The sequence below is a fragment of the Pseudomonas sp. TAA207 genome, assembly GCF_001529285.1.
Lineage (GTDB): Bacteria > Pseudomonadota > Gammaproteobacteria > Pseudomonadales > Pseudomonadaceae > Aquipseudomonas > Aquipseudomonas weihenstephanensis.
On sequence record NZ_LLWJ01000056.1, the window covers coordinates 57,672 to 100,716 of the forward strand.

At 58.0% G+C, this 43,045-nt stretch carries 41 protein-coding genes, 1 tRNA gene and 3 pseudogenes (1 of these 45 running past the window's edge); 27 read left to right on the forward strand and 18 right to left on the reverse strand.

What is annotated here, in order from left to right; genetic code table 11:
• The 8 genes from AP059_RS05030 to AP059_RS05065 all read left to right on the forward strand — a co-directional run.
• Window positions 1–290, forward strand: partial view of an MATE family efflux transporter gene (locus AP059_RS05030; RefSeq protein ID WP_059762171.1) — the final stretch only. The gene continues 1,066 nt to the left of window position 1, outside the view; the window shows 290 of its 1,356 coding nt (coding positions 1,067–1,356); its start codon lies off the left edge, out of view; the stop codon is at window positions 288–290.
• Window positions 291–528: 238 nt separating this feature from the next.
• A complete protein-coding gene (locus AP059_RS05035; RefSeq protein WP_059762172.1) occupies window positions 529–1,503 on the forward strand; it encodes a WD40/YVTN/BNR-like repeat-containing protein in 975 nt (324 codons plus the stop codon).
• A gap of 10 nt (window positions 1,504–1,513) precedes the next feature.
• The gene (locus tag AP059_RS05040) at window positions 1,514–3,940 is read left to right on the forward strand and encodes an efflux RND transporter permease subunit (RefSeq protein ID WP_059762173.1); all 2,427 of its coding nucleotides are present in this window, start codon (window positions 1,514–1,516) and stop codon (window positions 3,938–3,940) included.
• A gap of 167 nt (window positions 3,941–4,107) precedes the next feature.
• Entirely contained in the window at window positions 4,108–5,352 is a 1,245-nt protein-coding gene (locus tag AP059_RS05045) for a helix-turn-helix transcriptional regulator (RefSeq protein ID WP_059762174.1), read from the forward strand.
• Between the two features lie 96 nt (window positions 5,353–5,448).
• On the forward strand, window positions 5,449–6,216 hold the full coding sequence (locus AP059_RS05050) for an SDR family oxidoreductase (RefSeq protein WP_059762175.1): 768 nt from the start codon (window positions 5,449–5,451) through the stop codon (window positions 6,214–6,216).
• 14 nt (window positions 6,217–6,230) lie between these two features.
• Entirely contained in the window at window positions 6,231–7,058 is an 828-nt protein-coding gene (locus tag AP059_RS05055; protein WP_059762176.1) for an SDR family NAD(P)-dependent oxidoreductase, read from the forward strand.
• A gap of 108 nt (window positions 7,059–7,166) precedes the next feature.
• Complete coding sequence (locus AP059_RS05060; RefSeq protein ID WP_059762177.1) at window positions 7,167–8,204, forward strand: Rieske 2Fe-2S domain-containing protein; 1,038 nt, start codon at window positions 7,167–7,169, stop codon at window positions 8,202–8,204.
• Between the two features lie 74 nt (window positions 8,205–8,278).
• Window positions 8,279–9,292 carry an AraC family transcriptional regulator gene (locus tag AP059_RS05065; protein WP_059762178.1) on the forward strand — a complete coding sequence of 338 codons (1,014 nt, stop codon included), beginning with the start codon at window positions 8,279–8,281 and terminating at the stop codon, window positions 9,290–9,292.
• Window positions 9,293–9,345: 53 nt separating this feature from the next.
• On the opposite strand, the gene AP059_RS05070 is transcribed toward AP059_RS05065, so the two are convergent.
• The 4 genes from AP059_RS05070 to AP059_RS05085 all read right to left on the reverse strand — a co-directional run bounded on the left by AP059_RS05070 (window position 9,346) and on the right by AP059_RS05085 (window position 13,872).
• Window positions 9,346–10,887: a SulP family inorganic anion transporter gene (locus AP059_RS05070; protein ID WP_059762203.1), complete on the reverse strand. Its 1,542-nt coding sequence runs from the start codon at window positions 10,885–10,887 to the stop codon at window positions 9,346–9,348.
• A gap of 82 nt (window positions 10,888–10,969) precedes the next feature.
• The gene (locus AP059_RS05075; protein WP_059762204.1) at window positions 10,970–11,698 is read right to left on the reverse strand and encodes a carbonic anhydrase; all 729 of its coding nucleotides are present in this window, start codon (window positions 11,696–11,698) and stop codon (window positions 10,970–10,972) included.
• A 230-nt stretch (window positions 11,699–11,928) separates the two neighbouring features.
• Window positions 11,929–12,984: a permease gene (locus tag AP059_RS05080; RefSeq protein WP_059762179.1), complete on the reverse strand. Its 1,056-nt coding sequence runs from the start codon at window positions 12,982–12,984 to the stop codon at window positions 11,929–11,931.
• A gap of 111 nt (window positions 12,985–13,095) precedes the next feature.
• Window positions 13,096–13,872 carry an IclR family transcriptional regulator gene (locus AP059_RS05085; RefSeq protein ID WP_059762180.1) on the reverse strand — a complete coding sequence of 259 codons (777 nt, stop codon included), beginning with the start codon at window positions 13,870–13,872 and terminating at the stop codon, window positions 13,096–13,098.
• Between the two features lie 173 nt (window positions 13,873–14,045).
• Here AP059_RS05085 and AP059_RS05090 point away from each other — a divergent pair, with 173 nt between their 5' ends.
• Genes AP059_RS05090 through AP059_RS05105 form a run of 4 tightly spaced genes read left to right on the forward strand, consistent with a single transcriptional unit; the run spans window position 14,046 to window position 17,558 of the window.
• Window positions 14,046–14,813, forward strand: coding sequence for an ABC transporter substrate-binding protein (locus AP059_RS05090; RefSeq protein WP_048365467.1), 768 nt, complete (start codon window positions 14,046–14,048; stop codon window positions 14,811–14,813).
• 59 nt (window positions 14,814–14,872) lie between these two features.
• Window positions 14,873–15,529 carry an amino acid ABC transporter permease gene (locus AP059_RS05095; RefSeq protein WP_048365468.1) on the forward strand — a complete coding sequence of 219 codons (657 nt, stop codon included), beginning with the start codon at window positions 14,873–14,875 and terminating at the stop codon, window positions 15,527–15,529.
• The gene (locus tag AP059_RS05100; RefSeq protein WP_059762181.1) at window positions 15,526–16,272 is read left to right on the forward strand and encodes an amino acid ABC transporter ATP-binding protein; all 747 of its coding nucleotides are present in this window, start codon (window positions 15,526–15,528) and stop codon (window positions 16,270–16,272) included. Before AP059_RS05095 ends, AP059_RS05100 begins: the two co-directional genes overlap by 4 nt.
• Window positions 16,269–17,558 (forward strand): NAD(P)/FAD-dependent oxidoreductase, encoded by a 1,290-nt coding sequence (locus AP059_RS05105; RefSeq protein WP_059762182.1) that lies wholly within the window; start codon window positions 16,269–16,271, stop codon window positions 17,556–17,558. The genes AP059_RS05100 and AP059_RS05105 overlap by 4 nt, the downstream gene beginning before the upstream one ends.
• 54 nt (window positions 17,559–17,612) lie before the next feature.
• Here the strand turns inward: AP059_RS05105 and AP059_RS05110 are convergent, their stop codons facing one another.
• Together AP059_RS05110 and AP059_RS05115 are read right to left on the reverse strand one after the other, a co-directional pair.
• The gene (locus tag AP059_RS05110) at window positions 17,613–17,837 is read right to left on the reverse strand and encodes a YgdI/YgdR family lipoprotein (RefSeq protein ID WP_048365471.1); all 225 of its coding nucleotides are present in this window, start codon (window positions 17,835–17,837) and stop codon (window positions 17,613–17,615) included.
• A gap of 31 nt (window positions 17,838–17,868) precedes the next feature.
• Complete coding sequence (locus AP059_RS05115) at window positions 17,869–18,771, reverse strand: LysR substrate-binding domain-containing protein (protein ID WP_059762183.1); 903 nt, start codon at window positions 18,769–18,771, stop codon at window positions 17,869–17,871.
• A gap of 194 nt (window positions 18,772–18,965) precedes the next feature.
• Between AP059_RS05115 and AP059_RS05120 the strand changes: the two genes are divergently transcribed.
• On the forward strand, window positions 18,966–19,901 hold the full coding sequence (locus AP059_RS05120; RefSeq protein WP_059762184.1) for a DMT family transporter: 936 nt from the start codon (window positions 18,966–18,968) through the stop codon (window positions 19,899–19,901).
• Here AP059_RS05120 and AP059_RS05125 read toward each other — a convergent pair whose 3' ends face one another.
• Window positions 19,902–20,567: a histidine phosphatase family protein gene (locus AP059_RS05125; RefSeq protein WP_059762185.1), complete on the reverse strand. Its 666-nt coding sequence runs from the start codon at window positions 20,565–20,567 to the stop codon at window positions 19,902–19,904.
• Between the two features lie 227 nt (window positions 20,568–20,794).
• Between AP059_RS05125 and AP059_RS05130 the strand changes: the two genes are divergently transcribed.
• Entirely contained in the window at window positions 20,795–21,499 is a 705-nt protein-coding gene (locus AP059_RS05130; protein WP_059762186.1) for a YoaK family protein, read from the forward strand.
• A 104-nt stretch (window positions 21,500–21,603) separates the two neighbouring features.
• Here AP059_RS05130 and AP059_RS05135 read toward each other — a convergent pair whose 3' ends face one another.
• Window positions 21,604–21,933: a hypothetical protein gene (locus tag AP059_RS05135; RefSeq protein ID WP_059762187.1), complete on the reverse strand. Its 330-nt coding sequence runs from the start codon at window positions 21,931–21,933 to the stop codon at window positions 21,604–21,606.
• A gap of 595 nt (window positions 21,934–22,528) precedes the next feature.
• Here AP059_RS05135 and selD point away from each other — a divergent pair.
• The 7 genes from selD to AP059_RS05170 all read left to right on the forward strand — a co-directional run bounded on the left by selD (window position 22,529) and on the right by AP059_RS05170 (window position 30,463).
• Window positions 22,529–23,563, forward strand: coding sequence for a selenide, water dikinase SelD (selD, locus tag AP059_RS05140; protein ID WP_059762188.1), 1,035 nt, complete (start codon window positions 22,529–22,531; stop codon window positions 23,561–23,563).
• Entirely contained in the window at window positions 23,563–24,660 is a 1,098-nt protein-coding gene (gene mnmH / locus AP059_RS05145; protein WP_059762205.1) for a tRNA 2-selenouridine(34) synthase MnmH, read from the forward strand. Before selD ends, mnmH begins: the two co-directional genes overlap by 1 nt.
• A gap of 225 nt (window positions 24,661–24,885) precedes the next feature.
• Complete coding sequence (locus AP059_RS05150) at window positions 24,886–26,550, forward strand: AMP-binding protein (protein WP_059762189.1); 1,665 nt, start codon at window positions 24,886–24,888, stop codon at window positions 26,548–26,550.
• A gap of 14 nt (window positions 26,551–26,564) precedes the next feature.
• Window positions 26,565–27,332, forward strand: a complete 768-nt coding sequence (locus AP059_RS05155) for an SDR family NAD(P)-dependent oxidoreductase (protein WP_059762190.1) — start codon at window positions 26,565–26,567, stop codon at window positions 27,330–27,332.
• 10 nt (window positions 27,333–27,342) lie between these two features.
• Complete coding sequence (locus tag AP059_RS05160; RefSeq protein ID WP_059762191.1) at window positions 27,343–28,536, forward strand: acetyl-CoA C-acyltransferase; 1,194 nt, start codon at window positions 27,343–27,345, stop codon at window positions 28,534–28,536.
• Between the two features lie 9 nt (window positions 28,537–28,545).
• Window positions 28,546–29,673 carry an acyl-CoA dehydrogenase gene (locus tag AP059_RS05165; RefSeq protein ID WP_059762192.1) on the forward strand — a complete coding sequence of 376 codons (1,128 nt, stop codon included), beginning with the start codon at window positions 28,546–28,548 and terminating at the stop codon, window positions 29,671–29,673.
• A 16-nt stretch (window positions 29,674–29,689) separates the two neighbouring features.
• A complete protein-coding gene (locus tag AP059_RS05170) occupies window positions 29,690–30,463 on the forward strand; it encodes an enoyl-CoA hydratase (protein ID WP_048365482.1) in 774 nt (257 codons plus the stop codon).
• A gap of 87 nt (window positions 30,464–30,550) precedes the next feature.
• Here AP059_RS05170 and AP059_RS05175 read toward each other — a convergent pair whose 3' ends face one another.
• The 7 genes from AP059_RS05175 to AP059_RS05205 form a co-directional block, all read right to left on the reverse strand.
• Window positions 30,551–31,702, reverse strand: a complete 1,152-nt coding sequence (locus AP059_RS05175) for an acyl-CoA dehydrogenase family protein (RefSeq protein WP_059762193.1) — start codon at window positions 31,700–31,702, stop codon at window positions 30,551–30,553.
• A 3-nt stretch (window positions 31,703–31,705) separates the two neighbouring features.
• Window positions 31,706–32,812, reverse strand: coding sequence for an enoyl-CoA hydratase/isomerase family protein (locus AP059_RS05180; RefSeq protein ID WP_059762194.1), 1,107 nt, complete (start codon window positions 32,810–32,812; stop codon window positions 31,706–31,708).
• A gap of 146 nt (window positions 32,813–32,958) precedes the next feature.
• A complete protein-coding gene (locus AP059_RS05185; protein ID WP_082706750.1) occupies window positions 32,959–33,729 on the reverse strand; it encodes a 3-hydroxybutyrate dehydrogenase in 771 nt (256 codons plus the stop codon).
• A 121-nt stretch (window positions 33,730–33,850) separates the two neighbouring features.
• Window positions 33,851–34,132 (reverse strand): peptidylprolyl isomerase, encoded by a 282-nt coding sequence (locus tag AP059_RS05190; protein ID WP_048365485.1) that lies wholly within the window; start codon window positions 34,130–34,132, stop codon window positions 33,851–33,853.
• Window positions 34,133–34,225: 93 nt separating this feature from the next.
• Window positions 34,226–35,110, reverse strand: coding sequence for a lipase family alpha/beta hydrolase (locus AP059_RS05195; protein ID WP_059762195.1), 885 nt, complete (start codon window positions 35,108–35,110; stop codon window positions 34,226–34,228).
• A gap of 267 nt (window positions 35,111–35,377) precedes the next feature.
• Entirely contained in the window at window positions 35,378–36,466 is a 1,089-nt protein-coding gene (locus AP059_RS05200; RefSeq protein WP_059762196.1) for a 3-deoxy-7-phosphoheptulonate synthase, read from the reverse strand.
• A 676-nt stretch (window positions 36,467–37,142) separates the two neighbouring features.
• Complete coding sequence (locus AP059_RS05205; protein ID WP_059762197.1) at window positions 37,143–37,379, reverse strand: DNA-binding protein; 237 nt, start codon at window positions 37,377–37,379, stop codon at window positions 37,143–37,145.
• Between the two features lie 81 nt (window positions 37,380–37,460).
• On the opposite strand from AP059_RS05205, the pseudogene AP059_RS05210 reads away from it, so the two are divergent.
• The 6 genes and pseudogenes from AP059_RS05210 (at window position 37,461) to AP059_RS23015 (ending at window position 41,752) form a co-directional block, all read left to right on the forward strand.
• Window positions 37,461–37,824 (forward strand): annotated as a pseudogene (locus AP059_RS05210) (helix-turn-helix domain-containing protein).
• Between the two features lie 132 nt (window positions 37,825–37,956).
• Window positions 37,957–38,595, forward strand: a complete 639-nt coding sequence (gene gacA, locus AP059_RS05215; protein WP_047273603.1) for a response regulator transcription factor GacA — start codon at window positions 37,957–37,959, stop codon at window positions 38,593–38,595.
• A 2-nt stretch (window positions 38,596–38,597) separates the two neighbouring features.
• Window positions 38,598–40,421 carry an excinuclease ABC subunit UvrC gene (uvrC, locus tag AP059_RS05220; protein ID WP_059762199.1) on the forward strand — a complete coding sequence of 608 codons (1,824 nt, stop codon included), beginning with the start codon at window positions 38,598–38,600 and terminating at the stop codon, window positions 40,419–40,421.
• A 32-nt stretch (window positions 40,422–40,453) separates the two neighbouring features.
• Window positions 40,454–41,011 (forward strand): CDP-diacylglycerol--glycerol-3-phosphate 3-phosphatidyltransferase, encoded by a 558-nt coding sequence (pgsA, locus tag AP059_RS05225; RefSeq protein ID WP_048365490.1) that lies wholly within the window; start codon window positions 40,454–40,456, stop codon window positions 41,009–41,011.
• Window positions 41,012–41,078: 67 nt separating this feature from the next.
• Window positions 41,079–41,154 (forward strand) — tRNA-Gly (locus AP059_RS05230).
• Between the two features lie 229 nt (window positions 41,155–41,383).
• The gene (locus AP059_RS23015; protein ID WP_120752318.1) at window positions 41,384–41,752 is read left to right on the forward strand and encodes an Arm DNA-binding domain-containing protein; all 369 of its coding nucleotides are present in this window, start codon (window positions 41,384–41,386) and stop codon (window positions 41,750–41,752) included.
• 122 nt (window positions 41,753–41,874) lie between these two features.
• Here AP059_RS23015 and yecR read toward each other — a convergent pair.
• From yecR to AP059_RS05245, 3 genes and pseudogenes are all read right to left on the reverse strand, one after another.
• A pseudogene (gene yecR / locus AP059_RS21930) lies at window positions 41,875–42,090 on the reverse strand (YecR family lipoprotein); the annotation flags it as partial.
• Between the two features lie 170 nt (window positions 42,091–42,260).
• Window positions 42,261–42,689 carry a hypothetical protein gene (locus tag AP059_RS05240; protein WP_059762200.1) on the reverse strand — a complete coding sequence of 143 codons (429 nt, stop codon included), beginning with the start codon at window positions 42,687–42,689 and terminating at the stop codon, window positions 42,261–42,263.
• A gap of 133 nt (window positions 42,690–42,822) precedes the next feature.
• Window positions 42,823–43,045: pseudogene (locus AP059_RS05245) on the reverse strand (hypothetical protein); the annotation flags it as partial.

The window sequence follows — 43,045 nt, forward strand, 5'->3', positions numbered from 1 at the left end:
TACGGGCTGAGCACCTGTTGCACATCATGCTCTGGAGCATTCTGTTCTTTGGTTTTCAGGCGGTGGTGGGCGGGATCATGCGCGCCAGCGGCGTGGTGCTGGTGCCGATGGGTATCACCATCTTCTGCGTAGTGGCGGTTGAATTACCGGTGGCCTATGCGCTGGATGCGCATTTCGGCCTGCAAGGGGTGTGGATGGCCTTTCCGGTGACCTACCTGACCATGCTGGCTTTGCAAACCGCCTACTACCGTCTGGTGTGGCGTCATAAACAGATCCAGCGCCTGATCTGAAACGCGCAATCGCTGGCCGTTACCTGCGCGGTAACGGCCCGGTGAGCCCCTTGATCAACCCCCTCACGCCCAGCTAGGCCATTTGGACGATGTGCCTGTGACTGCCCGGTCTGATTATCGAGGCCAGGTTGCTGCGACCTCGCCGCTGAGTTCGTCACAGCCTCCACGACTATAAAAAGAAGAGGACTGGCCGTATGCAATTCGCCCTTCTACTGCCTCGTGCCGCGAGGTATCGATCATGCGTTCGCTAATCGGTTATCTGGTGTGCCTGATCGTTGCCGTCACCATCGCATTCACCTTCACCCCCCGCACAACACTGGACGTCGCTGGCGAACCGCTGCGCGCCGACCGCTTGCAAATCAACGGCATGGTCTACCTCGACCAGCGCGTGGTGGCGGTGGGCGAGCGCGGCACGGTGTTGCTCAGTGATGATCAGGGCGCGTCCTGGCAACCGGCCACGGTGACGCCGCAACGGGATTTGACCCTCACGGCGCTGGTGGCGTTGACCGACAGCCGTCTGTTGGCCGTTGGGCATGACGGCTGGATTTTACGCTCTGACGATCAAGGCGCTCATTGGGCCGAGGTGCGTTACGACAGCGAACTGGCTGAACCCCTGCTGGGCATCTGGAGTGCCGGCGCGCAGCAGGTCTTGGCGTTTGGCAGTTTCGGCAAGTTTTATCAGTCCGATGACGCGGGCCGCACCTGGCGGGCGACGGCGTTGAGTGTCGACAGTGCGCACCTGAATGGCATGGACGGTGGCCCTGACGGGCGGCGCATGGTGGTGGGCGAGCAAGGGCTGGTGATGCGCACCGACGACGCGGGCCAGCACTGGCAGACGCTGCCGGCGTTTTACAACGGCTCGCTGTTTGGTGTGGTGCGTTTGAGCGCCGAGCGCTGGGTGACCTATGGCATGCGCGGCCATGTGTTCGTCAGTCAAGACTTTGGCCAGTCCTGGCAGCAGGTCGCCGTGGGCAACACGCTGCCACTCTATGGTCATGTGTTGCTGCCCAAAGGGGACGGCGTGCTGATCGTGGGGGCAGGCAGCTCAATGGTGCGCCTCGATGGCACAGGGCAGCGGGTCAGCGCGACACGTTTGCCGGGGCTGGGCACCTTGACCTCGGCGGTCATCGTCAACGCAGGGCGCTTGTTGGTGGGCGGTGAACGCGGAGTATTTCAGGGCACGGACGCCAGCGTTGCTGCGCGGACTCAATAAGGAGCGCTAAATGAACGTCGCTAACTCCACGGTTACGCGGCTGGTCGAGCGCACTGCCGATTGGCTGATCCATTGGCGCAAAGCGTTGCTGGCGCTGTTTGTAGTGTTGACCGTGGCGCTGGGTTACAGCGCCACCCGCACCCAACTCGATCCGGGGTTCAACAAGCAAATCCCGGTGCGCAATGCCTACATGGTCAACTTTCTCGACTTCAGCCAGTACTTCACCGGTGCCAACCGCTTTTTGGTCAGCGTGAAGTGGAAGGGTGAGGGCGATATTTACAACCGCGAATTTCTCGACACGCTGAATAAAGTCACCGACGAGGTGTTCTTTATTAATGGCGTGAGCCGCGCCAGCGTCACGTCTCTGTTCACCGCCAATGTGCGCTATATCGAAATCACCGAAGACGGTTTTTTCGGCGATGTGGTCGTACCGCCACGCTTTACCGGTTCGCGCGAAGACCTGGATCAGGTGCGTAACAACGTGGCGCGCTCGGGGCAAATCGGGCGCCTGGTGGCCAACGACTTGACCTCATCAATGGTGCGCGCGGACCTACAGGAGCAGGACCCAAAAACCGGCAAGCCGGTGTCGTATGCCCAAGTGGCGCAGCGTCTGGAAAACATTCGTGCCCAGTACAGCAACGACAACATTGAGATCAATATCGTCGGTTTCGCCAAACTGGTGGGCGATGTGGTTGAGGGGCTGAACACGGTCATCGGCTTCTTTGTGATTGCGTTTGTGATCACCGCCTTGCTGCTGTGGCTGTATTCGCGCTCGTGGCGCCTGACGCTGGTGGCACTGGTGGTGGCGTTATTGCCGGTCATTTGGCTGTTGGGCCTGCTGCCGCTGCTGGGGTTGGGCATCGACCCGATGTCGATTCTGGTGCCGTTTTTGATTTTCTCCATCGGCGTGTCCCACGCGGTGCAAATGACCAATGCGTGGAAGCAGGACGTGCTGGCCGGCCACACCTCGGTGCAGGCCGCGCACGGTGCGTTCTGCAAGATTTTCATTCCAGGCTCGCTGGCACTGCTGATGAACGCGCTGGGGTTTGGCGTGATCATGCTGATTGATATCCCCATCGTGCACGAACTGGGGGTTACCGCCTGCATTGGTGTGATGCTGATGATCATCACCAACAAGCTGATGCTGCCGATCATCCTGTCGTACCTGACGCTTGAAAGCAGCGCCTTGCGTCAGGGCCGCAAGGCGGCGGGCAAGCACCCGCTGTGGTGGCGGCTGTCGGCACTCGCCGAACCCAAGCCTGCGTTGGCGGTGTTCGCCATCAGCTTGCTGCTGCTGGGTGTGGGCGCCTACAAAGCGCGTGATCTGGCCGTGGGGGACATCGGGATGGGCGCGCCGGAGCTGCGGGCCGATTCGCGTTACAACCAGGACAACCAGAAAATCATCAGCAGTTACTCCATTGGTCTGGACGTGATGTCGGTGTTCGTGCAGGTCTCGGGTGTTGAAGAAGGCTGCCTGGCACCGCAGGTGATGCGGGCCGTTGAGTCGTTCGATTTTCAGATCCGCAGCGTGCCGGGGGTGCAATCGGTGCAAAGCGTGGCGGGCATGAGCAAGAACGTGATTGCCGGCAACAACGAGGGCAACCCGCGCTGGTCGGCGATTCCGGGGTCTGAGCGCGGGTTGAGTCAGGGCGCGCGGGCCTATATGCCCGATGATGGCCTGGTGACCGAAGGCTGCCAGCGCATGCAGATTCTGGTGTTCCTCACCGACCACGAAGGCGCGACCGTGAGCCATGTGATCAACGAAACCAAGCGCATCATTGACGGTTTGCAAAGCCCGCAGGTGACGTTCTTGCTGGCGGGTGGCAACGTCGGGGTGATGGCGGCTTCCAACGAGGCCGTCAAGCAGGCAGAAGTGGTGATGCTGGCGGCGTTGTTCGGTTCGGTGGCGCTGTTTTGCTGGCTGACGTTTGGTTCGTTGCGGGCCGTGCTGTGCATTTTGGTGCCATTGGCGATTGTCGCTATCTTGTGTAACGCGCTGATGGCGACACTGGGCATCGGCCTGAAGGTGGCAACGTTGCCGGTGATGGCGTTGGGCGTCGGGGTGGGGGTGGATTACGGTATCTACCTGTACGAGCGCATTGAGCATGAAATGGCCGACGGCAAGGACTTGCGCACCGCGTTTTATCAAGCCATGTGTCAGCGCGGCACCGCGGCCGTGTTCACCGCGCTGACCATGTCGATTGGGGTGTGTACCTGGGCGTTTGCTCCGCTCAAGTTCCAGGCGGACATGGGCGTGCTGCTGTCGTTTATGTTCTTGGTCAACGTGCTGGGAGCGATCTTTTTACTGCCCGCGCTGGCGGCCTGGTTCAACCTGGGGCGAGCTCTGGTCAAGGTCAAAAAACGGGCCAATGAACCCGCGTGCGGGCATTACCCGCATAAATCCGGCGTCGCTGCCAAGGGCATCACAAACCTGTGAAACAGAGGCCGGGGGGCGATTGTGGGAGGTTGTGCATTGCCCCCACACTGAGGCCGTTTTGCGCGGCATTGACGGATTAACCGGCAGGCGCTGATGCGCCCGCCACTGGCAACCATAACAATAAAAAAGGGCAGGTCTTGAACCGCGCCCATTGCGAGGAAACGTCCATGGATACAGTGACCTTGAACCATCAGACCCTGGCCAGCCTGGGGGTTGAACTGAGCGATTACGACCACTTGGTCGGCAGCTTTTATGACGGTGCGCTGGACCCAAAAGTCATGGGCCGCACGTTGTGCGCCGTGCGTGCGATGTTCAAGGCCAATTACGCCACGCTGATTTTGCGCGTGCCGGATCAGCCCGACATGGGCTTGATGATTGTGGCGGGGGATATCGAGGGCGAGGGTGAGCTGACCTATCAAACCTACCCGCAAACCAACACCCCGTTCATCGGTCAGGCGCTGGATCAAGTGTTCACCGTCGAAGACTTGATGAGCGAGGCAGACTGGGTCGCTTCGGCGTATTTCAAAGCCTACTGCGGTCAACAGAACGTGTACCACGTGATGGGGGCGGACATCTCCACGCCGGAGGGTGGCAAGCTGCGGTTTCGTATTACCCGACCTAAAACCTCCCCGGCGTTTTCTCAGGCCGACCGTGCCTTGTGCAGCCTGTTTTTGCCGCATTTGCGCCGCGCCCTGCACATGCACAACCTGCTGGACCGCAGCGAGTCGATCAGCGAGCTGTATTCGCAAGCCATCAGTCGCCTGTCTGTGGCCACGCTGGTGCTGGATGAGACCGGCAAGGTGTTGCGTTTGAACCCGGTCGCCGAAGAAATCCTCAACAGTGGCGACGGCCTCAAATTGGTCGGCGGCCGCCTTGAGGCTACGTACCCCAGTGATAACCGCGAGCTACAGCGTTTGGTCAAACACGCATTCAGTGCCCAGGTGCGCGAAGGTGGCGTGACGGCGGACGCCATGTCAGTCACTCGGCCCTCGGGCCAGGTCAGCCTGGGGGTCGTGGTGGAAGCGATTCCTTCGCTGGAATGGGCCGAAGGCAAGAGCAAGCCGGCTGCCGTGGTGTACATCCGCGATGCGGTCGGCAAGTCGCTGGCCAGTGAGGTGGTGACCAAGCAACTGTTCAACCTGACCAAGGCGGAGACGGCGCTGGCGATGGAGTTGGCCAATGGTTTGTCGCTGGAGGAAGCCGCAGAAAACCTCAATATTCGACGCAACACCGCGCGCGCCCATTTGCGCTCGATTTTTTCCAAGACCGGTGTGCGGCGCCAGACCGAACTGGTGAGGATTTTACTGAACAGCGTGGTCGCGCTGGGAAAGCCCAAGTGCGCCTTGCAAGCGCCTGAGCGTGTGGTTGTACCCGCGCCCAAATTGGCCCGCAGCCTCCGTCAGAGCGCGTGACCCGTTTTTTTTAAAGCCTGTTGACGGTGACGCTCAGGGTCGCCGTCATTCACGTCAGTCAGGCCGCCAACGGTCTGCACCTTCAAGGAAAACCTTATGCCAGTTACTGCTGTGAGTGGTTCTGCGTCCGGGATCGGCGCCGCCGTGTGCGAGGTTTTACGCGCTCGCGGGCATCGCATCATCGGGATTGATCGTGCCAATGCGCAGGTAGTCGCCGATCTGGCCAGCCGTGAAGGCCGGCAAGCGGCGGTGGCGCAGGTGCTTGAACAATGTGACGGGGTGTTGGATGGGCTGGTGTGCTGCGCCGGGCTTGGGGTGACAGCTTCGTCCAGCAGCCTGCTACTGGCAGTCAATTACTTTGGGGTCAGCGAACTGCTGGAAGGTTTGGCCGATGCGCTGTCCAGAGGGCAGGACTCGGCCGCGCTGGTGATTGGCTCGGTGGCAGCCACCCCGCCTGGCGCGGACCAACAGCCGATGGTGGACGCGTTACTCGCGGGTGACGAGCGCCAGGCCCTTGAAATGGCCGACGCCTTGGCTCAACCGCACCTCGCTTACGCCAGTTCCAAATACGCCGTCACGTGTGACGCTCGACGCAAAGCCGTGCAGTGGGCCAGGCAGGGCATTCGACTTAACGTGATCGCGCCGGGTGCCGTCGAAACACCGTTGCATCAAGCCGCCAAGGATGATGCGCGCTTTGGACAGGCGGTAAGGGACTTCGTCGCCCCTTTGGGGCGTGCCGGACGCCCTGAAGAAATTGCTCAAACGGTGGCCTTTTTGCAGTCGCCGCAGGCCAGTTTCATCACCGGTAGCGTGCTGTTTGTCGATGGCGGCATGGACGCTATGGCACGACCTCAGCGTTTCTGAATCAGGTGAGAACCATGACTAAAGTGGCTTTTGTGACCGGTGCCAGCCGGGGTATCGGCCGTGAGACTGCACTGGCCTTCGCCCGTGCCGGGTTTGATCTGGCGATCAGCGCCCGCAGCCTTGAAGAAGGTGAACACCACCTGCACGGTTTGCGTAATTCGGACGGCTCAGCGTTGCCGGGCAGTTTGAACGCTACCGCTGCGGCAATTCGCACGCTGGGGCGCAGGGCCTTGGTGGTGCCCATGGACGTGCTCGACAGTGCCTCGGTGCTGGCGGCAAGCCAGGCCGTGTTTGCTGAATACGGACGGGTGGATGTGCTGATCAATAATGCGATTTATCAAGGCAGTGATCTGAACGCACCGTTTATGGCGCTGGCGCCAGACACGCTGGAGCGCGTCTTTCAAGGGTATGTCATGGGGCCTTTTCTGCTCACCCGCGCGGTGGTCAGCGGCATGCTGGCACAGGGCGGCGGGGTGGTGATCAATGTCACCTCCGGGGCGGGTGAGAGCGACCCGCCCGTGGCCGCAGGAAAAGGCGGCTGGGGCTATGCCTATGGCGCGGGCAAGGCTGCGGTGTCTCGGCTTTCGGGTATTTTGTCGGTGGAGTTGGGTGAGCAGGGCATACGTGCCTACACCCTCAATCCGGGGGTGGTGACCACCGACGCTTTGCGCGCCACCGTGGGAGAGCAAGGCGTGATTGCCTTGCGTGCAGGCTCTGCGCCGCCCCACGTACCGGCAGCCGTGATGCTGTGGTTGGCGACGCAGGAGGCGGCGGTTGATCACCAGCGCAAAACCGTGCACTGCCAGCCGTTTGCGCGCGAGCAGCGGATTGTTGAGTGGTAGCGGGTGGGTGAGGGCTGCTTCTAGTCCATCTGAACGATGAAGCCGCCTGAGCGCTGGTCAAAGATCTCCAGGCAAGACTTGAGGCCTTTGACCGGAGGAATAATAAAAATGACTAAGCTGGCAGACATCCACGTTGAAAATGCACTGGCACCGCGCTTTGGCAGGGGTTGGCATTGCTTGGGCGAGGCGCAGGATTACCGGGATGGCAAGCTGCATACCCTGAACATCTTTGGCTCGCGGCTCTTGGCTTTTGCGACCTCGACAGGGGAAATCAGCGTGCTCGATGCGCATTGCCCGCACATGGGTGCCGACCTGTCCCAAGGCACGATTGAAAACGATCGCATCGTTTGCCCGTTCCACCACTGGCAGTACGACGCCAGCGGCAAGTGCGTCGAAATCCCTTACTGCAAACGCATTCCGCCCAAGGCCAAAACCCGCGCCTGGCAAACCTGTGAAGTGAACAGGCTGCTGTTTGTGTGGCACAACCCGGAAGGCAATGCGCCTGCCGAGGGCGTGGTGATTCCGCACCTGCCGGAAATGGACAGCGACGAGTGGCTGCATTCTTGGCACATGGACACGCTGGTCATTAATACAAATCCGCGCGAACTGGTGGACAACCTGGTCGATGCGCAGCATTTCGGGCCTGTTCACGGCACACCGACCAAGTATTTTCACAACATCTTCGAAGGCCATATCGCCCAGCAGATTTTCCACGGTGACTCAGCGCGTTTGGGTGGTGATTTGGTCGCAGAGTCGGCCTATTACGGGCCAGCGACGCATTTTACGCGCATGCGCGCGGTGTTTGATGGCCAGGAAATCAAGTCGATTCTGCTCAACTGCCACGTGCCAATCGGGGCAAACAGTTTCGAGCTGCGTTTTGGCTGCATGGTGAAAAAAGTCCCCGGCTGGACGCAGGCACAGAACGAGGCGCTGGCGCTTGACTATGTGCAGCGCAACCGCGACTCGTTCTATCAGGACGTGGACATCTGGACCCACAAAATTCGGGTCAACAACCCGGTACTGGCCGAAGGTGATGGCCCGGTGTATCAACTGCGCGAGTGGTATCAGCAGTTCTTCACTGACGAGGCCAGCGTGCCCGCAAGCATGGCCCAAAACCGTGCCTTCACCACGGTGGACAATCGCTGATCAACACTGGCTTTTTGATCCACGCTGCTTAAGATGGCCCACATATAAAAACCAGCGGGCGTGGATCAAGGCCAATGTTGAGCAAAGACACGATCTCTATCCACTTGGTGCGTGAGGCGCTGTTGCAAAGCTGTGCCACACCTGCGGCGATGCGCGAGGTGCTGCACAAAGCTGGCATCGACCCAGCCCTTGCGGATCAGACCGAAGGGCGCGTGCCTGCGCACCTGTATGCTCGTCTGTGGCGTTTACTGGCGCGGCGCCTGGACGATGAATTCTTCGGCATGGACCCGCGTAAATTGCGCTCTGGCAGCCTGGCCTTCATGTGCCGCTCGGCGATGGCACAGCCGACCCTGGCGCAGGGTCTGGAACTGGTGCTGGGCTTTTTGTCGCTGATGCTTGAGCGTTTGCCGGCCACGTTGGTGCGCCAACAAAGCCTGGCCGAAATTGTTTTGCATGAGCCGCAAGAGACCCCGAGCCGCGCCTTCACCTACTTTGCCTATTGGATGATCGTGCACGGTGTGGCGTGTTGGCTCGCCGGGCGGCGCATTCCCATTTTGACTATCGAGTTGCGCTGTGCAGCGCCCGCTTACTGCGAAGACTATGCGGTGATGTTTTCCGACAACCTGCGCTTTGAGCGGCCCCGCACGCGCATGATTTTCGCGGCCGATGGCCTGGACGCGCCGATCAAGCGCACAGAGCAAGAGTTACAGCGTTTTCTGGCGCAGGCACCGGCCAATATTCTGGTCAAATACCGCGACCCGCAAAGTCTGGCCAGCCAGATCAAGCAGAATTTGCGGTGCGTGCAGGCTGCGCAATGGCCCGATACCGAGGGGCTGGCGCAGACCTTGTGCATGTCCGCCTCTACCTTGCGTCGTCGTTTGGCTGAAGAAGGGCAGACCTATCAGGGCCTCAAGGACGGCGTGCGCAAAGAGCTGGCCATCGGCTGGCTGGCAGAGCCGCAGTTGAGCTTTGCTGACATTGCGCTGAACCTGGGGTTTGCCGACACCAGTTCGTTCTATAAAGCCTTTCGCAAATGGACGGGGAGTAACCCCGGCCACTATCGCAGTTTGATTCTGGGCGTTAATTGACTGAGCCTGTCGCTGCAATGCCGCGCGCAACGACAGGCGTGCAGGCAAAACGGCTACGCAGGCGCCGAACCCAAGCCTGCGGTGGTGCGGGTCCGTCCTTCCAGACGACGTTTCAAACCGCGTGGCTCGATCATCAGTGTCGAGCTGCTGGCCGCATTGGCTCGCTGCCACTCCTCAAACAACTCCAGGCAGGAATGGTCGATGTAACTCAGGTTACTCAGCGGTACATGTACGGTGCTGCCCGCAGGCACTCGCGCTAACGTGCGGGTGAGGGCCGGGACTTTGAGAAACGTCGCCGCACCGGTGAGGCGCAGTTCCAGTTCGTTGGGTTGAGGCAGCTCGATCAGGCTTATTTTCAGGCGTGCGGCGTTCCAGGCCAGGTTGGCCAGGGTCAGGGCAAAACCGATCAGCACGCCGCTGAGCAAGTCCATGAAAATGATCGCCAGCGCGGTGGCCGCGTAGGTGAACTTCGGCATGCGGCCATAGCGCGCCAAACCGCGAAAGGCTTTGAGGTCCACCAATTTGAAGCCGGTATACACCAACACGCCCGCCAGGCTGGCCACCGGAATGCTTTGCAACACACTGGACAGCAGCATCACAAATGCCAGCAACCACACGCCGTGCAGCATGGCAGAAAGCCGCGTGGTGGCACCTGCCTGTACGTTGGCGGAGCTGCGCACAATCACGCCGGTCATGGGCAGTGCACCGAGCAGACCGCAGAGCATGTTGCCGACGCCTTGGGCGCACAGCTCTTTGTCAAAGTCCGAGCGTTGACCATTGTGCATGCGGTCTACGGCGGCGGCGGATAACAGCGTTTCGGCACTGGCGATGAACGCGACTGTGAACGCAGCCAGCAGCAGTGTCGGGTCGGCCAGGTTCAACAGGTCGGCGGGACGCAGCCAGTCGATGGCATCGGCAAGATTTTCCGGGACCTCAACACGTTTGACGGGCAAGCTCAGCAGCAAGCTGAACCCGGTAGTCAGCCCTACGCCTAGCAAGGCGCCGGGCACAAAGCGCAGGCGCTGCGGGCGAAACTTGTCCCATAGCCACATCACCAGAATGGTGCTCAACCCCAGTAAACCGGCTTGCCAGCCCAGTCCGCCGCCCAAGGTCGGGATCGCGGCCATGAGCGCTGGCGCAAAGCCGCTGAGGTTTTCCAGCCCGGAAGGCTTGGGTACGCCGTCCAACATGACATGCACTTGCGATAACACGATGAGTACGCCGATCCCGGCGAGCATGCCGTACACCACCGCCGGTGCCGTCACCCGGAACCAGCAACCCAGGCGCAAACGCCCGGCCAGCAGTTGCACAAGCCCCGCCAACAGCAGGATAGGGCCGAGCATGGCAATGCCATGTTGACGGACGATTTCGAACACCAGCACCGCCAGTCCCGCTGCCGGCCCGCTGACTTGCAACGGTGAGCCGGCCATCCAGCCGACCACCAGCCCGCCGATGATGCCTGTGATCAACCCTTTGGCGGGCGGCATGCCCGATGCGATGGCGATGCCCATGCACAAGGGCAACGCCACCAGAAATACCACCACCGAAGCCAATAACTCCCGCGGCAAGACGGCTTTTAATTGTTCTGCACGCATGGCAACTTTCCCCAGCATGTTTTAGACACAGCAAGGCCTGACTGGGTATGCGCCAGTCACTGCTTTGCAAGGTCGGGAATGGTTAGAAGCGCGCTTTGGGCGTCGCCGATGGAATGGCCTGCACGTCGTTCAAGGGCAGAAAAGCCCCTTGCAACGCGTCGTAGGCTTTAATCCCGCCGGTTTCGATGTCGTAGATCCAGCCGTGGATGAACAATTGTCCGTTGGCCATGCGCGACGCAACGCTGGGGTGAGTGCGCAGGTGTTGCAGTTGCGCGATCACGTTTTCTTCCGTCAGGCGGTGCATGCTTTCGGATTCATCGGCGCAGCCGCAGTTTTCATGAACCATGGTCTTGGCCACTTCTGCATGGCGCAACCAGGCTTTGACGGTGGGCATGGCGTGCAGGGTGTCGGGGTTGAGCACGCCGCGCATGGCCCCACAATCGGAATGTCCGCATACGATGATGTGCTGCACGCCCAGGACCAGGCTGGCGTATTCGATGGCGGTTGAAACACCGCCGTTCATTTGCCCGTAAGGCGGCACCACGTTACCGACATTTCGGGTGACAAATAAATCGCCGGGAGCGCTTTGAGTGATGAGTTCGGGCACGATTCTGGAATCGGCGCAGGCAATGAACATGGCGCGGGGACGTTGGGCGGTGGCGAGTTTTTTGAACAGGTCTTTCTGTTGCGGAAAGACCTCGTGCTGAAAGTGCAGAAACCCTTCGACTATGAGCTGTAGCGCTGCATCGGCGTGTTCGGCCGGGTGGGGGGCAGTAGCTACAGCTAACGGCTGATTATCCTTGGTACTCATCATTCATCCTCTTTGGCAAAGCGGAGAGATTTCCGCTTGTGTCCAGAAAAAAGTCATCAGCGACTCGAATGAAAAAGTACCGTTTGAAGCTTAACTCAAACTGAATTAACCGCTCTGGCACAAGGCTTTCATGATGGCATTGAGCAATCGCGACGGGCCGTGAACAGCGCTGTGCAGGGGCAATTCAGGTTCGCCCCAGCACACCGGTTGAGCAGGACGTTATGCCGGTTTCAAAGCAACCACATACCCACCAGTCCACTCACCACACCCACCAGCATGGTCATCAATGCGACGCTGACCAGCACGCGGGCATCAAAGTCTTTGCGCAGCATCAACAGCGACGGCAAGCTCACGCTGGGCAAGGTCATCAGCAGGGCCACGGCAGGTGCGGTGCCCATGCCCAGCGCCATCATGGTTTGCACGATCGGAATTTCAGCCGCGGTCGGGATCACAAACAAAGTGCCGACAATTGCCAATGGCACCAGCCACATCAGGCTGTCGCTCATGGCGCCATCGACGTGAGGGAACAGCCACACACGGGCCGCGCCCAGTAGCAATACCGCCAGCAGGTACACCGGGATGGTGTTCCAGAACAGCTGCCACAAGGTTTGGCCCCAGCGCACAAAGAAATGTTGCTGATCAATCTGGCTGGCCTGGGACACAGCCTCCAGCGCGGCGTCGGGGATGTTTTCGGGGCGTGAGATGCGTTGCGCAATCATCGACACACCGAGCACCAATACAATGCCTGCTACCAAACGCAGCGCGCTAAACCCCCAACCCAGGACAAAGCCCATGAATACCAATGTGGCCGGATTAAGCACCGGGTTGGCGATCCAGAACGCGAGCGCTGCGCCGACCGAGACTTTTTGTCGGCGCATGCCTGCTGCCACGGGGGCTGCACAGCACGTACACATCATGCCCGGCAACGCGAACAGCCCGCCGCGCAAGGTTGAGCCGAACCCGGCTTTGCCGAACAAGCGCAGTAACCAGTCACGAGGGATCAGCACCTGGATCAGTGAGCCGAGAATGACCGCCAGCACGGCGGCTTTCCAGATCGCCAGAAAATACACCTTGGCGTAGGCCAGGGCCGCTGCAATGGGTTCGCCCTGATTGTCGTTGAGGATTGAAGCGCCGATGCTGTGATTGTCAGCGGCGACAAAGGCTTTGAAGTAGTACGGCGACCACTTGACGTAGTACAGGCCAATGCCTGCGATCAGCAGGAATAACAGCGGTTTCCACCAGAATGACCAGCCTCTGGAAGGTTGGGCTGAGGAGATACTGGGCATAAACAGTTACCGGACATGAGGAAATAGCGACGCATCATACGCCAAACCTGCGTGCGGTTTACGCCAGCGAGCAGGCCGGTCGCGCGTGCGGTGCGCGGTCGGCCTGCGCGCTTACAAGGTTCGGATCGAAGTGCTGATGGCCCGCGCGCACTGGATGATCGCCGAGCTCATTTTGTCTTCGGCCTCTTCCATGCTCCAGCGACTGCTGGGGGCGACCACGTGCACCGCCGCCACAGGCGTGCCATTGCTGCCATAAATCGGCGCTGCCAGGGTCATGTCGCCGAGGAACATTTCTTCCTTGTTGGTGGCATAGCCTTTGATGCGTGCGGTGAGAATGCGCTCAAAAATGGCCGCCGGGTCCGTGAGGGTGTAGTGAGTGAAGGCGGTGATCTCACTGGCGTTGAGAATGGCATGAACGTCTTCATCGGCCAGCCCACTTAAATAGGCACGGCCACCGCCGCTTAGATACATCGGTATCCGGCTGCCAATCGGCATGTGAATGGGGATGAACTTGGGGGCCGCAAAGCGCGCCACAAACACCATGGACACTCCGTCGGGTTCAGTCAGGTTGACCGTCTCGCCAGTGAGCTGATTGAGTTCAGCCAGGTAGGGATTTGCAACATCGACCAGTATGTCGGCGGCTAAATAGTTGTAGCCGATCTCCATAACTTTGGGCGTTAACTGGAAACGCCTGCTCTGCGGGTGTTTGCGCACATAGCCAAGTTCTTCCAGGGTGTGCACCATGCGTTGCGCCGAGCTTTTACTGATACCGGCGACCTGTGCAATGTCCGCCAGGTTCATGGTGCGTCGAGCTGCGCCAAAGCCTCTCAAGACTGCGAGGCCCTTCTCCAAAGACTGATTGAAAAGGGGGTTGTTGTGATCGCTCATGGCGCTTCCTTGGCGTTGATTAAAGCTATAAGTATCGATATGCGATACCTACAAATCTCTTTACGATTTATGTAAATTGTTTATAGTCGATGGCGGCTTTTTACACCAGAGGGTGAATCAGCTGTTTTGAATGCGTTATCAGGATAGTAAAAGCGACCACAGGGAGATTCGCTATGCATAAAAAATTTCAAGTGCTCACGCTCGTGTGCGCAATCACCGCGGGCCTGATGGGATCAGCCAGTGTTGTTGCAGAGCCGGTGTATAAAGTGGGGGCCACGGCAACTGGTATTCCCTTCACCTTTCTCAACGTCAAGACGGGTGTCACTGAAGGCATGATGATCGATGCCATCCAGGCCATCGGTAAAGCGGGCGGGTTCGAGACCGATATACAACAAAGCGTATTTGCCGCGCTGATCCCTTCGCTGACGTCCAACAAGATCGATCTGATTTCCGCTGCCATGCTCAAAACGCCTGTGCGTGAGAAAGTGGTGCAGTTCTCTGACCCAATCTACAGCTACGGTGAAGGTCTGATCCTGCGTGAAGACGACAACACCGTCTACAAAAGCATGGATGACCTGGCCGGTGAAGTGGTCGGCGCGCAGGTGGGTTCGGTGTTTATTGAAGCGCTGAACAAGCATGGCGGCTTCAAGGAAGTGCGCAGTTATGACTCGGTTGCCGACATGATGAGTGACCTGAGACTGGGTCGTATCAAGGCCGCTTTCGGTGATCACCCTATCGTTGCCTACCAAATGGCAACCAACCCTCGCGCGACCAAGGGCCTGAAGCTGTCGAGCACCTATGTGCCGGTCGTCGTGGGTGATGTCTGTATCGTGTTGCGTAAAGACGATCCCGAGACCCTCGCTCAGGTGAACAAAGGTATTGCCGCAATCAAGGCCGATGGCTCGCTTGAACGCATCATCAAGCAGTGGAAGCTCAACTGATGGTTCCTCGGCCCGCCACTGATTGCGGGCCGTTTCATGTGTTGTTTTGCGGGTAGCTTATGTTTCTCCAGGACGCGTTGGACTTCCTCCCCATTTTGTTGAAAGGGGCGGTGGTCACTGTGCAAGTCACTGCGGGATCGTTCGTGCTGAGTTCACTGATCGGTCTTGTATTCGCGCTGATGATGGTTTCCAAAATACGGGCCGTTGCGTTGTTCGCCATTGGCGTGGTCAACGTGATCCGTGGCCTGCCCATCATCGTGCAGTTGTTTTACATCTACTTCGTTTTACCTGACTTCGGCATCCAGCTCAGTGCCATGCAGGCCGGTGTCATTGGTTTGGGTATCGCCTACTCGGCGTACCAGGCAGAAAATTTCCGGGCCGGCATTCAAGCCATTGATCACGGCCAGATCGAAGCGGCCGAGTCGATTGGCATGCGTGGGCTGATGATCATGCGCCGCGTGGTGTTGCCCCAGGCCTTTCGCATTGCCTTGCCGCCTTATGGCAACACCTTGGTGATGATGCTCAAAGACTCCTCATTGGTGTCGACCATCACCGTGGCGGAAATGACCCGCCAGGGCCAACTGATCGCCTCTTCGACCTTTGAAAACATGACCGTGTACACCTTGGTGGCGCTGCTTTACCTGTCGATGAGCCTGCCGTTGTCTTATGGCTTGCGCCGTATAGAAGCGCGCTTTGCAACGCGGAGAGCCTCATGATCGAACTCAGGGGTGTGCACAAGAGTTTTAGCGGTGTGCCGGTGCTTGAAGGCGTAGACCTGTGCGTTGATCAAGGTGAAGTGGTGTGTTTGATCGGTCCTTCGGGATCGGGTAAGTCGACCTTGCTGCGCTGTATCAATGGCCTTGAGAGTTACAGTCAGGGCGACATTCTGGTCAGCGGTCAACGGGTCGACCGTCACGATAAAAGCATTCATTTGTTGCGCACGCGCGTGGCGATGGTCTTCCAGCGCTTCAATCTGTTTCCGCACCGTACGGCGCTGGAAAACGTGATGGAGGGGCCGATTTACGTCTTGAAAAAAACACCGCAAGAGGCGCGTGAGCAGGCGCAAGCGCTGATGGAGAAAGTCGGTCTTGCGCATCGGATGAATGCTTACCCGGATGCACTGTCCGGCGGGCAGCAACAGCGTGTGGCGATTGCCCGGGCGCTGGCAATGAACCCGCAGGCGATTTTATTCGATGAGCCGACCTCGGCCCTCGATCCGGAATTGGTGGGTGAGGTGCTGGCTGTCATGCGGCGTCTGGCCGATGAAGGCATGACCATGATTGTCGTGACCCATGAAATGGGCTTTGCCCGTGACGTCGCCGATAAAGTGTGCTTTTTGCACAGCGGACAGATCGTGGAGTCAGGGCCTGCGCAAACCGTTCTCAGTGCCCCGCAACATCCGCGCACTCAGGATTTCCTGCGGCGCTTGCTCAATCAGACGGGTGAGGTGCAACCATGAAGTCCACGGCTAGCGGGCAATTGCCACCTTCGCTGTGGTCCGCCACAGCCCGCCCTGGCGCATCAACGCCACCTTTGTGTGAAAACAAGCACGTCGATGTCGCGATTGTCGGCGCCGGTTACACCGGTCTGGTCACGGCACTGCGGTTGGCCGAAGCGGGCGTGAGCGTCTGTGTGCTTGATGCCGGTGAGCCGGGTTGGGGAGCATCGGGGCGCAACGGCGGCCAAGTGATTCCCGGGCTCAAATACGACCCCGAGCAACTGATTCAACGCTTCGGTGAAGAGCGCGGTGAACGAATTATCGAGACCTGCGGGGGGGCTGCTGATGAAGTGTTTTCATTGATCCGCGAATACAGCATTGCCTGTGAAGCCAGTCGCAAAGGCTGGATTCAACCCGCTGTATCTGCGGTGTCGATGAAAGCGCTGGAACACCGGGCTAAACAGTGGCAGCAGCGTGGCGTTGCCGCCCACATACTGGACCACGCCGAGGTCAGTCAGCGGCTGGGCACGCAAAATTATTTGGGCGGTTGGGTCGACCCGCGCGCGGGCAGCTTGCACCCGTTGAACTATGTACGGGGGTTGGCCAAGTCTGCATTGGGTCGCGGCGTCACGATTCACAGCCAGAGCCGGGTGACTGATTTGCGCCGAATCGGTGCGCAATGGCAGTTGACCACCGCTCAAGGCAGTACCGTGAACGCCGAGCGTGTGGTGCTGGCCACCAACGGTTATACCGATGGTTTATGGCCGGGGCTGCGTCAGACCGTGCTGGCGGCCAACAGTTTTATCATCGCCACCCGTCCGCTGCCGCTTGAGCTGCGCAAAACCATCTTGCCCGGTGGAGAGGTGTGCTCGGATGCGCGGCGTTTGTTGTTGTATTTCAAGATGGACGCGCAAGGTCGTTTATTGCTCGGCGGTCGTGGACCGTTTGCCGAGCCGACTCGCACCGGTGACTGGGGGCATTTGGAGCGCTCGTTGGTCATGCTGTTTCCGCAATTGGCCGGGGTGCCTATCGAGTACCGCTGGAGCGGGCGTATTGCTCTGAACCAGAGCGTGTTGCCACAGTTGCATGAGCCACAACCGGGGTTGTCGATTTTGCTGGGTTACAACGGGCGCGGGATCGCCATGTCGACCATGCTCGGCAAGCACCTCGCCGCGCGTGTAGTGGGGGCTGAAAGCGACTTCCCGTTCCCGGTCACGCCGATCCGCACCATTCCGTTTCACAGCTTGCAGCGCTTGTACGTGGCAGCAGGAATCACCTACTACCGGATGCTCGACGCCTTGAATTGATGATCACGCCTCTGCAAGCCCGCGTTTGCACCGGGGCTTGCAGGTGCGTGCTGATCAATCGTCGGTCTTGATGGTGGCCACGTCATCGGCCTTGACCTTGATGTGCTTGCCGGCGATGTCGACGAATTCGTAAAAGCCATCCTTGGTTTTGGTTTTCGGCATGTCTTTAGTCAGGTATTGCGTACCGTTTTGCAGCGTGACCACGCTCGGTGAGGCACAACCGGCCAGAGTCAGCATTGCCACTATGACCATGGGTAAGCCGATAACGTTGATCTTCATGCAAGCTCCTTGAACATCCGAAAGTAAAGGGTTAAGCGCGCCGGGCTTCGTGCAACAGCCAGCGCTGGAAAATAACTGCTGCCTCTGACAACGTTTTATGCCGAGAGTGCACCAAATAGTCGGCATTGCCGCTGATATATTCATACGCACCCGCGCGCCGCAGTGCGCCTGAATCAATTTTGTCGCGCACCATGAAATCCCACCCCAGGCCAATTCCCATCCCTTGCACGATGGCTTGATACGCCAAGGTGATCTGGTTGAAGGTCGGCCGCTGGGGCGCGGGTGTGTGTTCAAGCCCGAAGTGGCGAAACCAGTCGCGCCAATCCATGCAGTTCCAGCCTGATGAATCCAACTCAATCAGGGGCAGGGCCTGCAAGTCTGACGGTGTGATGATCTGGGGCAAGTGGACGGCGGGACTGACCACCGGGTACACGCACTCGGCAAACAACGGTTGGGCATTCAATGATGACCAATTGCCATTGCCGTACAGAATCGAGAAATCGTAATCCGCTGTGCTGGATTCGTCCATGCCATTGTTGGCGTGGATATTGACGGTGATGCCAGGGTGCGCCGTGTTAAATGCCAACAGCCGTGGAAACAACCAAAACTGTGCCACCGCGTGGGTGCACAGCACGGTCACTGCATTGGGTGCATGTTGCACTTTGATGCGATTGACGCTGTGTTGCAGGCGTTCAAGTAAGGTGCTGACCTCGCCGAACAGGCTGGCCCCGGCGCGGGTCAAACTGACCCCACGGGGCTGGCGTTCGAACAGCGCCAACTTGAGATGATCCTCAAGGGCACGCATTTGTTTGCTCACCGCGCTTTGGGTCAGGCACAGCTCGCTGGCGGCGCGGGTAAAGCTGCCATTGCGCCCGACGGCTTCAAAGGTGATGAGCGTGTCCAGCGGCGGTAAGTGTTTGAGGTATCGGCTCAAGCTAGCTCCTGAGTGGCGTAGCAGCTGCCCCCGGCTGCGTTCGTTGGTTAAGCGACCGTCAGTGTTTCTATAGGCCGTGGATGGCGTCGTTGTAACGCATTCCCCAGCGGAATGCCAGCATGCCGAATGATCCTTTGTGCATGACCCCATGCCTGCTTAATCTTCCCGCATATTGATCGGTATGAGAGAGCGACATGAAGCGCGGGATAGTCTATGCAGGCATGGCAGGTGCTGTGTGGGGGCTGGTGTTTCTGGTGCCTGAATTACTTCCTGAGTTCAGTCCGCTTTTGCTCAGTTGCGGGCGCTTTATCGTGTATGGCGCAGTCTCGCTCCTGCTCATCCTGCCTGATGCCAGGCGCTTGATCACGCAACTGAGCGGACGGGATGTGCTGATGCTGGTCAAGCTAGCCCTGTTAGGGAATCTGATTTATTACATGCTGCTGTCGGCTTCGATTCAGGGCGTGGGTATCGCAGTGGCCTCGTTGATTGTCGGGGTGTTGCCCTTGAGCATTACCTGGATGGGGCGCAGCGATAGCGGGGCAGTGCCGCTTGCGCGGTTGATCCGGCCCTTATTGCTGGTGGTGGCCGGCATGTTGTGCATCAACCTTGAGGCATTGTTTGGCACCGGTGTGCAGCAGCCTTTGGCGAACAAAGTGTTGGGGATTGCGTGCGGTATCGGCGCGTTGGTCTGCTGGACCTGGTTCGCCACCGAGAATGCGCGTTTTTTGAAGTGCAGTGCGTTCAGTAGTGGTGAATGGTCGAGCTTGTGGGGCGTTGTGACCGGCGCGCTGGGTGCCGTGATCTGGGGCATGGCGAGCGCGCTGTCGCTGGACGCCGCACGCATCGAGGTCAGCGATCAGCGCTGGCAGATGTTCTGGCTGATCAACCTGGCGAGTGCGGTGCTGGGCTCCTGGTTTGGCAACAGGATGTGGAACGCCTCTACCCGACGTCTTCCATTGACGTTAAGCGGGCAACTGATTGTGTTTGAAACGGTGTTTGCGCTGTTGTATGGCTTTGTCTACCTGCAACGCTGGCCTACGTTACTTGAGGCGCTGGCGGTGACGCTGCTGCTGGGAGGCGTCAGTTGGGCCGTGCGCTGCCATGCGCCGACCCGCGCGGCTCTGGCGTAATCAGGTCGGGCAGGCTTTGGCACCGTTATTCAGGCCTTGATGGTCAACACGGCTCACCAACGTGGCGTTGCCGTTATGCCAAGTCAGGGTCAGTACATATAAAGAGTCAAAGTCGTTGTCTGCCCAATCTTCAGTCAGCGACATTGTTTTACCCGTTGCCTTGGCGGCAACCGTGTTGATCAATTCGGGCAGGTAGCCATGGGACCAGGCCGTGTAGATGGTTGCGTTGTGGTACTTGTCATCGGTCAGTTCAGCGGCCAGTTGACGGGTGTCATTGGCTGAAAAGGCCAGATTGATCGGCAAGCCCAATTTGATCGCGCTGGGGTTGATGGTCATCATCGGGCGCACGTAGCTGTAGGCATCATCGTCGATGCCTTCTTCAACCTCGCGTGAAGGGTTGGCTGCAAACACATAATCCGCTTTGCCATATTTTTGCGGCAGTAGCGTGGCCAGATCGATGGCGCGATTCAGGCCCTGACAGGTGAGTTGACCAAGTCCGTCGGCCGGTTTTTCGGCGTGGCGCATGAATACCAGGGTTTGCACGCCATTGGCAGGTTGCGCAAAAGCGTCTTCAACATGGGAGGACAGGCTGACGGCGCCTGCGATCAGTAACAGCGGGATCGCGGCGAGTGCGAGGCGAGGTTTCTTCCAGGTGAGCGGGATCATGGGGGTCTTCTGTGTGAATCCGGGCGAGTGCGCTCCTTGCCGTACAAACACCGAAGTGCCCGTCATCCCTGAACAAAGTGTTTATTAGACGCCTGTTTTGAGATTGGTTCGTTTGCCCTTTAGTCGCACACGTAACCGAATGCGTCTGCGGGTTTGATCTGTGCACTGGTCAGACTCAATTCAATTGGCCATCATTGAAGCGCATTCACTTTCATGAGGTTCGCCCGATGCTGCCTGTTGCGCGTAGACGTCCGATCAATCCACTGCATGTGCGCGTGCGAGCGTGGCGCGGGCGGGTAGGGCTGGGACTGGTCGGGAGCCTGTCGGTGTTGGCTGGGATGACCGATGCCATCGGATTTTTGGCCACTGGCGATTTTGTCTCATTCATGAGTGGTAACACCACGCGGTTGGCGGTGGCCATCAGTCAGGGCGATCTCAGCTTGATCGTGCGACTGGCCTTGGCGGTACTGGCCTTCATCGCGGGCAATACGTTGGGTATTTTACTGGGACGCTGGGGCGGCCGCCGTGCCTTGCCTTTGATGCTGGGTATCGCCGGATTGCTCTGTGGTGCCGCGTTATTGCCCTTTGAGTCGCAAGTACCTGCCTTACTGGCTGCGATAGTGGCGATGGGCATGCTTAATGCGGCGGTGGAGCAAGTCAACGGGCTGCCGGTCGGGCTGACCTACGTGACGGGCGCGTTGTCGCGTTTCGGCCGTGGCCTGGGGCGTTGGCTGTTGGGTGAGCGGCGTAGCGGGTGGCGCGTGCAGTTGGTGCCTTGGAGCGGCATGTTGCTGGGGGCGGTGCTCGGCGCAGTGCTCGAAGCGCATTTCGGGGTCAAAGCCTTGCTGTTCAGTGCAGGTTTTGCCGCATTGCTCGGCGTTGTCTCGCTGAAAATTCCACGGCGCTGGCAGCGCGATTACATGCCGCGTTAAGCGTCTGTTTCCGCTGTTGCGGCGCATGCGTAGCTGAGCGCCAGGCAAACAAGCGGTAAAAAACCCGGAGATGCTCCGGGTTTTTTGGTTACAGCGCAGGGTTATCAGCTGTAACGGTCAACTTTGATCAGTTCAGCCCCGGTTTGAGCGTTTTCCCAGGTCAGGGTCAGGGTTTGCAGTACTTTCGCCATGTAGTCTTTGTCCGCCGCGGCTTTTTTACCGACGTAGCCCTGGCCGCGGCGGTACATTTTCAGTCGTGCACGCATTTGAGGGTGCTGTTTTTCGAACTCTGTTTCTTCTGCACATGCCGCAACAGGGTCAACACGTACATCGCCAGCTTCGCTGATCCACACAATATGGTCATTGTGTGTGTCTTTACGAATGGCGAACAGTTCAGCCAGTTCGTTAACAGTCGGTTGATTATTCAGGTTCATAGCTAACTCCTTGACCACTCGTTGATCTGTCTAATTGATTCGCGCAACTGCGTTTGCAGCGCTACGCAGTGTCCATCTAAAGCAGATCCAGCCTTGAGTGCGTCCTATGTAGTAGTTGGTGTTGTCTGCTACATAAGCGTTTTTAACGATGAAGCTTAGCGAGAACCCCTATGCCTGAGAGGCTTACTGCATCAGCCACAAGCCTATTGAGGACGTTTCGCTAGCCTCTGTCGCCTAAAACGCGGACGATCAAGCCAGGTCAGCTTCATCAATTCTGCCTTGTGGGCAGTACCTGTCCCGGAACAGCCCGACGGTTCGTCGAGCGTGCTTACAACTACTTTTTTCAACGCTTCCGGTGGGGAAGACGTCTGCATCATGCAAGGGCAAAAAGCCGTCGTCAATACATATGTAGTGATTATTTTAGAGCACTACATATGTGACTTATGAGTCTGTTTTGAGCATGCCGGTCATCCCTCGGGAACCGTTCTTGCTGCGGGTGTGATCGTGCTTTGTATGGCCCGCGGCAAGGTCTAATGCCTGCGGGCAGGCCCGCTCTGCTAGTATCTGGCGCTTTGATATCTATTAAAGGTGCCCTATGAGCGAGCCGATTCGCCTGACGCAGTACAGCCACGGAGCGGGTTGTGGATGTAAAATTTCGCCTCAGGTGCTTGAAGTCATCCTCGCCGGCAGCGGCGCGCAACACCTTGATCCAAATTTGTGGGTCGGTAATGCGTCGCGTGACGATGCGGCGGTGTATGCCCTGGATGACGAACGTGGCGTGGTCTCGACCACCGATTTCTTTATGCCTATCGTCGATGATCCCTATGATTTCGGCCGAATTGCGGCCACCAACGCCATCAGCGACATCTACGCGATGGGGGGCGATCCGCTGATGGCCATTGCCATTTTGGGCTGGCCGGTGAATGTGCTGGCGCCCGAAGTGGCCCGCGAAGTGATTCGCGGCGGTCGTGCCGTGTGTGATGAGGCGGGCATCCCGCTGGCCGGTGGGCACTCGATTGACACCCCCGAACCGATTTTTGGTCTGGCAGTGACGGGCGTCGTCAATAAGCGCCAAATGAAGCGCAATGACACGGCAACCGCCGGATGCTTGTTGTACCTGACCAAACCCTTGGGCATCGGCATCCTCACCACCGCCGAAAAGAAAGGCAAATTACGCCCCGAGGATGTTGGCGTAGCGCGTGACTGGATGTGCACGCTGAACAAAATCGGCAGTCAGTTTGCCAAACTGGAGGGCGTCACCGCGATGACGGATGTCACCGGTTTTGGCCTGCTTGGGCACTTGGTGGAGATGGCCGATGGCAGTGGCCTGAGCGCGAAAATTGAATACGCCAAGGTGCCGCGCCTGGACTCGGTGGAGTACTACCTGGAACAAGGTTGTGTGCCGGGTGGCACGTTGCGCAATTTTGATAGCTACGCGAGCAAGATTTCGCCGGTGCAAGAGCTGCACAAGCGCGTGCTGTGCGACCCGCAAACCAGTGGCGGCCTGTTGGTAGCTGTCAGCGCGGACGGCAACGAAGCCTTCCTGCAAATGGCGCGTGACAATGGTTTGAACCTTCAGCCTATCGGCCAGTTGGTTGAGCGACAGACGTACGCGGTTGAGGTTTCATGATGGCTCATGACATAACCGACTTGCGCGATCTGTTCATCAACGATCGGCCGATGATGGACACCCGCGCGCCGATTGAATTTCACAAGGGTGCATTCCCCGGCGTGGTCAATTTGCCGCTCATGACTGACCATGAACGCGAACGCGTGGGTACGTGTTACAAGCAACAAGGCCAGCAAGCGGCGGTGGTACTGGGGCATCAACTGGTTTCGGGTGCGACCAAGGCCGAGCGATTGCAGGCGTGGGCAGATTTTGCGCGGGCCAACCCTGAAGGGTGCCTGTATTGTTTTCGCGGTGGCATGCGTTCGCAAATCGTCCAACAGTGGCTCAAGGACGAGGCCGGGATCAATTACCCGCGCATCACCGGCGGCTATAAAGCGCTGCGTACCTTCTTGATTCAAACCCTCGACGATGCCGTTGCACAGTGCGATCTGCTGGTGTTGGGCGGCATGACTGGCACGGGTAAAACCGATGTGCTGGTGCAACTGGACAATGCGTTGGACCTTGAAGGGCATGCCAATCATCGTGGCTCCAGTTTTGGCAAGCGCGCAACCGGACAACCGTCCAACATTGATTTCGAAAACCGCTTGGCCATTGATGTGCTGAAAAAGCGCGACAAAGGGCTCGAACGCTTCGTGCTCGAAGACGAAAGCCGAACGGTGGGCAGTTGCGCCTTGCCGCTGGCGCTTTACCAAACCATGCAGACCGCGCCCATGGTGTGGCTGGAAGACAGCGTTCACAGTCGGGTTGAGCGCATCCTGCGCGATTACGTGATTGAGTTGTGTGCTGAATTTACCGCCAAAAATGGCGATCACGGTTTCACATTGTTTTCTCAGCGGTTGCTGGAAAGCCTGGCAAACATTCAAAAACGCCTCGGTGGCGAGCGTTATCAGCGCTTGCACGATGTGATGAACAGCGCGCTGCAAGAGCAGGCGCGTTGCGGCTCGGTAGATTTACACCGGGTGTGGATCGAAGGCTTGCTGCGTGAATATTACGATCCGATGTACGCCTTTCAGCGTGAGAAAAAGGCCGGGCGCATCGCATTTGCCGGTGACCAGGCCGCCGTGCTTGATTACTTGCGCCATCAAAAAACCAGTTAATCCCCCCACGTCTCAGACATATTGCAGTGGTCGGTTTCACGGCCACTTCACCCCGCAGCGCAGCCTGGTGCCCGGGTGGCGCCCATCAGGATTGCGTCAGCCTATTGGCCAAACCAGTCAATCAGCTTGAGCGGTTTGACCATTGTTGCAGAGCCTTGGCAGGGCGATTATCAGCAGGATTTTCGACGGTTCCCATTCCTATAAAAAGACCGAGGGATTGTGCTGATGCGCGACTATCTGACCGCGATGAGTGACTTTGACTATCAACATACGGTGAGCCACGCCCTGGATGGCGATTTGACGGCGCTCAATGCCTGTGTCGAATGCTGTGACCGGCACGCGCTACCGGGACGTATTGCGCTGTTCTGGGAGGGACGTGACGCCAGCAGCGCGGCTTACACCTTCACCCAGCTTCAGGATCACGCGGCCCGCTTTGCCAATTTCCTGCTGGCCCAAGGGGTTAAGCGAGGCGACAAAGTCGCCGGTTTACTGCCGCGTAACGTTGAGTTGCTGGTGGTCGTGCTTGCGGCGTGGCGTATTGGCGCGATCTATCAACCACTGTTCACCGCATTTGGACCCAAGGCCATCGAGCATCGGCTTAACAGCTCTGGCGCGGCGCTGGTGGTCACCGATGCAGCCAATCGCGCCAAGCTCAATGACGTCAACCAATGCCCGACGATTGTGACGGTGTCTGGCGCCAAGGGGCAGGGGCTGGTGCGCGGCGATTTCAGTTTTTGGGCCGAGCTGGAGAACCATTCTGCACAGTGTGAGCCGGTGATGTTGAGCGGCGAAGACCCCTTTCTGCTGATGTTCACCTCCGGAACAACCGGCCCGGCCAAACCCTTGTTGGTACCGCTCAAAGCCATTGTGGCGTTTCAGAGTTACACCCGCGACGCCGTAGACCTTCGTCCTGAAGATGCGTTCTGGAACCTGGCCGATCCGGGTTGGGCGTATGGCATTTACTTTGGCATCACCGGGCCATTGTCGCTGGGGCATCCGATCACGCTGTATGACGGGCCGTTCACGGTCGAAAGCACCTGTCGCGTGATCAAGAAATACGGCATCACCAACCTCACGGGTTCACCCACCGCCTATCGCATGCTGATTGCTGCGGGCAAAACGTTCGCCGAGCCGATCAAGGGCCAGCTGCGGGCGGTGAGCAGTGCAGGCGAGCCGCTGAACCCGGAGGTCATCCGCTGGTTTGCCGAGCACCTGGACGTCACCATTCATGACCATTACGGTCAAACCGAAGTCGGCATGGTGTTGTGTAATCACCACGGCCTGGATCACCCGGTGCACATGGGCGCGGCGGGCTTTGCCTCACCGGGGCACCGAATTGTGGTGCTGGACGACAACCATCAGGAACTGCCCGTGGGTCAGCCGGGAATTTTGGCGGTCGATCGCAGCCAGTCACCCATGTGCTGGTTTGGCGGCTATCACGGGTTCACCACCAAAGCCTTTGTCGGCGACTATTACTTGAGCGGTGACACGGTCGAGCTGAACCCGGATGGCAGTATCAGTTTCGTCGGGCGCAGTGATGATGTGATTACCACCTCGGGTTATCGCGTGGGGCCATTCGACGTGGAAAGTGCCCTGATCGAACACCCGGCCGTGGTTGAAGCCGCCGTAGTCGGCAAGCCCGATCCCGAGCGCACTGAACTGGTGAAAGCCTTTGTGGTGCTTAGTCCGCACTTTCTGGGCGATGCGCAGTTGGCTGAGACCCTGCGTCTGCATGTGCGACAACGCCTTGCTGCGCATGCCTACCCCCGTGAAATCGAATTTGTCAGTGAGTTGCCGAAAACCCCCAGCGGCAAGTTGCAGCGCTTTATTTTGCGCAATCAGGAAATCGCCAAAGCCGACCTGGCCGCCAACGCCAACGTCAGCGCTTAACCTCAGGAATCATCATGCAGATCGCAGACAACGTTTTTATCGTCACAGGCGCAGCGTCGGGACTCGGCGCAGCCACGGCCCACATGTTGGTCAAGGCTGGTGCCAAAGTGATGTTGGTGGACTTGAACGCCGATGCAGTGGCAGCACAAGCACTCAAGCTGGGCGATCAGGCCCGCAGTGTGGTGGCTGATATCAGCCAGGCTGATGCAGCGCAGGCGGCGGTCGAGGCCGCCGTCGCAACGTTTGGTGGCCTCAATGGCTTGGTCAATTGCGCGGGCATTGTGCGCGGCGAAAAGATCCTCGGCAAAAATGGCCCGCACGGGCTGGAGAGCTTCAGCCAAGTCATTAATGTCAATTTGATTGGCAGTTTCAACATGCTGCGTCTGGCGGCTGAGGCCATCGCTCAAACCACTGCAGATGCTGAAGGTGAGCGCGGTGTGATCATCAATACGGCGTCGGTGGCCGCCTTTGACGGTCAGATCGGTCAGGCCGCGTATGCCGCGTCCAAGGGAGCGATTGCCAGCCTCACATTACCGGCGGCCCGTGAGTTGGCGCGGTTCGGCATTCGTGTGATGACCATCGCCCCCGGTATTTTTGAAACGCCGATGATGGCGGGCATGACGCCGCAAGTGCGCGAGTCCCTGGCCGCTGGCGTGCCTTTTCCTGCACGTTTGGGCAAGCCTGACGAGTACGCGTCGCTGGTTCGGCACATCATTGAAAACAGCATGCTCAACGGCGAAGTGATCCGTCTTGATGGCGCTCTGCGCATGGCTGCGAAATAAGGAGAACGAAATGACGTTAGTGAATGATCCGGTCGTGATTGTCAGCGTTGCCCGCACGCCCATGGGTGGCTTTCAAGGCGACTTCAAGGGCCTCACGGCCCCGCAACTGGGTGCGGCCGCGATTCGTGCAGCCATGGAGCGGGCGGGTATTGCCAGCGATAGCGTCGAAGAGGTGTTGTTTGGTTGTGTGCTGTCGGCAGGCCTGGGGCAGGCGCCTGCCCGTCAGGCCGCGCTGGGTGCCGGGCTGGACAAAGGCACCCGTTGTACCACGCTGAACAAGATGTGTGGCTCGGGCATGGAAGCAACCATTCTGGCGCACGATCGTTTGCTGGCTGGCGGCGTCGATGTGGTGGTGGCCGGCGGTATGGAAAGCATGTCCAATGCACCTTATTTGCTGGACCGTGCGCGCAGTGGTTATCGCATGGGGCATGGCCGGGTACTGGATCACATGTTCCTCGATGGCCTGGAAGACGCCTACGAACGGGGTCGTTTGATGGGCACGTTCGCTGAAGACTGCGCGCAAGCCCATGGCTTCAGTCGTGAAGCGCAAGATGCGTTTGCCGTGGCGTCATTGACCCGCGCTCAGCAGGCGATCAGTGACGGCAGCTTCAGCGCTGAAATCGTGCCGGTGCAGGTCACAGTGGGTAAAGAACAGCGTCTGATCAGCCATGACGAACAACCGCCAAAAGCCAATTTGGCGAAAATCCCGACGTTAAAGCCTGCCTTTCGCGACGGGGGCACTGTCACGGCGGCCAACTCCAGCTCCATTTCTGACGGGGCGGCTGCATTGGTGCTGATGCGCCGCTCACACGCGCAACAACGTGGCCTCACGCCACTGGCCGTGATTCACGGGCATGCGGCGTTTGCCGATGAGCCGGGTTTGTTCCCGACCGCACCGGTGGGCGCGATCAAGCGTCTGATGAGCAAGACCGGCTGGAGCCTGAATGAAGTCGACCTGTTCGAAATCAACGAGGCCTTTGCGGTGGTGAGTCTGGTGACCATGAGCGAACTGGATCTGCCACACAGCAAAGTCAATATTCATGGTGGCGCCTGTGCGCTGGGTCACCCGATCGGGGCCTCGGGTGCGCGGATTCTGGTTACGCTACTCTCGGCGCTGCGCCAACAAAAACTCAAACACGGCGTGGCCGCGATTTGCATCGGCGGCGGCGAAGCCACGGCGATTGCTGTGGAATGCCTGTACTAAGGAATTTTTATGCTCCCCACACCCGAACAATTACACATTCGTGAAGCGGCCCGCCAGTTCGCCCAAGAGCGTTTGAAGCCCTTTGCAGCTGAGTGGGACAAGCAGCATCGTTTTCCTCGCGAAGCCATCACGCAAATGGCCGAGCTGGGGTTCTTCGGCATGTTGGTCCCTGAACAATGGGGTGGTTGTGACACCGGTTATCAGTCTTACGCCATGGCCCTGGAGGAAATCGCCGCAGGCGACGGTGCATGCTCCACCATCATGAGCGTGCACAACTCGGTGGGTTGCGTGCCAATCCTGAAGTACGGCACCGAGCAGCAAAAAAGCGACTTTCTGATGCCTTTGGCCAGCGGCGCCATGCTCGGGGCGTTTGCACTGACCGAGCCTCAGGCCGGTTCTGACGCCAGTGACCTGAAAACCCGTGCTCGGCGTGAAGGTGACGGCTACGTGCTCAATGGCTGTAAGCAATTTATTACCTCGGGGCAAAACGCAGGCGTGGTGATTGTGTTTGCGGTCACGGACCCGGCCGCAGGCAAGCGCGGCATCAGTGCCTTTATCGTGCCCACCGATACGCCGGGTTACAGCGTGGCCCGCGTCGAAGACAAGCTGGGGCAGCACGCCTCCGACACCTGCCAGATCCTGTTTACGGAGATGAAAATCCCGCTGGCCAATCTTTTGGGTGAAGAAGGGCAGGGCTACAAAATCGCGCTGGGCAACCTCGAAGGCGGTCGCATCGGCATTGCCTCACAAGCGGTGGGGATGGCGCGCGCGGCCTTTGAGGCGGCGCGTGATTACGCTCGCGAGCGTGTCACGTTTGGTCAGCCTTTGGTCCAGCATCAAGCCGTGGCCTTTCGTTTGGCAGACATGTCGACTGAAATTGCGGTGGCCCGCCAGATGGTGCAATACGCCGCCGCGTTACGTGACAGCGGGCAATCGGCCTTGGTCGAGGCTTCGCAGGCGAAGCTGTTTGCGTCGGAAATGGCTGAGCGGGTGTGTTCCAAGGCGTTGCAAACCTTGGGGGGTTATGGCTATTTGAGCGACTTCCCGCTGGAGCGCATCTACCGCGATGTGCGGGTGTGTCAGATTTATGAAGGCACCAGCGATATTCAGCGCATGGTCATTTCGCGCAATCTTTGAATTGAGGACCTTATCCATGAGTTACGAAACCCTGCTGTTGGACATTCACGGGCATGTTGGCCTGATTACCCTGAACCGGCCACAGGCGCTCAATGCCTTGAATGCGCAGCTGGTGAGCGAAGTCAATCAAGCGCTGGACCAGTTGGAGGCGAATAACGAGATCGGTTGCATCGTGCTTACAGGGTCTAAAAAAGCCTTTGCGGCCGGGGCCGATATCAAGGAAATGGCTGATCTGACCTACCCGCAAATTTACCTGGACGACCTGTTTTCAGACAGTGAGCGCGTATCGACCCGCCGCAAACCGATTATTGCGGCAGTGGCCGGTTTTGCCTTGGGCGGTGGTTGTGAGCTGGCCATGATGTGCGACTTCATATTGGCCGGTGACAACGCCAAATTTGGCCAGCCTGAAATCAACCTCGGCGTATTGCCGGGTATGGGCGGCACGCAGCGTTTGACCCGCGCTGTGGGCAAGGCGAAAGCCATGGAGATGTGCTTGAGCGGACGCTTGATCGACGCGGCTGAAGCTGAGCGCTCGGGGCTGGTGTCGCGCGTGGTGCCGGTTGACGAATTGGTTGAAGAGGCATTGAAAGTGGCGGCTTTGATCGCCAAGAAATCCTTGCCGGTATTGATGTTGACCAAAGAGTGCGTCAATCGCGCCTTTGAAGTGACCCTGGCAGAAGGCGTGCGCTTTGAGCGTCGGGTGTTCCACTCCCTGTTTGCCACTCACGACCAGAAAGAAGGCATGGCGGCTTTCGTGGGCAAGCGTGAAGCGCAGTTCAAGCATCAGTGACGGGTTGTGCCTGAAACCGCGGGGTCTGGATGGAAAAGGCCTTAACCCCTCCAGAACCGCGGTTGTACGCTCCTGGAGGGGGCAGGTTCAGATCAGGTAGTTTTTCAGCTCTCGCGCAATCACCATCCGCTGAATCTCGCTAGAGCCTTCGTAGATCTGGGTAATGCGCGCATCGCGGTAGTAACGCTCGACCGGGTAATCCTCCAGGTAGCCATAACCGCCGTGGATCTGAATGGCTTTGGAGCACACGTACTCGGCGATCTCCGAAGCAAACAGTTTGGCTTGCGACGCCTCTGACAGGCATGGCTTGCCAGCGCTGCGCAGGCGCGCAGCGTGCAAGATCAGCAGGCGCGCAGCATTGAGGCGGGTTTGCATGTCGGCCAGCATATTGGCAACGCTTTGGTGTTCGATGATCGCTTTATCAAACTGCACGCGATCACGGGCATAGGCCAATGCGGCTTCAAATGCTGCACGGGCGATCCCCAGCGCTTGCGCTGCAATACCGATGCGACCGCCTTCAAGATTGGACAGGGCAATCGCCAGGCCCTTGCCACGCTCACCCAGCAAATTGGCTTGCGGGATGGTGCAGTTGCTCAGTGTGACAGCGCAGGTGTCCGAGGCGCGGATGCCCATTTTGTGTTCTGTGCGATCGACGATGAAGCCCGGCGTGGCAGTTGGCACCAAAAACGCAGAAAGGCCCTTTTTACCCAGCTCAGGATCAGTGACGGCAAACACGATGGCGAGTTTGGCGCGCTTGCCGTTGCTGACAAACTGTTTGGCGCCGTTGATCACCCAGTGGCCGTCATGCAGTTCTGCGCGGGTACGCAGGTTGTGGGCTTCGGAGCCGGCCTGCGGTTCAGTGAGGCAAAAACAGCCAATGGTTTGACCGCTGGCAAGTTCTGCCAGCCAGGTTTGCTTTTGCGCTTCGTTGCCGTATTTGAGGATCGGGCCACACCCTACCGAGTTGTGAATGCTCATCAGCGCGCCGGTGGCGCCATCGCCGGCCGAAATCTCTTCGACCGCCAGGGCGTAGGCTACGTAATCAACATAGGTGCCACCCCATTCTTCTGGTACCACCATGCCGAGCAAACCCAGCTCGCCCATTTTCGCGACCAGGGCGTCGTCAATCCAGCCTGCTTTTTCCCACGTCTGGGCATGTGGCGCGATTTCGCTACGGGCAAAATCACGGGCCATATCGCGAATCATTACGTGTTCTTCGCTCAGTTCGATGTCCTGCATGGCTCAGACTCCCGCAGGTTTAAAGTTAATGAAAAAACTCGCGACTTTATCCGCGTCCAGGCCGTCTAGCGTCGGTGGATTCCAGTGCGGTGTTTTGTCTTTGTCGATAATCAGCGCGCGTATCCCTTCAATCAAATCGCCACGGTCGAACCATTGACGATCCAGGTGCAGCTCCAGCGCGAAACATTGTTCAAGCGGTAGCGCACGGCCACGGCGCAGCATTTCGAGGGTGACGGCCATGGCCAGAGGCGAGCGGGTGTGCAGCAGGTCAGCCGTTTCATTGGCCCAGGCTTGCTGCGCCGGGTCAGAGGTCGCACGCAGCCGGGCGACGATGTCAGGGACGGTCTGGGCATTGAAGGTGTCATCAATCAGTGTGCGCATTTTTTTTAGCGGCGGGTCGGGCAGGGTATCGACGCTCAACCGCTCAAGCTGGGCCTTGAGATCGTCCAGAGGCGAGGTGCGCCATTTCATAGAGTCGAGTGCGCGGTCAAGATCGGGCAAGACGCTGCTGTCGATGTACCGGTCTGCAAGCCCGCAATACAGCGCGTCACTGGCGCGAATCTGTACACCGCTGACACCCAGATAGGTGCCCAATTGGCCAGGCGTACGGGTCAAAAAATAGCTGCCGCCCACATCCGGGAAATACCCGATGCCGACTTCCGGCATTGCCAGCTTGCTCCGCTCAGTGACGACACGCAGATCAGCGCCCTGAACCAGCCCCATGCCGCCGCCCAAGACCAAACCGTCCATCAGCGCCAGAACGGGTTTGGGGTAGTGGTGCAGGGTCAGATCGAGTGCGTATTCCTCTTCGAAGAACGCGGTATGCAGGGAGTTTTTATTGCGGTAGCTGTCGTACAGCGAGCGGATATCACCGCCTGCGCAGAAGGCTTTTTCACCCGCACCGCGCAGAACCACCGCTTTGACGTTGACGTCTTTGGCCCACGTGTCGAGGTGACGCTGAAGTTCGCGCACCATGTTCAGATTGATGGCATTGAGGCCGCTTGGGCGGTTAAGGGTCAGGTGGCCAATATGGTTGCGCACGTGAGCCAGAATTTCGGATTGAACGACCTCGACATACGGTGCCGGTGTGGAGGAAACCTGAGCAGTCATCACTAACTCCCTGCTTTGTCTTGTTTTTAGGGGCTGTTCGCAGGCGAACGATGCTCGATGCTAACAGTGCAAATTTGCCCATTACAACCGGAATAAGTGCAGGGCAAGCGTGCATATTTGCATGTTGGGGGCGTAAATATGCGCTGTTACTGCGCGAGCCAACCCCCATCGACATTCCAGGCGGCGCCGCGCACCTGGCTGGCTGCTTCGCTGCACAGAAATAACACCAACTCTCCCAGTTGAGGCGGCGTCACAAACTCCAGAGAGGGCTGCTTCTCGGCCAGCAGGTCATGTTGGGCCTGATAGGGGTCGATGCCCTGGCTGATGCGTTGATCAATTTGATTTTGCACCAGTGGGGTGAGCACCCAGCCGGGGCAGATGGCGTTGCAGGTTATGTTGCTGGTGGCGGTTTCCAGGCCTACGACTTTGGTCAGACCGATCACGCCATGCTTGGCAGCTACATAGGCCGATTTGCCCACCGAGCCAACCAGCCCGTGAACCGATGCAATATTGACGATGCGTCCCCAATTGCGCTTGTGCATGCCGGGCAGGGCGAGGCGAGTGCTATGAAACACCGCTGACAGGTTGATGGCGATGATCGCGTCCCAGCGCTCAACCGGGAATTGTTCGACGCTGGCCACATGCTGGATGCCTGCGTTGTTGACCAGAATATCAATGCCGCCGAATTCACGTTCGGCATAGCTGATCATGTCGGCAATCTGGGCGGGGTCGCTGACGTCGGCTGCATGATGGCCAACCCGACCACCGAATTGTTCAACGTCTGCGATGACTTTACTGGCATCGCCGAACCCGTTGAGTACCACGTCGGCCCCCGCTTTGGCCAGGCTCAGCGCAATACCCAGACCAATGCCACTGGTGGAGCCGGTTACCAATGCAGTTTTACCCTTAAGGCTCATGATCAATTCCCCCAAGTGAGACACGATTCATTCGTGAATGAAGAAACGTAGCACGAGGTTAAGGCTGCGGATACGAAACGGCCCACCAAAGGGCGGGCCGTTATCACACAAAACCGTAGAGTTAGTCCTGACGGCTGGTGACTTCTAGCAGGTGGTAGCCGAACTGGGTTTTAACCGGGCCTTGAACCACGTTAATCGGTGCGCTGAACACTACAGTGTCGAATTCTTTAACCATTTGGCCTGGACCAAAAGAACCCAGATCGCCACCTTGACGGCTTGACGGGCAAGTAGAGTTGGCTTTGGCGACTTCAGCGAAATCAGCGCCGCCTTCGATTTGTGTTTTCAGTTCATTGCACTTGGCTTCGCTGGCAACAAGGATGTGACGGGCGGTGGCTTTAGCCATGAGAGAGTGCTCCTTTCAATAAAGTGGTGAGACTACCGGATTCAGTCCGTTTTTTCTCGGCAAAAGTTCCTGAAATCAATCGCTCTTGGTGCTTCACAGGCCTTTGGCCTTCAGACGCTGGGCATGCTCGACATACAACTGCACGGGGTCTACGGCTTTTGGGGGGCGCCTGCCTGCCAAGTGATTAATCGTGTCCATGTGGTCCAGCGCGTAATCCGAACGAATGACATGGCCTAAGTGCGAGCTGAAACGCCCCACCATTCCGTCGTTTTGTTTGGTTTCATGGGTGAAGAAGCGTGCGAAGACCCGGCAGGCATTGTGCAAGGGGTCCAGGAGGTTGATCGACTCGGACAGGAGTGACCCTTTAATAATCCCGCTCCAGGAATAATAGAAAACGCCATCGGTCTGTTCCGGGCCCATACCGCCCCAGACGGCGGGTAAACCTTGCGGGTATTTGCGGTTGAATTGCGCTACGCCTTTTGTCGTCAGCGCATCTAACGCACTGAGTGCATCCTGCGGATTGTTAGGTTGGCCGCTGATGGTGGACAGGAACGAGCCAAATGCTGTGGTCAAAGCCGCAACGACCAGCTCTGGACGTTTGCCCGGGGTAAATGCCTGACGCAAACGGTCGGCCAGTTCTGAGCCGTGGTTGGGGCCGCTGACAGAGGTGACGGACGCCACGGCCTGCGGGGCGATAGCGCCTGCATAACGAGAGGTCAGGGCGCCCTGGCTGTGGCCGATCAGGTTGACCTTGGGTGAACCGTAATGACGACAAATGGCGTGTACTTGCTCAAGTAATTGCTCACCGCGTAACTCATTGCTGTTGGCGGCTGATACTTGCGCTACGTAAACAGTGGCACCAGCGTTATTGAGTGCCTGCTTGATGCCTTTGAAATAGTTGAACGGGCCGATGTGGTCGAAGCCAAAAAGCCCGTGTACCAAAACAATCGGGTATTGCGTATGGGCTGACGTATCCATGTCTATGCGCATCCTCGCAAGATGGTTGATCCATAGACAACACCCTAGATGACAACCTGAGCGTTGTTGTGCTGGGGAGTTGGATAGCCTTAGCGGCTCATAAGTCTGGATTAGAGCCTCATTTGCACCAATCCTGCCAAGGGGGAGCACATATCCGGCTGGTTGTGCTGAATTGTCAGGCCGCTTGAATTGGCCTGCCTGACAGGTACGCTCCTGTTCTTGCGCAACCGCAGGCATGTCAATGCCGGGTTGCGCAGGGGGGCAAGGCTAACCGATGACGTTGGTATTTATCCGTTGTTGGCGCAGTTGGGTAGCGGCATTTCGCAATAAGTGCTCGGTCGCCTCCCAGCCAAGGCAGCCGTCGGTCACAGACACGCCGTAGCGCATGTCGTCACTCAGGGGTTGGCAACCTTCGAAGAGATGGCTTTCGAGCATCATGCCGATCACTGAGTCATCCCCTGCGAGGCGTTGCGCAAGCACATTGTTGAAGACGTCGGGTTGGCGCAGCGGGTCTTTGCCGCTGTTGGCATGGCTGCAATCCACCATCAGGCGTACGGGTATGCCATTTTTCTCAAGCCCGGCACGTGCTTTGGCTACATGTGCGCAGTCGTAGTTCGGGCCGCTGTGGCCGCCGCGTAATACCAAGTGGGTATCAGGGTTGCCTGGGGTCAAGACTATGGCCGGATGGCCTCGGTCATCCACGCCGAAGTGTCGATGGCTATGTGCCGCGGAACGCATGGCATCGCAGGCAATGGAAACCCCGCCGTCGGTGCCGTTTTTGAAGCCTACGGGCAGGTCAAGGCCACTGGCCATTTCTCGGTGTATCTGTGATTCGGTTGTGCGTGCGCCAATCGCCACCCAGCCCAGCAGGTCGTCGAAGTATCCAGCAGCAATGGGTTGCAACAGTTCGGTGGCAACAGGCAGCCCCATGCGCAACATTTCGATCATCAATTCTCGCGACAGTGTGAGGCCGTGGGCCATATCATCGCTGCCGTCCAGATGGGGGTCGTAGGCCAGACCTTTCCAGCCCACCGTGGTGCGCGGTTTTTCGATGTATGCACGCATCACCAACAGCACGTCCTCGCTGATATCGCGGGCCAGAGCCGCCAGATGGCTGGCGTATTCAAGGGCTGATTGAGGGTCGTGGATGGAGCAGGGGCCGACCACAATCAACAGTCGGGCGTCTTCACCGTTGAGGATGGCGCGGATGGCTTGGCGTTGTTCGCTGACCTGATTGCACAACAGTGCGCTCAGCGGCAATTGCTGCTTGAGTTGCGCTGCGCTGGGCAGGCGTTGGGTCAAGACGTTTTTGCTTTCTGGGGTAGCGGTGGGTAGTGCGCAGACGGTTGCGTTCATGATGTGAGCTTCCTGGGCAGGCGACGGGATTCCCGCGCGCTCGGCCCTAGTGGGGTGTTCGACGATTGACCGGACAGGTCGTGAGTGCATGCGTGCCACCAATGTGGGTCCGTTCGGAGGCGGCAGACTGTCCCGAACGACGGCTGATAAATCGCCATGCAGTGCAAAGGTCGAAGCGGTAATAAGTGGCGTTGTTCATGGGTTAAATCCTCAAATTAATAAATTGTCAGGGCCTAAAAAAACAAAACCCCCGGTCGGGGAGCCGACCGGGGGTGAGAATTCTCTGGTAGGCGACCCCTGAAATATGGGCGCCGGTTGGGTATCAGGCGCGCCAGTGGCTAAACCAATACCCAAAATAAAATCGTGCAGCGCAGAGCGTGTTGTTCGCACACACAGTGCCACCCGAGCGCGAAACGCTGGCGATTTGGCAAATGTCTGGGTGGGCGTGGTGCAACATGGCTGCTCTCCGATGAATGGCTCGAAGCTTACTCGAGACAAGTCAACCGATTCAATCAAAAAATGCTATGAGCCGGTGTAGCGGGAGCTATGAGTGGTGAATTCATGAATAGTCAGATCAATGTTTTAGCTTTGACCAGTCCCTGGATCGTGTGCAGCTGACGGCTTTGCCCGCATGGCTCAATACTAAAGCGGGTGGTATTTGCATTAAGGCGCATACTCAAGTGAGTGAATCACTTTTCGCCATAACCTCTGCTGGAGCAGGAATGATTCCATCCTTCATGCCCAACAGTACCGCCACTTTGTGGGCTTCTCCGCGCTTTCCTTTTTTGCGCCCGGCGAGCACTTGATACGTGGTTGCCGGGTCAACGCCGTGTTCTCGAGCAAACTCTTGAACCGACTTTCCTTGATGCTCCAGCCATGCCTTGGCTTGTGCGGCAGTACGAATTCCGGTCATAGTTCAAAACCGTTCAAAGTTGTTTAATATTTTTTGATTATACCATCCTCGCGGGTGTTTAAAATGGGAACTTACATCCAAATGAGTGGAATTGGTTCGCGGTTGAGGCAAGAGAGAGCGGCTGGGTATGTCGCAGAAAGCTTTTGGCGTAATCGGTGGCGTTGAAGCTAATGCACAGGGCAAATATGAAAATGGCGATCGCGCACCCAAGGCCGATTATTTATCGCGGGTGGCTGAGTGCGGTGTAGATGTACTTTTTGTGTTGACCGGCAGTCCAACGCCGACATTGGTCGATAACCTGAGTCAGGTAGAAGAGAAGGTGCTGGTCAGTTATCGCGTGCTGCAAAAGGAGGATCAGGATGCTATTCGCCGCTTGACGACTACCCTGGCCGACTTGTCGGTGATCCATTCAGGTAAAAATCGTCATGAGCCGAATGACGCTTAAACCCATGAACACGGGCGGCTTACAGGCTCATCTTGTTTTTGCGGGGTGTGACGTTGCAGGTAAATAGGTTGGTTCAATTGTTTTTTGCTAAGGTGTCGGCAACCAACGAAGACCAATTTACGAGGTGTCGACTTGATTCGGGTTCTAGTGGTCGATGACCATGATCTTGTGCGTACAGGCATCACACGAATGCTGGCTGATATCGATGGCTTGCAGGTAGTAGGTCAGGCCGAGTCCGGCGAAGAGTCATTGATCAAGGCTCGCGAACTGAAGCCGGATGTCGTCCTGATGGATGTCAAAATGCCTGGCATTGGGGGGCTGGAGGCGACACGCAAAATGATGCGTAGCCATCCCGATATCAAAGTAGTTGCGGTGACCGTCTGTGAAGAAGATCCGTTTCCTACGCGCTTGCTGCAAGCAGGCGCTGCCGGCTATATGACCAAAGGTGCTGGCCTGGCTGAGATGGTCCAGGCCATACGCCTGGTGTTCGCGGGCCAGCGCTACATAAGTCCGCAGGTGGCTCAGCAGTTGGCGCTCAAGTCATTTCAGCCTGCCAGCGACTCTCCCTTTGACGCCTTGTCCGAACGTGAAATCCAGATTGCCCTGATGATCGTCGGCTGCCAAAAAGTGCAGGTCATATCCGATAAGTTGTGCCTGTCCCCCAAAACGGTGAATACCTACCGTTATCGGATCTTTGAAAAACTTTCCGTTAAAAGTGATGTTGAACTGGCCTTGTTGGCTGTTCGCCACGGCATGGTAGATGCTGGTTGACGATGACTGACGTGTTTGATGCTAGTGCCTTTCTTTCGACGTGCAGCGGTCGCCCTGGCGTATATCGCATGTTCGATCGCGACGCTCGCCTGCTTTACGTGGGCAAGGCCAAGAACCTGAAAAAGCGTTTGGCCAGCTATTTTCGAAAAACCGGGCTGGCCCCCAAAACAGCTGCGCTGGTCTCGCGCATCGCTCAGATCGAAACCACGATTACCGCCAACGAAACCGAAGCCTTGTTGCTTGAACAGACGCTGATCAAAGAATGGCGTCCGCCTTACAACATTCTGCTTCGTGACGATAAATCGTATCCCTATGTTTTTCTGTCTGATGGGCAATACCCGCGCCTGAGCATTCACCGTGGCGCCAAGAAGCCCAAGGGCAAGTACTTTGGGCCATATCCCAGTGCGGGTGCGATTCGGGAAAGTTTGAGCCTTTTGCAAAAGACTTTCCTGGTGCGTCAATGCGATGACAGCTACTTCAAAAATCGAACCCGGCCTTGTCTGCAATATCAGATCAAGCGTTGCAAGGGGCCGTGCGTTGGGCTGGTTGAACCGCAGGAATACGCTGAGGACGTGCGTCACTCGGTCATGTTCCTTGAGGGGCGCAGCAGCGCACTGACCGACGAATTGAACAGTGCCATGGAGCAGGCCGCCAGCACTTTGGACTTTGAGCGTGCCGCCCAAATACGCGATCAGATCTCATTGTTGCGCCGTGTCCAGGACCAGCAAAGTATGGAAGGCGGCAATGGCGATGTGGATGTGATCGCTGCATTTGTGAACCCGGGGGGTGCCTGCGTGCACTTGATCAATGTGCGGGGCGGGCGGGTGTTGGGTAGCAAGAACTTCTTTCCACAAGTAGGCATCGAGGAGGAGGTGGCCGAAGTCATGGCGGCCTTTCTTGGGCAGTACTACATCAGCAGTCCGGAGCGTGACTTGCCAGGCGAATTGATCGTGAACGTCGAGCACGAGAGCTTTGAAGCTATCAGCGCGGCCATAGAGGAGCTGCGCGGGCGGGAAATGGCAATCAGCTATCGAGTGCGTGGTACGCGTGCGCGCTGGCAACAATTGGCCGTGACCAACGCCGAGCAGGCGTTGAGTGCTCGCTTGGCTAATCGCCAGCATGTAGCGGCCCGTTTTGAAGCGCTGGCCGAGGTGCTCAAGCTGGATGAAATTCCGCAGCGGCTGGAATGCTATGACATCAGCCACTCAAGCGGGGAGGCCACTGTTGCATCTTGCGTCGTTTTCGGGCCTGAAGGCCCAATCAAGTCGGACTACAGGCGTTTTAACATTGAGGGCGTCACCGCGGGTGATGACTACGCCGCCATGCGTCAGGCCCTGATGCGACGCTTTAGTCGACTCAAAGAGGGTGAGGGCAAGTTGCCGGATATTCTGCTGGTTGACGGTGGTAAAGGGCAGATGTCCATGGCCCGGGAAGTGCTGAATGAATTGGCGGTTCCCGACCTCATCTTGTTGGGTGTCGCCAAAGGGACAACGCGCAAGGCCGGTTTCGAAACCTTGTACCTGAATGATTCAGCTCACGATTTCACCCTGAAGGGGGATTCTCCGGCTTTGCATTTGATCCAGCAAATTCGCGACGAAGCTCACCGTTTTGCCATTACCGGGCACCGCGCTCGTCGCGGAAAAACCCGCAGAACCTCAACGCTGGAAGGCATTGCAGGGGTAGGCCCGACGCGCCGCCGAGATTTATTGAAACATTTTGGTGGATTACAAGAGCTGTCTCGTGCAAGCATCGAGGAGATCGCCAAAGCACCCGGGATCAGTAAAAAGCTCGCTGAGTTGATTTATGCAAACCTGCACAGCGAGTAGAATGCCACCTCACCTCGTAGCCAGTTGTGCCGATGAATATCCCTAATTTGATCACCGTACTACGCGTTCTTCTGATTCCTATCTTCATCCTGTTGTTCTACCTTCCCTACAGCTGGAGCTATGTTGCCTCCAGTTCTGTCTTTGCATTTGCGGCGGCAACGGATTGGCTGGACGGGTATCTGGCCCGGCGATTGGAGCAAAGTACCCCCTTTGGTGCCTTCCTTGACCCGGTGGCAGACAAACTGATGGTGGCAGTTGCGCTGGTGTTGTTGGTGCAAGAGCACCATAACGTGTGGCTGACCTTGCCGGCCGCCGTAATCATCGGTCGTGAGATCGTGATTTCTGCTCTGCGCGAGTGGATGGCCGAGTTGGGTGCGCGAGCACAAGTTGCCGTATCCAACATGGGCAAATGGAAAACCGCCGCACAGATGCTGGCACTCGTGATTTTGTTGGCTAACCCCTCAGATTTCAGCTTTTGGGTGGTTGTTGGATATGGCCTGTTGTTGGTCGCCGCCGGGTTGACGTTGTGGTCGATGCTCCAATATTTGCGAGCTGCCTGGCCACATTTGAAAACCACTTCAGGAAAATAAAATAAAACTTATTGAATCAAGGGGTTGACGCATTCTTTTAAAACTATAGAATGCGCACCACCAAGACGCGGGAATAGCTCAGTTGGTAGAGCACGACCTTGCCAAGGTCGGGGTCGCGAGTTCGAGTCTCGTTTCCCGCTCCAAAATTTGATCCACAGATGTCCATCGGACACTGGGATCCACGAAAAAGACGCTTAGGCGTCTTTTTTCGTTCCGGCGAGTTCCATCGAAAGCCCCCCCCAGCTGTACTTTTGGGTACAAAATACGGTACATCCTGAATTTGAGTCTTGGGGGCGTAGCGGTTTTTGCGAAGAGCGCTCATGTTCGGTCTCGATATATATCTCCTCGACTTACAAGGCGGGAGACGGGCCCATGGTCTCGACCGGTATTGCCGTACGCCAGGCCAAACCCACCGGTAAAAGTTACACCCTCCGCGACTTTGACGGGCTTGTCCTGTATGTCAGCCTCAAAGGCACCAACCAATGGCGCCTGCGCTTCTGCTGGCTGCGCAAGCAGGCGCGTATTTCCTTGGGCGCCTACCGGGCGGTCATCCTCAAACAGGCGCGTGTGGCACGGGACGCCGCCAACCCGCGTCTTTCGCGCGGGGCGGCGACCAGGCCTCGCCGAGCGCGGCTTATAGTTGTTCCACGGAGTCGCCGGGGCGCAGCAGGACAAGGCGGGCCCAGTCGAGGCGGGGAGAGGGATGGGGCATTGTGTGGTGGAAGTCGCGAGGGGGTGTGAGCAGAGGCTCACAGGCTGCGGGGAGCGGGCCGGTTGGCACAATAGGTATGGCACGAAAATGGGCTCGCCGTGTTGATCGCGCCATGCACGCCCGCCACGGCACCTTGCACCGTGAGCCGCCGTCACTGTTGACAGCGGTAATCCTGAGTAACGGTGGTTTCCAGGCAGTAGAGTGACCCCATGGTGCGGCACTGGGATTTTTCCGCGCCCGCGCGTTCAGCTCGTTGGCAGTTCCAAAATTGGCAACGCCCCGTGGCGATCACCAACCCTTGGGACTCCCGGATCTGAACGTACTCAAGCGGCGTATGTACGTAGGAAAGTTGCACAAGGCCGGCGGATGGATTGCCGCCGGTCGCCTCTCAATATTTCAGCGTTGCGCAGCTTGCCAAGAGCGGTAGGGCGAGGGGAATGGCGCCGATGGCGGATTTCATTGTCGAGGACGATCCTTCGTGAGTAAAAAATGACGTTTGTCTGAAGTGTTCTACTAGCCAGCCTCAGCATGGATCGCCTAAGGCGGCCCAAACTTGACCGACTGGCAACCACTGGACAGCAGCAGTTCGCCTTCATCGGCTTCAAACCCAGCAACCTTCCTTTCCTGATCGACAGTGATGGAAAGGATGCAACGATTCGGGTTATTGACGGTTACCCAATAGTTGGTGTGCACCATCACGTTGCCCTGCCTTTCCGATACCCGCGCCACTCCCTCGTTGCTTTCATAGGAGGTGTCGCGGTACCAATGAATCACCACATGCTTGTCGTCCGCGCTGCGGTCCATCTTCTGCGGCGGGCCAAAGAAATCAATCGCGTCCTGCGCCGCACGCCCCTTCCACTGGCTGCGGACATACATCTCCGGCACGGTGTCAAAGCTGACGCAGCCGGTCTGCAGCAGCACCAGGGTCAAGACCAATGCGCCTGTGTATTTCAGTCGATCCCTCATTGTTCAAGCGTGCCAGTCGGCGGCGAAGGCCATTTTTCTCAGGGGCACCCAAGAGGAAGTTGAGGTCGCACATCACTTCTTCGGTGCTGCTCTTTTTGGCCTCAATGCGAATCTGCTGATTGCCCGGCAGCTGTTAGAAGAGGCCTTGCTGCGTGATCGCCACCAGTTGCTCGCTTAGCATTTCGCCATCATCGTAACGCAGGGCATGCACCAGGCGGTTCTCGTTGTCGTATTCGAATAGTTGGCGTTGAGTTGCGCTGCGCCGCTCGATCACATTGCCCCAGGCGTCGTAGCGGTAGCGGTACTGCTGCCAGTGCCGCAGGCGGTTGTCCTTGATATGCCCGAAACGGGTGCCG

Bases quoted from the DNA above. Each gene is read 5' to 3' on its own strand.
- AP059_RS05165 (WP_059762192.1), top strand. From the start codon at position 28,546: ATGCTCCCCACACCCGAACAATTACACATTCGTGAAGCGGCCCGCCAG.
- AP059_RS05180 (WP_059762194.1), bottom strand. From the start codon at position 32,812: ATGACTGCTCAGGTTTCCTCCACACCGGCACCGTATGTCGAGGTCGTT.
- AP059_RS05090 (WP_048365467.1), top strand. From the start codon at position 14,046: ATGCATAAAAAATTTCAAGTGCTCACGCTCGTGTGCGCAATCACCGCG.
- AP059_RS05185 (WP_082706750.1), bottom strand. From the start codon at position 33,729: ATGAGCCTTAAGGGTAAAACTGCATTGGTAACCGGCTCCACCAGTGGC.
- AP059_RS05195 (WP_059762195.1), bottom strand. From the start codon at position 35,110: ATGGATACGTCAGCCCATACGCAATACCCGATTGTTTTGGTACACGGG.
- AP059_RS05045 (WP_059762174.1), top strand. From the start codon at position 4,108: ATGGATACAGTGACCTTGAACCATCAGACCCTGGCCAGCCTGGGGGTT.
- AP059_RS05075 (WP_059762204.1), bottom strand. From the start codon at position 11,698: ATGAGTACCAAGGATAATCAGCCGTTAGCTGTAGCTACTGCCCCCCAC.
- pgsA (WP_048365490.1), top strand. From the start codon at position 40,454: ATGAATATCCCTAATTTGATCACCGTACTACGCGTTCTTCTGATTCCT.
- AP059_RS05035 (WP_059762172.1), top strand. From the start codon at position 529: ATGCGTTCGCTAATCGGTTATCTGGTGTGCCTGATCGTTGCCGTCACC.
- AP059_RS05105 (WP_059762182.1), top strand. From the start codon at position 16,269: ATGAAGTCCACGGCTAGCGGGCAATTGCCACCTTCGCTGTGGTCCGCC.
- AP059_RS05120 (WP_059762184.1), top strand. From the start codon at position 18,966: ATGAAGCGCGGGATAGTCTATGCAGGCATGGCAGGTGCTGTGTGGGGG.
- AP059_RS05175 (WP_059762193.1), bottom strand. From the start codon at position 31,702: ATGCAGGACATCGAACTGAGCGAAGAACACGTAATGATTCGCGATATG.
- AP059_RS05160 (WP_059762191.1), top strand. From the start codon at position 27,343: ATGACGTTAGTGAATGATCCGGTCGTGATTGTCAGCGTTGCCCGCACG.
- AP059_RS05130 (WP_059762186.1), top strand. From the start codon at position 20,795: ATGCTGCCTGTTGCGCGTAGACGTCCGATCAATCCACTGCATGTGCGC.
- AP059_RS05110 (WP_048365471.1), bottom strand. From the start codon at position 17,837: ATGAAGATCAACGTTATCGGCTTACCCATGGTCATAGTGGCAATGCTG.
- AP059_RS05200 (WP_059762196.1), bottom strand. From the start codon at position 36,466: ATGAACGCAACCGTCTGCGCACTACCCACCGCTACCCCAGAAAGCAAA.
- AP059_RS05065 (WP_059762178.1), top strand. From the start codon at position 8,279: ATGTTGAGCAAAGACACGATCTCTATCCACTTGGTGCGTGAGGCGCTG.
- AP059_RS05055 (WP_059762176.1), top strand. From the start codon at position 6,231: ATGACTAAAGTGGCTTTTGTGACCGGTGCCAGCCGGGGTATCGGCCGT.
- AP059_RS05135 (WP_059762187.1), bottom strand. From the start codon at position 21,933: ATGAACCTGAATAATCAACCGACTGTTAACGAACTGGCTGAACTGTTC.
- selD (WP_059762188.1), top strand. From the start codon at position 22,529: ATGAGCGAGCCGATTCGCCTGACGCAGTACAGCCACGGAGCGGGTTGT.
- AP059_RS05125 (WP_059762185.1), bottom strand. From the start codon at position 20,567: ATGATCCCGCTCACCTGGAAGAAACCTCGCCTCGCACTCGCCGCGATC.
- AP059_RS05150 (WP_059762189.1), top strand. From the start codon at position 24,886: ATGCGCGACTATCTGACCGCGATGAGTGACTTTGACTATCAACATACG.
- AP059_RS05205 (WP_059762197.1), bottom strand. From the start codon at position 37,379: ATGACCGGAATTCGTACTGCCGCACAAGCCAAGGCATGGCTGGAGCAT.
- AP059_RS05095 (WP_048365468.1), top strand. From the start codon at position 14,873: ATGTTTCTCCAGGACGCGTTGGACTTCCTCCCCATTTTGTTGAAAGGG.
- AP059_RS05170 (WP_048365482.1), top strand. From the start codon at position 29,690: ATGAGTTACGAAACCCTGCTGTTGGACATTCACGGGCATGTTGGCCTG.
- AP059_RS05155 (WP_059762190.1), top strand. From the start codon at position 26,565: ATGCAGATCGCAGACAACGTTTTTATCGTCACAGGCGCAGCGTCGGGA.
- AP059_RS05060 (WP_059762177.1), top strand. From the start codon at position 7,167: ATGACTAAGCTGGCAGACATCCACGTTGAAAATGCACTGGCACCGCGC.
- AP059_RS05100 (WP_059762181.1), top strand. From the start codon at position 15,526: ATGATCGAACTCAGGGGTGTGCACAAGAGTTTTAGCGGTGTGCCGGTG.
- AP059_RS05040 (WP_059762173.1), top strand. From the start codon at position 1,514: ATGAACGTCGCTAACTCCACGGTTACGCGGCTGGTCGAGCGCACTGCC.
- AP059_RS05050 (WP_059762175.1), top strand. From the start codon at position 5,449: ATGCCAGTTACTGCTGTGAGTGGTTCTGCGTCCGGGATCGGCGCCGCC.
- AP059_RS05190 (WP_048365485.1), bottom strand. From the start codon at position 34,132: ATGGCTAAAGCCACCGCCCGTCACATCCTTGTTGCCAGCGAAGCCAAG.
- AP059_RS05080 (WP_059762179.1), bottom strand. From the start codon at position 12,984: ATGCCCAGTATCTCCTCAGCCCAACCTTCCAGAGGCTGGTCATTCTGG.
- AP059_RS05085 (WP_059762180.1), bottom strand. From the start codon at position 13,872: ATGAGCGATCACAACAACCCCCTTTTCAATCAGTCTTTGGAGAAGGGC.
- AP059_RS05070 (WP_059762203.1), bottom strand. From the start codon at position 10,887: ATGCGTGCAGAACAATTAAAAGCCGTCTTGCCGCGGGAGTTATTGGCT.
- AP059_RS23015 (WP_120752318.1), top strand. From the start codon at position 41,384: ATGGTCTCGACCGGTATTGCCGTACGCCAGGCCAAACCCACCGGTAAA.
- mnmH (WP_059762205.1), top strand. From the start codon at position 23,563: ATGGCTCATGACATAACCGACTTGCGCGATCTGTTCATCAACGATCGG.
- AP059_RS05240 (WP_059762200.1), bottom strand. From the start codon at position 42,689: ATGAGGGATCGACTGAAATACACAGGCGCATTGGTCTTGACCCTGGTG.
- uvrC (WP_059762199.1), top strand. From the start codon at position 38,598: ATGACTGACGTGTTTGATGCTAGTGCCTTTCTTTCGACGTGCAGCGGT.